We start from the raw sequence: 57,671 nt of genomic DNA, 5'->3' as shown, positions 1-57,671 counted from the left end.
TCCCCGCTGTCCCGGCCGCCGCCCTCGCGGCGCTCGCCGTGACCCAGGCGGTCATCGCTGTCCCGGCCGTCGCCGCGTCCGCGGCCGACGTGTCGACCACGCTGGCCGCGCGGACGACCTCCGTGCCCGGTGCGGACGACACGTCCGGTTCCGGCCAGGCGGTCGTCTGGCGTCAGAAGACCTCCGCCGACACCCGGCCCCACGGCTGGCTCGCCGTCTCCGGAGGCGCCCCGCAGGACCTCGGCCGCCTCGCCGACACCGACGAGACGGTGACCGTCCACGCGGTGTCCGTCCAGGACGGCGTGGTGGCCGCCGCCACCTCCACCGACCCGAACGGCGCCCTCGCCGACCACGTCACTCTGCGCCGGCTCGACTCCGGTGCCGAGGACGTCCTCCCGGTCGCCTACGACAGTTCCGGCGCCGCGGGCGACGAGCGCTACCGCGGACAGGCCGGCGACGGCATCCTCGTCCAGCAGCGCTACCAGGACGACTCCTCGGCCTACCTGGTGCGCCTGGTGCTCCGCACCCCCGGCGCCGCGGACCGGACCCTGCTCTCCGGCGACGAGCAGTACGAGGTCCGTGCCTCGGACGCGCACGGCGCCCTGGTGCTCCGGCGGACCGCACCCGGCTGGGACCACCGGATCGTGTACGTCGACTTCGCCACCGGTACGACGGTCACCCTGGCCGAGCCCACCACCGACGAGCTGCCGCAGGGCCTGGAGTTCACCCCCGAGCATGTCGGGGTCCTCGACGGGGCGACCCTGACCGAGTGGCGGCGCTCGGCACCCGGGGACGGCCCGTCGAAGGTCACCCTGCCCTACGACAGCGCCGTCTGGATCAGCGACGACACCCTCGCCTGGGCCCGGGCGACCGACGCGGAAGGGACGTGGGAGCTGTTCGCGATGGCCAGGGACGGCTCCACACCGGCGGCCGACCTCGGCGGGAACATCACCGGCCTCTCGGTCGGCGACGACGGCAAGATGCGGGTGAGCTTCGACCGGGACGACGTGGGCAGCGCGGTCCAGACCCTCACCGACGGCCGGATCTCCACCACCGCCGGTGACGCCACGCCGGTCCCCGCGGGCCCCGCCCGGCTGGACGCCCTCGCGCTGTCCGGCGGTGCGCTCTACACGTCCGACGACTCCTCCCGCCGCAAGGGTGTCCTGCTCCGCTCGAACCTGTCGGCACTCCCGGCGGGCGCCCGGGCGAGCGCGCCGTCCCGGGTGCTGGCCTACACCGCCGGCCTGGTGCACCGGACGCTCGCCGCCGCCCGCGGACGCGTCCTGGTCGAACAGGGCAGCCCCTACGAGCCGGGCCACTTCCAGGTGTACGACGCGAACGGCACCCTGGTCGGCACACCGCTGAACTACTACGACGTCTCGACGGTGTCCGTCGTGGACTTCGACGGTGAGCGTGCCCTGGTGTCGGACAAGACGACCGCGACCGACGGCACTCTGCTCCTCTACACCTTCGACAGCGGCAGCACACAGCGCGTCCCCGCCGGCTCCGCACTCGACGGCGGCGCGCTGTACTCCTCGGTGCGCAACGGCACCACGTCCACCTGGACGATCCGCCGCACCGACCTGGCGACCGGCGCCGTCACCACCGCCGCCACCGTGAACTGCCTTCCCGGCGGCCTCCAGGTGCGCGGCTCCCGGATCCTGCTGACCACCTGCGGGAGCGCCGCCTCCACCACCGGCCTGCTGCTGAAGGCGGGCAGCTCGGCCACCACCACGGTGGACGCCTCCGTCCACACGCCGATCCTCGGCACGGACGTTCTCTACACGTTCACCAAGGCCGCCGACAGCACCGCCGTCACCCTGAACGCCCAGCCGCTGACGGGCACTTCGACCCAGGCGCACCCCCTGTTCCCCCTCCCGGACAAGGCCGACTCCGCCGCCGCCGACCGGTGGGCGGTCGACCGCGACGCGCCCTGGGCGGCCTGGATGGACGGCACCGGCGTCACCCATGTGGTCTGGGCGGGCGTCCCCACCGCCGCCTCGTCCGCCGTCCCGGCCGGCTTCAGCCCCAACGGCGACGGAAAGACCGACACCTGGGCTCCCACCTGGACCTACAACCGTCCGGTGAGCTGGACCCTCACCCTCAAGTCCGGCACCGCAGAGGTACGTTCACTGACCGGCACGGCCCTCGACGGCAAGGTCGCACCGGCGTGGAACGGCACGACCCGGACGGGCGGCGCGGCCGAGGGTGCCTACACCTGGACGCTGACCGCGCATGACACGGTCACCGGCCGGGCGGCGGCCGACATCACCGGCAAGGTGAGCCTGCGCCGGACGGCCCCCGCCGCCACCGTCACCTCGCCGGCCGTGGCGAGCAGCGCGGCGACCGCCGCGGCCGTGCCGGTCAACTGGTCGGCGAAGACGGCGGGCGTGACGTCGTACGACATCGGATGGCGCGTCACCACCCGCGACAGCGCGGGTGTCTGGAAGCTCGGGCCGCTCCAGACCTGGCGCACCGGCACCACGGCCACCTCGGCAATCTTCGGCAAGGCGGGCAGCCCCGTGAAGCCGGTGGCCGGACTCACCTACCGCTTCTACGTCCGCGCCCACGACGACGCCGGCCAGACCGGCGCCTGGAGCGCGGCGGCAACCACCGGCATCCCGGTCGACGACCGTGCGACGGCACTCCGTTACACGGGCACCTGGCGCTCGGTGACGACGACCTCCGCCTGGGCGGGCACCGAACGTGTCTCCGCCGCCAGGGGGGCGTACGTCTCCTTCACCGCGGACGGCACCCTACTTCGCGTCATCGCGACCCGGACGTCCGACGGCGGGCGCTTCGCGGTCGTGGTGGACGGGAAGACGGTCGGCACGGTGAACACCTACGCCGCCAAGGCCGCCTACCGGCAGGTGGTGTTCACCCGCACCCTCGGCACCACGATCAAGCCCCACAAGGTCCAACTGCGCATCCTGTCCGGCACCACCCCCACACGATCGACGGTGACCCTGGACGCGGTGGCGGTCACCCGGTGACTGGCAGCCATGCGATGGCCGCGGCGTGAGTTCCCTGCGCTTGCTGTTATGGTCATGACCACTGTGCATGGGGGCACCCGAGGGGCTCCGTCGAGAGGCCCAGGAGGCGACGATGGCCCGTCGTACCACCGCCCGTTGCGTTGTCGCGGTGTTGGCGGTTCTCACCGTCACCGTCACCGTCACCGCCGGCCCCGGCCCCATCGCCGTCGCGGCCGACGCGGACAACGCTGTCGGGCGGGCCTCAGTCGCGACGGAGAAGGTCTTCCAGGCGGACCGGTATGTACCCCGCCGGGACCGGATCCACAGTGCGGGCCCCGCGGGCTATCTGCATGCCCAGGAGGGGCGTTCGGGCTACCTGTGGACGTCGTACGCCACCGGAACGACGACCGAACTGGGCAATCTGTCCCAGCTCGAACTCCCCGCCTACCTGGGGTCGTCGTCCGACGTCGTTGCCGATGTCGTCTCGCCCACGCAGAAAGTCGTCCTCAGGGACCTGTCCGCCGGCACCACCACTGACATCGCCATCACCCACGGCACCTACTGGGCCACCTACGGCACTCATGTGCTGACCCAAGCCCGGGACACCGACGGCAACCGCGTGCTGTGGCTCTACGGCGACGGCGCGCCCGCCGACGGCACCCCCGTCGCCGCATGGCCCACCGGCATCACGGCCAACTTCAGCGTTCTGGGCGGCGACAGCGGCACCGCCGTCATCGGCTACGGGCTGGCGAACGGCGAGCGCCACCTGGCACTGGTGGACCTGGCCGCCGCGAGGGTCACCGGCGACGTGACCGTCTCCGTCACTCCGACAGCCGTCGCGCTGAGCGCGGACCGGCTGGTCTGGTACCGCTCCGACGGCGCGGTGGCCCACGTGCTGGACCGCGCCGACCTCTCCGCCGCCGAGACGACGGTGGCCCTGCCCGGGACGGAGGGCACCCCGTACGCGGGCATCGCAGGCCGCTGGCTGGTGGTGGCCCGTTCCGTGCCCTCGGAACCGCACGACATGGTCGACACCTCCGGTGAGCGGCTCACGGCAGTCCCGCTCACGGGGGGTGATCCGGTCACCCTGCTCCGGCACGCGAACACGTCCCTCGTCCCGGCGCCGGACGGCAGCCTGCTGGCCGTGGGCGGCACCGACGCCGGGCACTGGGCGGTCCGAAGGATCACCGACACCGGGGCGGACACCCCGACGCTGACTGAGCTGACGGCCGTGGCGCCGGTGTCCGCGAAGATCAGCCGGCTTTCGTTGCAGAACGGACTGCTGGCCACCGACGAGGCCGACAGCACGTTCCTGGGCGCCTACTACACCCGGCGGATCGCCGCCGACGGAACGCCGAGCGCGCCGACCTGGCAGACCTGGGACAACCGCGGGACGGGCCCGTACGCCACCGGTGACGGACAGGTGGTGACGTTCATGGGCGAGCCCGACCCCAACGGCCCTGGATCGTACGTTGAGTCCCTCGACAACCAGAAGGGCTTCTTCCTGCCCTCGGGCTCCGGAACCGTCCTGGACATCACCGGCCGTTACGCGATCGTCAACGGCTCCTCTCCGGCCAGGCAGTACGTCGGCGACCTCGGCGTCTACACCGACCTGCAGCCCGTCGTCACCCGCCCCGTCACGGCCGCCTCCGTGTGGGGCACCAGCCTGTGGACGCCGGGTTCCGGCACCGGTGTCGTCACCGCCAAGGACCTGAAGACCGGCAAGGTCACGGACACCGTCAGCACCGGCGCTCCCTGCGTCCCCACAGAGCTGCAGGCGGTCGGCCGCTGGATCTACTGGTCCTGCGGCCCGACCGCGACAGCGGGAGTCTGGGACCGTACGGCGAAGAAGAACATCCCCGTCCCGTCCGGCCAGGCGCTCCTCGGCGACGGCTACCTCGTCCGGCACGACACCGTGGCCGGGGCGCTCCTCCTCACCTCCTTCGCCGACGGCACCGCGACCACTCGGAAGATCGGCGACCTCGCGGCGGGCAACTCCAGCCTGCGGGGAGTGACTTGGACCGTGGACAAGTTCGGCGGACCCGCGGCCTACGTCGACGCGGACCAGCGGATCCACCTGGTGCCCAGCGGGGTCGCCGCCGAGCCGCTCTCGGCCGTCGAGTCGGAGGTCACCAACAACGCTGGGGAGAGCAGCGCGGACCGCAGCCCGTGGTGGCAGTGGCGCGGGCTGCTGTCCAAGCCCGCCACCTCCTGGACGGCCACGGTCACCAGCAAGGCCACCGGCGCCGTGGTCCGCACGCTCACCGGCGCAGAGGTGGACGGCACCCTGACCGCGCGGTGGGACACACGGAACACCGCGGGCGCGCTCGTCTCCAACGGCACGTACACCCTCAGGCTCACCGCCCCGCCCGCCGACGGTTCGGGGCCGGCGCTGACGGTGACCAGGACGGTGAACGTGTCCAACGGAGCAGCCGTACGCCACGACTTCAGCAACAACGCCTCATGGGCGCCGGACGGAACCGGTGACGCCGTGACCCTCTCCTCCTCCGGAGTCATCAGCTACCGACCGGGCAACGGGAAGGGCGGCTTCGGCGCCGCCATGCCCGCCTCGGGCTGGCCCTCCTCCGTGACCCTGGTCCCGTTCGGCGACCTCGACGGCGACCGCCGCAACGACGTCCTCGTCCGGTTCAGCAGCGGTGAACTGCGGGTGTACCGGACCATGCGCGGTCAGGCCTTCCTCACGAGCACCCCGCACACGTCGCTGGGCACCGGCTGGAACCAGTACAACCTGCTGACCTCGCCCGGCGACATCACGGGCGACGGCCGCCCCGACCTGATCGCGCGCAAGGCGTCGACGGGAGAGCTGTTCCTGTACAAGGGCACGAGCGCGGGGAAGCTGTCGGCGAGGGTCAAGATCGCGGGGAACTGGTCGGGTTACAAGAAGATCGTGGGCGTCGGCGACTTCAACGGCGACGGCCGCGGTGACCTCCTCGCCCAGGACCGCTCCAACACCCTCTGGCGCTACGACGGCAACGGAACCGGCGGTTTCAAGTCCCGTGTGAAGCTGGCCTCGGGCTGGGGCGCGTCCTACAACGCCATCATGGGCGTCGGCGACATCACCGGCGACGGCAAGGCGGACATCGTCTCCCGCGACACCTCGGGCAACCTGTGGCGCAACACCGGGAACGGCGCGGGGTCGTTCGGCGCCCGCACGAAGATCGCCTCGGGCTGGCAGGCGTACAAGGCCGTGCTCTGACACCCGGCAGGCCGCCATCGATCACGAGAGGTCGGGCGCGGGGCCCAGAATGGTGAAGCAGTCTGCGGCGAAGCCGACCAGGCAGGACGCCCATGTCGTCCAGAACGTCGCCCACGCCAAGTTAGGGACTCCTTTCATCACAAGGTCGGTGCGTTGGAGGTGTTTTCGCCTTCCGGTGTTGCGCTGGATTACCCCCTCGGCTGGCGCTCGGAGCGTCTGTCGGCTGGGCGTCTCTGGGGCCAGGATGGGGCCGGAAGGATGGTGAAACCCCGTGAATGATCACTGCGTCCCGGGTATGTGCATGCCTTCTGACCTGCATAGACGGTGAGAAGAGGGGTCACCGGTGAACCACGGGGCAATGATCTTGCGAGCTCGTAATGCGTAGGTCTCGGGTTCGAATCCCGAAGGCGGCTCCATGGTGAACCCCAGATCGATCCTTCGGTCTGGGGTTTTTCTTTTGTTGGCCAGCAAGTCGCCGTGATCTCGGTCCAGGCACGCGACCGGCGTGCAGTCGCGCTCGCGAAGACGGCGATGATCAACCGGCAGGTTCGGCTGCTCCGGTGGAAGGCAGTCCTCACTCGGCGCTTCACGGGAGCCACATGGCTTGCTTGAAGAGTCCCAAATCTTGGTAATGCGGAGTCGGCTGCGCTCGGCCGCTGCTGGCTGGTTCTCGCTGCGGGGACGGGCGTCGATGTCTGCATTTGCATGGTCTTGAAGTGTCATGGATGCCAGAAACATCAAGCGCAACTACAACTACCCGCCCGTGAGCGGCAAACAGCCCCATACTCTGACCAAGGTCGACACCACGGGTCCCAACGGTGTCGCCCACGACACCTACACCTACGACGCCGCGGGCAACACGCAGAAGCGGACCATAAGCGGTGACAAGCAGACCTTCACCTGGGACGCGGAAGGCCACCTAGCGCAGGCGACCAAACCCGACGGCAGCGGCGGCACCAAGACCACCTCCTACGTCTACGACGCCGACGGCAACCGCCTGATCACCCGCACTGACACGGACACCACGCTCTACCTCGGCAGCACACAGATCACCCTGGCCAAGGGCGCCACCACACCGAAGGCGACCCGCTACTACGACCTCGGCGGCGGCAACCAGGCCGTCCGCACCGACGACAACAAGCTTTTCTTCCTCATCGGCGACCACCACGGCACATCCCAGCTCGCCATCAATGCAGCCGACCTGACCCTGCAACAGCGCCGCTCCACCCCCTTTGGCGCAGCGCGGGGCAAAGCGCCGACAAGCTGGCCGGGCGACAAGGGCTTCGTGGGCGGCACCCAGGACGCCGGCACGGGCCTGACCCATCTCGGCGCCCGCGACTACGACCCGGCCACCGGACGCTTCCTGTCCGCTGACCCTGTTCTGGCCGCGGCGGATCCGCAGCAGATCAACGGTTACAGCTACAGCGACAACAGCCCCGTCACCCGCTCCGACCCCCCCGGGCTCGAAAGCTGCGGCCCGAGCAATCCCGGCTGCTCCAAGGACAACATCGACAGCATCAACCACACCGGCAGATACCACTCCGCCCGGGGCAACAACAAGTCCACGAAATCCAGCGCCACACCAAGTCCGGTATGCACACCGCCAAGGACGGCCAGCCGATCGTCCAGGGGGTCAGACTCCCCACGAGGAAAGAACTCCTGGCCCGCTATGCCGTTCTCGACCCGCGCCGCACCACCTACAGCCAGTATCTTGCGCGTTTCGCCACGGACCTGTGCTACATCAGGGACGACAGGAACGGCGGCTTCTGCGACACCGCGAAACAAGCAGGACTGCTGCCCGGCCCCCAGAACGACCCATGGGGCGTCAAGGCCACCATCCACTGCATCACCGGACGCGGCGACATGCAAAATTTCCCCCTGGGCCGATCGTCAAGCAGGTCGAGCGTCTCGGTGAGGCGCAGAAAGACTGATGGCGCGCGGCCGCCCAGCGCTGTCTGGCCGGCCTCATCCGCGAGGCGACCCCGGAAGGCCCCGTGGAGCGTGACGCCTCCACCCCGCCCTAACGCCAGGCCGCATGCCAGGCGTACGCGGACTTCCGCGACAGCCGCAGGGCCCGCGCCACTTGCGCCGGCCTCAACCCCACCGCGAACATCTCGGCGGCCTGGAACCGCACCCGCTCCCGCCGGGCCCGCTTTACCGCGGTCAGGCCGCCCCCGTCGGGATACCCCATCCCACCGGCATACCCCCAACCCCTGAAGCCGCCGTCACCCCGAAGCGAAAACCTCAGTTGTAGCGGTCTCACAGTGACTTCCGCTCGGTCCCTCGGCCGCTCGAGGGCATCGCTGATCGTCGGGCGGCAGTCTCGCTGGCGGGCCGGTGAGGCTTCCACTGTTGAACAGTCGGTGGACAGACGCCTTTGGACGGTGCATCACGGGGTGGCATGAGGCAACCTGTCCCGCATGCTCTGATCAGGCAGAACATCATGGGCGGCACTGGCTCACCACTGCGCAGCCCGTGTTCGAGGGCCGCGCCGCGCTGGAGGCCGTCCGCCGCGACAGGCAGGACGGCGGCGAGCAGGGCACGACCGTCAGCCGGGGGCCGCCGCGGCCCACAACTAGCGCCGTCGCTGTATCGGCCTGTGTCATGGACGGCATGTGGGTGGTCGGGGCGCCCAGGATGCCGCCCGTTCCTCAGGGGGCCGGAGAACGCGGGGTGGATGGGTCGGCGTGCCTCATGTGGCGGTGCGCAGCTTCGCGTCAGTGACCGCTGTGATGGCCTCGGCCGTGACGCCGGGGGCGGTCTCGACGAGGAGCTGCGTCCGCGGGGGCGGCGGGAGATCACCTGGGGGAGCTTTCCCGCCTTCCAGTAGCCGTCGAGGACCTTGAGCAGGCGCTCATGGTCACGGAAGACCTCGGCGATACGGTCGCCGTACTGCTCAAGGAGCGGGTCGCTGTCGACCATCTTGCGGCCGGCGCCCGTGAAGGAAGACGAGTAGGCATGAGAGTTGCCGCACCACAGGTAGTTGATCCAGGAGGGTTCGCTCCGGCCGTATGTCGTGCGGCGGTAGAGGCGCATCGACCAGGGGCAGGTGCAGTTGGGTGCCGAGCGCCTCCAAGTGGTGCTCGGCGTAGGGGCGGATCGCTGTTCCTCCTGTCGGGTCCTTCGGAACCTCGGACCGGACGGCCTCGGTGAACTCGGCGGGCAGTCCGTGGAGGTGGTCGACGATGTAGTGGATGATCAGGTTCGGGAGCCGATAGGTGATCCCCGCCGGCTCCGTGGTCGCCGTGTGCCGGCTGCACTCCCCGCAGAGCGTGCACGTGTGCAGCCTCTGCTCTGGTGCCGCCGCAGCGAACCGAGATCGATGATGTTCACGAGCCGATGATGTTCACGAGCCCGCCTCGGAAACCTCGTCGACGGGCCCCCACCGACCAGGTCAGGTCAGTGCCGATTCACGGCGTATCGTCACGGCGGTCCTCGTCATCGAGGATGGACCAGCCCCTCGTCGTCATACGGCTTCGCAAGTCCTCGATCCTTCGCCGGGAGGGCTTGTTGCCTGCGCAGGCATCGGCGGCTTCGTTTCGAGCGACGTGTGGATCCAGGCCCAAGGCCCCGTGCACGGCCACTCCCAGATTCCTCTCCGACAGCACGTCGGACAGGATCACCAGGAGGGGGTAGTAGTCATCGTCATCGACCCCGCCGGGAAAGACCTCGACGAGTTCTCGCACGACTTCCGCCAACTCGGGGTTGTCCTCCAGCATCAGTCCCCTTCCAGGGACTCGGCGGATGGACAATGGCGTCGAACAATCAGCGTCCGCGGGGGCGGCGGGAGATCACCTGGGGTAGTCTGCCGGCTTTCCAATAGCCGTCGAGGATCTTGAGCAGGCGCTCATGGTCGCGGAAGACCTCGGCGATCCGGTCGCCATATTCCTCGAAGAGCGGGTCGCTCTCCACCATCTTGCGGCCTGCGCCAGAGAAGGACGACGAGTAGGCATGGCAGTTGCCGCACCACAGGTAGGTGATCCAAGCGGGTTCGGTCCGGCCCAGCTTCTCTCGGTGGTAGATGCGCATGGAGACATGGCCGCAGATCGGGCAGGTACGTTCGGTCACGGGCAGGTGCAGTTGGGCGCCGAGCGCTTCAAGGTGCTGCTGGTCGTAGGGGCGGAGCATGGACTTCGGCCTCTCTGAAAAGTAGGGACGGGCACCGTCCGTGCGGCCGGCCGTGGTGGGAGGCGATCCGACCACGGCCGGCCGGACGGTGGTTCAGCTCAACGAAGCGGAGCCACGTCGGAGCCACGCGGCGGTCCGGCAAGGCATCAGCCGCTGCCGGATATCTTGCGCCACATCATCTGGCCGAAGTCCTCGGCGTCCTCCTCCTCGCCCTCGTCACCGAAGTGCGCCATCCGGTTCTGATGGTAGGTCTCGTGGAAGAACGTCACCACGGCCTCCTTCATGTTCCGCAGACCCTTGTCCGACATCTCGATGATCGGCTTGCCGTTCACGCCGCGGTTCGGGCGCGGCCGGTAGTGAGGGGCGCCGGTGATCCCGTGCGGACTGTTGCCCTCGGCCAGGTTTCCGTTCCGGTGGTCGATGATCCGCTCCGTGTAGACGACGTCGTACTTGTCCCACTCGGAACGGTAACCGGCACGGGCCAGGTACTGCTTGAGCCTGCTGAGGCTCACGACCGGTCCCACCAGGTACGAGTCCGGCTGGCCCTTCGGCTTGCTGCGGTAGGCGTTGCCCTGCTTCGGCTCGGGTGCCGGGGCCGGCTCGTCACCGCCGCGAGCGGGTGACTTGCCGCTGCCGCCCGGCTCCTTGCCGCCCTTGCCGGTGCCGGACTTGGGTGTGGACGGCGCGTCACCGGACTTGGGCGTGGTGGGTGCGGGGTCGGCCGGGGTGGTGGTCGGCAGATCGCCCGAGAGCAGCCTCTTGACGGCGGTGACGATGCTGTCGCCCTCCGCCACTGCGACCCTGATCGCCTTGACGGCCTTGACTCCACCGCTGATCAGCTTGTAGGCGCCGTAGCCGTCCACGGCGACAGTGCCGACCAGGCCCGTCCACTGACCAGCGACGTACGAGGTCGAGCCGGAGTCGACGCCGAAGAGGTTGGCCAGCGGGTGGTCGTCGACGTAACCGGTGTGGCCGAGCTGGAACGGGGTCTCGTTCGAGTAGCCCGTCCAGCCGTTGAACCACGGATTGTCGCCGTTGACGATGCTCGCGAACCCGTTCCAGCCGTCGGAGAGCTTGTTGACGCTCCACTGCCACGGGTCGCCGACGAAGCTGTCACCAACGCCGCAGAAGAAGCTGCCGATCGAGCTGCCCCAGCCCGAGTACCAGGCCAGGCCGTTGGGGTCGCTTCCCGAGACGGGGTTGCCGGCCCCGTAGCCGTAGCCGCCCATCTGGTTCGGGTCGTCGCTCTCGAAGACCGGGTCGACCGACAGGAAGCGGCCGGTGACCGGGTCGTAGTTCCGTGCCCCGAGGAGGTTCAGACCGGAGGTGGTGTCGGCGGGCTTGCCCAGGTAGCCATGGTTGTCGGCCCAACCGGTCGGGGCAGGGCCGCGCGGGTTGCCGTACGGGTCGAAGGCGCGCCGCGTGATGGCCAATGTGCTGCCGTCCACCTGGAGTTGGGCGGTGCCCTGTGGGGTGGTCGGCTGGTAGCTGATCTGGCCCTTGCTGGAGCGGACCGTCACCGTGCCGTCGGGGGCGCAGTAGTAGCGCAGTCCGGTGACGGCCTTGGTGGAGGTGTCGAGGGTCAGCTGCTCGTTGCCGCCGAAGAGGTAGAGCGTGTTGCCACCGGGCCCGCGCTGGATCAGCAACTCGCCGTCGGCGTCGTACAGGTAGCCGGTCTTCTTGCCGTCGGTGGTGGTCGCGGAGGTCAGGCCCTCCTCGTCGTACTCGATCCCCTGGCTGCCGGGGCGGGCTCCGGTGGTGGTCCGGGTCTTCGTGTTGCCCGCGTCGTCGTACTCCGGGGTCTGCACGGAGGTGCCGGTGGTGGGGTTGCGGGTGGTGACGGTGGACACCGCGTTGGGCCGCTTGGCGGGAGCCGTGCCGGCGCCCGGGTAGGCGAACGTCTGGGTGGTGTCATTGGCCGCGTTGCCGGTCACGTCGTGCGCGACCTGCTGGGTGCGGTCACCGAGCTGGTTGAACTGCCAGTCCGTCCAGTACGGGGCCGGTCCTCCGATGGTCGTGGGGGACGGGGTCGACGTGGCGCACCGTGCGAGCTGGCCCGCGGTGGCCTTGGTCAGGCCCTTGGTGTCCGTCCAGGCGGTGGTCAGCCGGGCCTGTGCGTCGTAGGCGAAGCACTGGGTGTCGGCGGTCCGGTCCGTGCCGCCGCTGGAGCGGATGTCGGAGACCGCGGTGATGTTGCCGGCCTGGTCGTAGCCGTAGGTGGTGTCCGAGATCGGGTTGGCGGTGTTGGTCTGGAGGGTGACCCGGTTGGTGGCGAGTCGCCCGGTCGCCTGGTCGTAGGTCTGCGCGGTGCGCAGCTGCTTGGACGGGGTGCCGACGGTGGTCTGGAGGACCTCCCCGAGCGGGCTGTAGTTGACCGTGGCGACGTACGGCCGGCTGGGCGTGCCCATGCTGACCAGGCCGCCCTGGAGGTTGTAGCCGTAGCCGACGGTCTCGCCCGGCAGACCGCCGTCGGCGCCGTACGTGGTCGTTGCCAGCAGGCCGACGTTGTCCGTGTAGGAGGCTTTGGCGGTGTAGGTACCCGCCAGCGGGCCCTCGGCGTCCGGGATCACGGTCGAGGTGCTGGTCGGCTGACCGATCGCGTTGTACGAGTCGATCTTCTGGACGTAGGCGCTGCCGTCCTTGCCACCGACGTAGCGGATGGACGCTACGGGTCGGCCCTTGCCGAGCTCGTCGTAGGTCCACTCCGCCAGCAGCTTGGACGGGTCCGTCGTGCCGTCACCCGAGTACTCGGCCTTTCGGCGGCCCAGCAGGTCGTAGGCGAAGGACAGGGTCTGCTTGCGGGCGTCGGTGGTGCGATCGAGTCTGCCCAGGTCGTCGTAGTGGGAGGTGGAGGTGCCGGAGTCGGGGTCGGTCTGGGAGACCACCCGGCCCTGGAGGTCGTAGTCGTAGGACCAGGTGTTGCCCACCGAGTCCTTGACCGTGTCGATCTGTCCCGTGGGCGTGTAGGAGTAGCGGGTGGTGATGTCCGCGGTCGCCGCCTTTTCGGCGGTCCCGGTCGACCAGAGCACGGCGTTCGACGCGTCGTACACCGCGACGTTGTCGTCGGACTGCACCTTCAGGTAGCCGCCGGTGTGGCCCGAGGTCCGGCTGGACCACAGGGTGTTCTTGCCCGTTGCGTCCATGACCGCGAAGTTGCCGTCGGCCTGCATGACGGCGTACGCGCCCGGCTTGCCGGCCGTGTTGGACGACCACAGCACCTTGTCGCCGACGAGCGAGGTGAGCACCAGGTTGCCGTCGGCCTGCATGGCCAGCCGGACACTTGCGGAGACCAGCGAGGTGCCCGAGGCCAGCTTGCCGCCGCCGGTGAGTTTGCGGTCCGGCGTGGTGTCGCGCACCACCCTGGACGTGGTGCGGCCGAGGGCGTCGGTGTAGGTCGTGGTGGCCTTGCCGCCCTGCAGCGGGGTGGTGTCGACCCGGTCGATGCCCCGGTAGTCCGCCGACGACTGGAACAGGGTGCTGGCGAACGACACCATCGTGTGGGTGACCGGTCTGCCCTGCCCGTCGTACGACGTGCGCGTCACCGACGGGCCGGTGCGGTTGGTCTCCGCCCACATCGTGCTGCCCGGGGCGTGATCCGCGTCGGAGTACGCCGCGATGTTGGAGACAGTCCACCCGTGCGAGTCGTAGTACGTCGAGGAGATGAGCCGGCCGGCCGAGTTGTCAGCGGTGGTCGACTGCGTCTGGCGGGGCTGCAGCGTGCCGTCGTAGATGGTGACGGAGGTGCTGTAGGAGCCGTCCTCGCGCAGGCTCTTGGTGGTGACCGAGGACGGTGTGGGGTTGTCGCCCGCGCCATGGACGTCGTAGCTGTAGATCTGGTCCGGGGCGTCACTGCCCTTGTCGCGGCCGGGGGACCAGACCTTCTCCCGCCGTCCGAGCGCGTCATAGGTCGCGTCGGTGACCTGCTTGTTGACGTCCACCGCGTGGGTGACCGAGCCGCGGCCCGGGGACACGGTGCTGGTGGCTGTCCACTTCAGCGGGTTCGTCGTGGACAGCGTGGTGGGCAGGATGCCCGAGGCCGGCTCGTACGACGAGGTCGTGGTGTTGCCCGCCGCGTCCGTGTTCGCGACGACCCGCCCGTACTTGTCGTACGACATGCCGCCGAGGGTCTGGTACTTCGGGTCACCGTTCGCGTCGTAGGAGGTGACCGCCTGGGTCGCGGTCACCAGGCCGAGCGAGTCGCCGTTCTGGCCGAGTCTGCCCAGGGTGCCGATCTTGTCGACCGAGCCGTCACCGTCGTAGAAGATCCGCTTGTCGGAGAGGGTGGTGTCTTTGCCGGGGGCGGTGCCGCACGGGCCGGCGACACTGATGGTCTCCTTGGGGTAGACCAGCATCATCGGGTTGTCGGCGGGCGCGTCGGCGTAGGTCGTGGTGGTGCAGGTCTCCTGTGCGGGCTTGGAGATGTCGCCCTCGTCGTCGACCTTCCAGGTACGGCCCTTGTCGTCGAAGGTGGTGCTGGAGCGGGTGGTCCGCCAGGTGCCGTCGGAGAGCAGCCCCATCGTGCGGGACGAGGTCGCCGCGATCTGACGTGCCGTCATGTCCGGCAGCGTGGAGAGCTTGTCGGGTTTGGGGTCCTCGGACGTCCACGCCGTGCGGTCCCGGGAGGCGGTGACCTTGGAGGTGGGCGGGTCGGTGAGCGTGCGGCCCACGACGGTGCCGCCGGCCTTGGTGTAGGTCAGCGCCTGGTACGGGGTGCCGGCCAGCCAGGGGCTGTCGGTGATCTCCTCGTCCAGGGCGTTCTTGACCTTGACGCTGCGCTTGGACCCGTCGGCCTTGTAGTCGCCGTCCATCCCCTGGAGGTAGGAGACGGTGCTCTGGGTGACCGGGTCCGGTGCCGCGCCGGTGGTGGTGGTGACGGTGCGGAAGCCCCGGAAGTCGTTCCAGGTGCGGTGCTTGTCGTCGGTCAGGTCGGAGTCGTCCCGGTGCCAGGCCGCGCCGCCGCTGTAGGTGTAGTTGGTGACCTTGGCGGGCGAACCGGCCTTGGTGCGGTCGCTGTCGGTGACCTGCGCGACCAGTGTCTTGTTGAACCAGTCCTTGATGGGCTCGATGCCGCCGGGCGTGTTCCAGTACACCGGGTAGCAGGCCATGGTGTTGCTGTCGGCCGAGTCCGGCATGTTCTTCTTCTCCCGCGAGCACTCCGGCGCGCGGTAGGTGACCGCGACGGACTCACCGGTCTCGGTCTGCACGCTGGAGATCCGCGGGTGGAACAGTGGCGGGGCGGCCGGGGTCAGGCCGTCCACACGGTTGTCCATCTCGATGCCGGCGAAGGTGACGGGGTCGAGGGAGATCGGCTTGTCGCCGCCGGCCGAGGTGTCCTCGCCGGTGTGGACGATGGAGGACAGCCACATCACCGACTGGAGCGAGCCGGTGCTCTTCGGGTCCTGGGTGTTGCCGGTGACCGGGTCGTAGGTGCCGCCCGCGTCGGAGAACACCTGCTTGAGGTCGTAGCTGTCGACGTCCCGCCAGCCGGAGGCGGTCCGCACCGAGGTGTCGATGCCCTTGAGCCGGTAGGTCGACCAGAAGGTCGGGCCGGACGTCAGGCAGACACCGTCGGTGTCGTCGTCCTTGGGCTTGTTCTTCCAGTCGGACTCGCAGTGCAGGTCGTAGGGGGTGTCCGGCCAGTCCTTCGCGGTCTTGGAGGAGAGGTTGTCCGTCTTGCAGACCGTGTCGGAGGTGGTGCAGCGCTGCGCGGTGCGGAAGATCACCTTGGCGGCCGGCTCGCGGCCCGCCCTGGCGTCGGCGAGCTGGTAGCCGTACGAGATCCGGGTGAGGTGCCCGCCGCGGACGTACTTGGTGATCTTGCCGCCCTTGTCGTCCTTGGCGACCTGGCCGTAGCCCATGTTGTAGTAGTTGGACTCGGTCGCCCAGTCGTAGCGCTGGACGTTGCCGTGCGGGTCGACGACGAAGTCGAGGTTGAACCGGTAGCCGACCGGCTTGTCGCACTGCGAGTCGTCGCCCTTGTCCGAGTCGTGGCAGGGGTCGCCCGACTTGGGGTGGTAGACCGGCACGCCCCAGGCGCTGTCGGTGGCGTCGTCGCCGGTGGTGCCGGGCGCGTGGTTCAGGCCCAGGTAGTAGGCGGTGCCGTCGGTCGTGGTGACCTTGAAGTACTCGCCGTCCCACAGGCCGTTGGCCGCTCCGGTGAGCCGCTGGATCCTGGTGCCGTCATCGGCCTGGAGGTGGTACTCGCCGTCGGAGTCGCGGACCAACTGACCGTTGTGAGTGCCGAGTTGGATGGTGGCGTTCCAGCCGCCCCAGCACTCGTCGCCGGAGTCCTCAATCCCCTGGTCCTTGCAGCTCTTGTAGGAGCGCTCGATGAACCCGGGGCTGTAGGACCAGCCGTCGCCGACCCAGGAGGACTGGGAGTTGCGCGCCGAGGTCTCGCCGTCGACCGACTGGGAGTCGTAGGACAGGCCGACGTTGGGCGCCTCACCACCGAGGGAGGGCGGAACGGTAATCGGGTAGTTGTACGTGAAGGCGCCCGACGCCGAGGACGACCAGGCGCCCGAGGCGGACAGCGAGGTGGCGCCGAAGTCGCCCTGCGAACCCTCGCTGCCCGCCACCGCCGCGACCGCCATGCCCGAGGAGGAGGCTAGGGCGGAATGGCCGGAGGGGGCGGCGAGCCCATCGGTCGGCTTGGTGGTCGCGGCCGGCACGGCGACGGTGCCGGTGACCTTGCCGGCTTGAGGGTCGTTGACCGATTCCAGCGGGGTGCGGGTGCGGCAGGCCGCGATCTGAGGTGTCGTCAGGGCGCAGGCGGGCATGGCCACCAGGTGCAGCCGGGAGGCCCAGCCGCCTCCGTAGGCCTGCTCGACGGCGGCGTAGTCCACCGAGACGGAGACGCCGCCGGCGCCGGTGCCGTGGTCGGCGCGCGCCAGGCCGACGAGCAGGCCGTCGACGCCGGCCTTCTTCGCCTGTGCGCGGTCGGCGAGTCGTACCCGCACCGACCGGGCCGCCTCGACCGGCGTGCCGTGGCCGACGAGCGCGCGGGCGCCTGAGTCGATCGCCGACGGTGCGGCGGGCGACAACGAGACCGGCAGCGAGGAGGCATGCACCTTGCCGGGCGTGGCGGCCGCGCACCGGGCGCGCCTTGCCGAGGCCGACGGTGGCGGTGCCGCCCGCAGGCCATTCGGGTGCCTTCACCTGGTGCCGGGCGAGCTTGTGGGCGCCGGGCGGTGGGCTGGGCTCCCTGGCGCCGGGGCCGTCCGCGGGGTGCCCCGGGACCTCGGGCTGCTCGGGCAGCGGATCGGCCGCCCAGACCTCGTCCTTGTACTGGTAGCCGCCGACCACGACGTCGGCCACGGCCGGCTGAACGGCCAGCGAGAAGGCGGTGGTCGTCGCGGCCCAGACCGTCACCCGCCGCAACCAGGCCCGTTTCCGGGCACCTTGAATTCCGCGCGGTCTTGCGCGCATGCGTGATCCCCCATGTAAGAAGTCCAGAAGCCAAACTGGTCAGTGGTCAGCTGACGGCTCGTCTGGTCAGACCGGAACCGTATTGCCATGTCATGTGCGCAGCAATACCCTTTCTCAGCGGTCACGCTCCTCACAGCCTTCACACGATCCCGCCACAGGTCATTCACAGCTGGCATGGCGGGACCAAGTGCCGCAATTCCGACATGCGACGGCCCTCGGGGGGACGCGCTCTGTGAGGAGGACCACAGTGGCGCGCCGGGGGTCGCCGCCCACGCTCCCCGAAAGGGCGATTCATGGGGGAAACGACCCGCGTCCGGAGTCATCCGGCGCGTTATCTGACATGCCGTCTGGCGCTGTCAGCGGCCGTCACCGGCCTGCTGCTCGGCGCCGTCGGCCCGGTCTCGGCGGCAGGGCCGCCCGCCTCGGCGGCCGCCGACGGCGGGGACGGCTCACCGCTCGCGACCGCCCGCGCCGAGGCGGCCAGGACCGGACGGCCGGTCACCGTCGACCAGTTGACCACTGAGACCTCGGAGACCGTCGCCAAGGCGGACGGCACCTTCACCCAGACCACGCATCTCCAGCCGGCCCGCGTCCGCAAGGACGGCGAGTGGACGGACGTCGACGCCGGCCTGGCCCGCAACGCCGACGGTACGTTCTCCACCAGGGCCACCCCGTCGGCGTTGACCCTCTCCGGCGGCGGCGACGGGCCGCTGGCCACCCTCGTCGACGAGGCCGGTCACCGGCTGTCGTACACGCTGCCGTTCCGGCTGCCGAGCCCGGTCGTCAGCGGTGACAGCGCTCAGTACCGCGAGGTGCTGCCGGGAGTCGACCTCAAGGTGACCACCACTGACCAGGGTGGCTTCCACGAGGTCCTGATCGTCCACGACGCCAAGGCAGCCGCCGACCCCGCGCTCGCCTCGCTCCGGCTGACCACCGGGACGAGCGACGGCGTGAGCGTCGACGCCGACCGGGACGGCGGGGTGACCGCCACCGCGGCCGACGGCACTGCCCTGTTCAGCTCGCCCACCCCGATGATGTGGGACTCGTCCGGGGCGCAGGTGACCACCCCGGCGCAGAAGGCTGCGGCCCGCCGCTCCGCCCGCGCGGCCGACACCCCGCCGGCGCAGGCCAACACCGGCGACACGGCCTCGACCGCGGAACAGCCGGGCAGCGGAGCACAGGTCAAGCCCATCGCCGTGACCAGTGAACCGGGCGCGATCACCCTCACCCCGGACGCGAACCTGCTCGGCGGGAAGGGCACGGTCTGGCCGCTCTACATCGATCCCTACACCAGCCCGATCACGAGCAAGAAGAGCCACTTCATCACCGTCAAGGAGGGCTGCCCCTCGCAGAGCCCGTACGACGACGCGCAGGACAACGGCGAGGGGGTCGGCTACGAGCACTGGCGGAACTGCTTCGGTCTCAACCGCGCGTACTACGAGCTGAACATCGGCAACCTCACCAAGTCGATGGACATCTCCAAGTCCGTCGTGCACCTGACGTCGACATACGGCGCCTCCTTCGACTGCGACAACGAGACGGGCGTACGGCTCGCCACGGTGAGCGGGATCAGCAAGAACACCGACTGGGACCACCAGCCGAAGCTCGCCGGCGACGGTTACATCGGTGGTACGCAGAAGGTCAAGAGTTCCAACATCAGCCAGCACTGCGGCGACCACGACGTCGACTTCGACGTCACGGGTCAGATCAGGAAGCTGGCGGGCAAGGACGACAGCTGGACCTTCGGGTTGTGGGGCAACGAGTCCAAGTCCTCCAGCAACTACGACTTCGTACGGTTCGCGACCAACCCGTACCTGACCACGGTGTTCGACATCGCCCCCTCGGAGCCGGACCGTCTGGGCACCACACCGGCCACCATCAATCCCGCCAGCAACGGCTGCGACGGCGCGGCCGACGGCTGGATCGGTGAGTCCGGGCTTGCCGGCGACACCTCCGACATCACGTTGAACGCGCATCTGAACACCGACATGAGCGGGGTCAACCTGCGCGCCCGGTACGAGGTGTGGGACACCAAGATCGCGGATGACGACGGCGGCTCCACCAGCAAGAGCAGGCCGGTCAGCGGCTGGGTCAGCGACGGCGGCACGACCCGGGTCAACATCGGCTTCGAGGTAGCGGACGGGCATCAGTACGGCTGGCACGTCAGGGCCGACGACAACAAGCTGATGAGCGGCTGGTCGCCGAACTGCTACTTCAAGATCGACCTCAGCGCGCCCAGCATCCCCTCCTTCACCGACTCCGCGGTCTTTCCGCCGCTCGGCGCCGACCAGGCGCCCACCGGCCACGCCGGCGACGCAGGCGTCAAGATCAAGGTCACCGCGAACGATCCGATGCCCACCGGCTGCACCCGGGGCAGCTGCGTCAGCAGCGGCATCGACCGGTTCGAGTACTCGCTGGACGCCAACATCCCCGGCAGCGGCGCGGCCAAGGTGGAGGCGGTCGCCGGCAGCGGCGGTACCGCCACCGCGGAGGTCCCGGTCGTGCTGAGCGCCTCCCAGTGGGGCGCGCACACGCTCTACGTCCGGGCGGTCGACAACGCGGGCAACACCCAGGGCACCGTGGGGCAGTACAGCTTCTTCGCCCCTTGGAACCCGAAGACCAAGGTCACCGCCGGCGACCTCGACGGAGACGCGGTCCCCGACCTCGCCGCTCCCACCCGCGACGGCGACCTGGACCTGGTCCGCGGCAACGCCGATCCGGCCGCTCCTCCCAGCACGATGTCGACCAAGGCACAGAGCCCGGACGGCACCGGATGGGACAACTATCTGGTCGCCCACCGCGGCACGGCCACCGGCAGCAATGTGGACGACCTGTTCGCCTTCAACAAGACGACCCACGAGCTGTACCTCTACGCCAACGACGCCGTCACCCCGGGCGGGACCGCCGGGCACTTCACCCTGACCCAGAACGTCGTTCCGATCCGCACCTCGGACTCCTGCCCCGCCAAGGGCTCGGACGGCACCTGGGACAACGTCACGCAGATCCTGGCACCCGGCAAGCTGGCCCAGTACGCGGACGTTCCCGACCTGATCACCGTCGACAAGGGCGAACTCTGGTACTACCCGGGAACCTTCCAGGCCGGCTGCAACCTCGGCCAGGGCGTGAGGATCGGCACCGGTGACTGGTCCGACACCACCCTGCTCGCCCCCGGCACCGTGGCCGGCGTCCCGGTCCTATGGGCCCGGGACAACGCCACCGGCGCGGTCAGCAGCTTCCCGCTGACCTTCTCCGCGGGAGTCCCGACCAGCAAGCTCGCCGCCCCGCGGCACGCGCCGCTGGTCTCCGGAGTGCTCGACACCGACAACAAGAACCTCTGCCTGGACATCGCCGGTTCCCGCACCGCCAACGGCACGGCGGCGCAGGTGTACACCTGCAACGGCACCGACGCCCAGAACTTCACCCTCGGCACCGACCACTCCGTGCACGTCATGGGCAATTGCCTGGATGTCACCAAGGGCGGCACCGACAACGGCACTGAGGTGCAGCTCTATCAGTGCAACAACACCGGCTCCCAGGAGTGGGTCCCAGGTCCGTACCCAGGAACGCTCAAGAACCCGCAGTCCGGCCGCTGCCTCGCCGACCCCGCCAGTAACCGCAACCCCCGCACCCAGGTCGTCATCTGGGACTGCAAGAACATCGCCGACCAGAAGTGGGCCGCCGACAACGGCAATGTTCTGCCCGCCGCCCAGCCGGTGCTCCCCGTCGGCGTCGGCGAGCAGGACTACCCGACCGTTGCCTCTCCGGGCGACGTGCAGGGCACCGGATTCCCGGCGCTCTACGCCGCCTCCCGCTCCGGCCGGATGATCGAGTACCCGGGTGCCGCGGCCGACGGCGGCCTGGCACAGTTCACCGCGCCGGTGAGCATCGGTCACGTCCACCGGCCCGCCGACTGGTGGAAGCTGGACGGCACCGCGGACACCGTCCGGCCCGCCAACGGCCTCACCCTGAACGGCGGTGCCTCCGTGACCGCCGATGCCGCGCGGGGCAGCGCGCTCGCCCTCAACGGCAACACCGGCTACGCGGACACGTCGGGACCCGTGCTCGACACCAGCCGCAGCTACACCGTCTCGGCCTGGGTCAACCTCAGCAGTCTGACCGCGAACTCCACCTTCGTCTCACAGTCCGGCACCAGCGCCAACGGCCTCCAGCTGTACTACTCCAGCGGCGCGCACGCCTTCGCCTTCGGCCACGCCCACGCGGACAACACGGAGGGCGACTTCACCAGTGCGTACGGGCCCACCACGGGGGTGCAGAGCCCGAAGACCAACGCGTGGTTCCATCTGGTGGGCGTCTTCGACGCCGACACACAGCAGTTGCGTCTCTACGTGAACGACGACCCGGCCGCCACCGCCGCCTACAAGGGCACGGTCTGGAACGCGAACGGGCCGCTGCAGATCGGGCGCCGGATATTCCGCGGCGGCTACGGGGAGTACACCGCCGGCAAGGTCGCCGACGTGCAGCTCTTCACCGAGGCACTCACTTCGGGCGGTGTCGCCTCACTCGGCAGGAACCGCCCGGTTCCCACCCAGCTCGGCTGAGTCCCGGGTGCTGTACACGGCGCCCCGCCCACCCAGGGCGAGGGGTGGGCGGGGCGCCGGGCTTGTCCTCTGGTGGCTCGCCTCCACGACGGGCCTCAGGACGACGCCCCAGGCGGTCCCGCAGGCGGCTGCACCCCGGCAGTGACCAGGTGCTGTCGTCATGGAAATGTGGTGCCGTGCTTGCGGTGAGTGGCGGGGGTATGCGGACTTGACTATCTCAGTCCGCCTCCCGGTTCTTCAGGCCGTCGATCATCAGGGCGATCGTGAAGTCGAAGCGGTCGTGGACCGTCCCGGCCGTGAGCTCGGTGGCGTAGCGCTTGGTGTGGGGGAACGTGTCGGGGAGCGCGGCGAAGCGGCGCAGGAGTTCGTCGCGGCTGACCACCCAGCCGTCGTCGCCGCGGCCGAGCCGGCTGCCGGCCAGGGAGACCTCGAGGCTGTAGGCGTTGACGTAGAGCATCAGGGAGTCGATCGCCCATGCCGCGGTCCTCGGGGCGATGCCCCCGGCGAGCAGGATGGCGAGCATCCCCTCGCTGAGGCGGAGCGTGTCCAGGTTGGACGGGGCGGCGGCGAAGGCCGCCCGGGAGATGCCCGGGTAGCGCAGATACTGGTCGCGCAGTCCGGCGCAGACGCTCGTGATCTGCTGCCGCCAAGTGGCGGGGTCCGGCTCGGGCAGCTCGATCTCGGCGCACAGCCGGCCGATGAGCAGTTCGTCCAGGTCCTCCTTGTTGACCACGTGGGCGTAGAGCGAGGACGGTCCGGTCTCCAGCGCGCTCGCCACGCGCCGCATCGTCAGGGCTTCGTAGCCCTCCCTCTCCACGATGCCGAACGCGGTGCTGACGATGGCGTCGACCGTGATCGGCTTCTTGCGTCCGCCGGACGGCCCCCGTCGGCCCGCGGGCGCTCCGGACCCCGTGCCGAGCTGGTGCCGTGCCGCGCGCCGTTCCTGCGGAGTCGGTGACATGCGGGCAGCCTAGCGCATCGACGAACAGTGTTCTGCATCACTAAGAACAGTGTTCGTATTGTTCAGAACGCCGATCGCGAGTAGAACAGTGTTCGTGTCCATCAACCAGCGCGAATCCCTCGCGCCCCCCGTCAGCACTCTGCCGCTGCGCACCGCGTGGCTCGTCCTGGTCGTCGTGGTCCTGGCCGACATCATGGATCTGGTCGACTCCAGCGTCGCCAACCTCGCCGGCCCCTCCATCCGCGCCGATCTCGGCGGCGGTCAGGTCACGGTCCAGTGGGTGCTCAGCGCCTACACCGCGGCCTTCGCCCTGGGCCTGGTCACCTCCGGGCGGCTCGGCGACCTGCTCGGGCGCCGACGGCTGTTCCTGCTCGGCATGACCGGCTTCACCCTGACCTCACTGGCCTGCGGTCTCGCCCCCGACCCCGTCTTCCTCATCTTCGCCCGCACCCTGCAGGGCCTGTGCGGGTCGGTCATGATCCCGCAGGGGCTCGCCCTGGTGAAGATCGTGTTCCCGCCCCAGCACCTGCGCAAGGCCCTGACGCCGGTCGGCCCGCTGATGGGCCTGACCATGGTGGGCGGGCCCATCCTGGCCGGCTGGCTGCTCCACCTGGACCCGTTCGGCAGCGGCTGGCGGTCGATCTTCCTGATCAACGTCCCGTTCGGCGTCGTCGCCCTCGCCCTCGGGCTGGGCGTACTGCCCCGGCGCGGCGGCGAGGACCCGACCGCCCGTCTCGACCTCACCGGCGTCGGCCTGCTCACCGCGGCCTCGGCCCTGCTGATCGTCCCGCTCATCCAGGGGCGCGAACTGGGCTGGCCCGTCTGGACGTACGTCATGATGGCCGCCGCCGTCGGTCTGCTCGCCCTCTTCGTCGTCTCCCAGCGGCGCAGCCGGCACCCCGTCATCACGCCGTCGCTGTTCCGCAAGCGCAGTTTCGTCGTCGGCCTGGTGATCGTGGCCGGGTTCTACGCGTCCCTCAGCGCCTTCGTCCTCGTCGTCAACCTGCTGCTCCAGCAAGGCATGCACTGGGCGCCGCTGCGCACCGGCCTCACCCTGATCCCCTGGGCCCTCGGCACCGCCGTCGCCGTCCTGCTCGCGGGCGCCGTGCTCGCCGAGAAGCTCGGGCGCGCCACCCTGCACCTCGGGCTGTCCGTCGCCGTCGTGGGCCTGTTGTCCCTGTGGTGGTCCGTCGCCCACTGGGGCACCGGCATCACCGTCTGGAAGCTGGCGCCCGCGCTGCTGCTCACCGGGCTCGGCTCGGGCCTGGTGTTCGTACCGCTGGTCGACTTCATCATCGGCGATGCCACCGCCGAGGAGGTCGGCACCGGGGCGGGCCTGCTCAACGCGGTGCAGCAGTTCGCCGGCGCGATCGGCGTAGCCGCCCTCGGCACGGTGTTCTTCGCCCGGGTCGGACACCCGTCCGCCGGCTCCTACCTCGCCGCCGCGGAACTCGTCTTCGGCATCGCGGCCGGGCTGAATTTCCTCACCCTGCTCCTGGTCGGCCTCCTCCCCAGGCACGCCCAACAGGCACACGGCTGAACGGGGGACCCGCCGACCTCGGTGAGTGGCCGTCGTACACCCCCTGCCCCCGCCGTGACGGCAAACGGGTGAGCCTGCCGTACGACGGATCAAGACTTGGCATACGAAACGGCGTACTCAGGAAGTCCTTACCGTGAACGGCTAGCATCGCGGCCGACGTTGCCGACGGCGGATGGGGTGAGCGCAATGGGGGACAGGGACGCGCCGAGGATCGCCGTCGCCGTGGTGACGATGGGCAACCGCCCCGACGAGATGGACGCCCTGCTGGAGTCCGTCGCCAAGCAGGACCTCGCCCCCACCAGGATCGTGATCGTCGGCAACGGCTGCCCGCTGCCCGACTACGCGGCCCGGCTGGCCCTGCCCGGCGAGGTCACCCTGCTCGAGGTCGACGAGAACCTCGGCTGCCCAGGCGGCCGCAACGTGGCGCTCGCCCGGCTGCGGGAGTTCGGGGACGTGGACATCGTGGTCGAACTGGACGACGACGGCCTCCTCGTCGACGCCGACGTGCTCAGCCGCGTCGCCCACCACTTCGCCGCCGACCCCCGGCTCGGCATCGTCGGCTTCCGCATCGCGGACGAGCACGGCGAGACCCAGCGCCGGCACGTGCCCAGGCTCGGCGCGGCCGACCCGCTGCGCGGAGGTCACGTCACCGGGTTCCTCGGGGGCGGGCACGCCTTCCGTACCTCGATGCTGGACCAGATCGGTGACTGGCCCGCGGCGTTCTTCTTCGCCCACGAGGAGATCGACATGGCGTGGCGGGCTGTCGACGCGGGCTGGCGCATCCTCTACGCGCCCGAACTCCTGCTCCAGCACCCCAAGACCTCACCGGCCCGGCACGCGATCTACTACCGCGTGAACGCCCGCAACCGCGTCTGGCTGGTCCGCCGCCGTCTCCCCCTGCCGCTCATCCCGCTCCACCTCGGCGTCTGGATGGCCGTGACAGTTCTGCGCAACCGCTCCAGGCCCGCCGCGCTGCGGGCCTGGTTCGGCGGTTTCGCGGAAGGTCTGCGGGAACCGGCGGGCGAACGCCGCCCGATGCGCTGGACCACGGTGTGGCGCCTGACGCGCCTGGGGCGTCCGCCGGTTGTGTGAGCGCCTGACGCGCCTGGAGGGTCCGGCCGTCGTGTGAGCGCCTCGCGTGCCTGACGCGGGGTGTCCGCCGGTCGTCCGAGCGGCGGTTCGCTCCCGGATGAGGACGAGCTGCGGCTCGCTCCCGGTCGAGGACGCGAACGGGGACGAGGACCCCGGTCGCTCACCTCCGCCGACCGGGACCCTCCACGTCCCCCGGATCCGGCCGCGGCGGCGTCACTCCCCCGAGCATCGCGTTCTTACGCGCGCACCCCCGGGCCGGCTCCGATGAAGTGATCACATCAGGTCGCGCCAACAGATCGCTAACATGTGGCCAACGGTCCTCCGCGCCACCGTCCGCCACCTGGCGTGAAGTCGCCGCAGGGCGGCCGCGATCGGGCCGAACGGCAGCGGATCCCGGAGGGAACCGGTCAAGGAAAGGGTGGCGGGAAACCGCCGTGCGGAGGGCGGAATTCCGCCAAGAACGGTGGGTAGTGGGTGGCCATGGGGGAGTGGCGCGAACTGAGGTTCGGACTGCTCGGCTCGCCGGTTCTGTACGAGGCCCGGGGCGAGGCGTCCGCCGAGATGCTGTCCGTCGGCAGCCCCAAGCTCCGTGCCCTGCTGGCCGCGCTGCTGCTGGACGCCGGCCGGGTCGTCTCCGTCGAGTCGCTCAAGGACGCGCTGTGGGGCGGAGCCCCGCCCGCCTCCGCACAGGCCTCGCTGCACAACCACGTGGCCCGTCTGCGCCGGCTGCTCGACGACCCCGAGCGGCTGCGGTCGGTGCCACCCGGATACGTACTCCGGGTCGAGCAGGGTGAGTTGGACGTCCATGTCTTCGAAGGCCACTTCGCCGCGGCGCGCGGCGCGCACGCCGCCCGCAACTGGGAGCGGGTCGTGCGCGAGTGCGCGGCCGCGCTGTCCCTGTGGCGTGGCACCCCGCTCAGCGGGCTCCCCGCCGAACTCGGTGGCTACTCCTTCACCCAACGGCTCCAGGAATCCCGTCTCCTGCTCCTGGAATGGCGTTACGACGCCGAACTCGCCGTCCCCGACGCCCGCCCGGACACCCTGGTCCCCGAACTGACGGCCCTGACCGCGGCCCACCCCCTCCGCGAGTCCTTCCACCGCCAACTGATGCTGGCCCTGCACCACATGGGCCGCCAGGCGGAGGCCCTGGAAGTCCACCGCGCCCTGCGCACCCGCCTGAGAAACGACATCGGCGTGGAACCGGGCCAGGCGGTGAGACAGGCCCACGTACGCATCCTGCGAGCCACCCGGATAGCCGCGGCCACGGACAGCGACCACGCGTCCGCGCAGGACCCCGCCGAGGATGCTGATGCTGCCTCCGCCATGCACTCACCCACGCAGGCGGCCACCGGCAACACCCCCACCCCGCACGTGTCCGCACCCGCCGCCACCGAAGCCACCCGCACTCCGCCCCCCTGCGCACCGGCCGCCACGCAAGCCACCCCCACCCCGCACGTGTCCGCGCCGGCCGCCACGCAAGCCACCCGCACTCCGTCCCTGTCCGCGCCCGCCGCCACCGAAGCCGCGCCCACCCCCCACCCACCCGCACCCGCCGATGTCGAGTCCGCCCCACAGGGGCCACCCGCATCCGACGACGAAAGCGTCACGGGTGGTGCGGGTGGGCACACAGACCCCGCCCCCAACCCACCCGCACCGGCCCAACTCCCCCCACCCCCCGCCCACTTCACCGGCCGCACCCCCGAAACCCGGGCCCTCCTCGACTCCGACGCCCAGCTCCCCCCACTGACCGTCATCACCGGCATGCCCGGCATAGGCAAGACCGCCCTCGCCCTCCATGTCGCCCACGCCCTGAAAAATCGTTTCCCTGACGGCCAGCTCTACATCAACCTGCACGGCGCCACCCCCGGCATGACCCCCCTCACCCCCACCCAGTCCCTCACCGCCCTCCTCCACGACCTCGGCACAGCCCCCCGGGACATCCCCGAACACCCCGACGCCGCCTCCGCCCTCCTGCGCACCCTGCTCGCCCCCACCCGTACCCTCCTGCTCCTCGACGACGCGGCGACCGCGGCGCAGGTACGCCCCCTCCTCCCCGCCGTCCCGGGCTGCGCGGTCATCGTCACCAGCCGGTCCCCCCTCACCACCCTGGACGGCGCCACCCGCCACCCCCTCACACCCTTGAGCACGCAGGAAAGCGCCGCCCTCCTCCGCGCCGTCTCCGGCCGCGACACCCTCGACGCCGCCCACCCTCTCGTGGAACTCACCGGCCGCCTGCCCCTGGCCCTGCGCATCGTCGCCGCCCGTCTGGCCGCCCGCCGCGCCCTGACCCCCGACACCCTGGCGGGCCAACTCACCGCCACGGGAAGCAGGTTGTCCCATCTGGAGTACGACGACCTCAGCGTCCGCCGCTCCCTCTCCGTGGCCCACGACTCCCTCGCCGCCTCCGACCGCGAGGCGGACCGCGACGCCGCCCTGCTCCTGCGCGGCGTCGGCGTCCTGGACCTGCCCACCTACGGCGCCCCGATCCTCGCCCGGCTCTCCGGCGTCGACGATCACCGGGCCGAGGCCGCCCTGGACCGCCTGGTCGACGTGGCCCTCCTCGAGGAGACGACGTACGGCCGCTACGCCCCGCACGACCTGGTCCGCGACTTCGCCCGCGAACTCTCCTCCGGCGCGCCGCGAGAGAACCCCGCCGACTTCGCGCTGCGCTGGTACGCCGCCGTGGCGGAACGCGCTCTCACCGCCATCGTCCCCGCGGGCCCGGACCAGGACGACCGCCGCCGGCCGACGGACACCCAGCCCGCGGACCACGCCCCCTACGTCGACACCCTCCCCGTCTTCGAGTCCTCCGGACAGGCCTTCGCCTGGGCCGACACGGAGCTGGAGAACGTCGTGACGCTGGTACGGCGCCACGCCGAGGACCCCGACCCGCGCCGGGCCGCGTACGTCTCCACCCTCGTCCGCCTCCTCTTCCCCTACGTCCACCGCAGCGGCCGCGTCGCCGAGATGGAGGTGCTCGGCCGGGCGGCCCTCGGGGTGGCCCGCCGGCTCGGCGACACCGCGGCGGAGGCGTACGCGCTGGGCGACCTGGCGGGCCTGCACTTCCTGACGGGCCGCCAGCAGCAGGCCTTGGCCCTCACCGACGAGGCGCTCGCCCTCTGGCGCCGGCTGAACCGGCCCTCCTTGATCCGCCGCTGCCTCAACAACCGCGGTCTGCTCCTCGAAGGCCTCGGCCGCTACGAGGAGTCCGGCCGCGCCCTGCGCCAGAGCCTTCACTACTCACGGCAGTTGAACGACCCGCACGGCGAGGCCGTCACCCACAGCCACCTCGGCAACCTCTACGAGCACACCGACCCCCGTGCCGCCATCGAGCAGCACCGGCGCTCCCTCGCCATCGGCGACGAGATCGGTGCCGTGATCGTGCGCCACTCCGCCCACTGCAACATCGGCTACGCCCACCTCACGCTCGGCGAACCGGCCGCCGCCCTGCCGCACTTCGAGGAGAGCCTGCGCATCCTCGGCGGTCACGGCGACTGGCACGGGGAGTCCCAGAGCCGCCTCGGCCTGGTCCGCGCACTGCGCCTGCTCGGCCGCACCGAGCGGGCCGCCGAGGAGTGCGAGCGGCTCCTGCGCCACGCCGACTCCCGCGCCGACCGCTACACCGCAGGTCTCGCCCGCCACCAACACGGTCTGCTTCTCAGCGCGTCGGGCCGCGACGACGAGGCCCGCGACCAGTGGCGGGCCGCCCTCGACGCCCTGGAGGGAACGGACGAGAAGGCGACCGTGGCCGAACTCGGTGAGCTGCTGTCCGACGGGTGCTGATCACTTCGCGTCGGCATAGCACTCCACCACCGCCGTCGTGAACGGAAACCGCACCGGTGTCTCGCCGAACGTCAGCCGCCCCGCCAGCGCGGACGCCTCCCGGATCGCGTCGACCACCGCCCGCGACTCCTCCTGCGGACAGTGCACGATCACCTCGTCGTGCTGGAAGAAGACCAGCTCGGCCGCCATGCCCGCGCAGGACTGGCGCAGCGCGGCCAGTAACAGCAGCGCCCAGTCCGCCGCGCTGCCCTGGACGACGAAGTTGCGGGTGAACCGGCCGCGCGCCCGCGCGTTGGTGGAGGCGTAGCCCGGCACCCACTCGGACCCGCCGCCGGACTCGGCCGGTTCGTCCTGCGGGATGCCCGCCTCCTCCGCGCCCTCGCCCGCCCCGACGGCCGGCGGACAGGTCCGCCCCAGCCAGGTGCGCACCAGCCGCCCCTCTTCGCCCGCGCGCGCCGCGTCGTCGACGTACGCCACCGCCTTGGGGAAGCGGCGTCTGAGCGCGGCGAGGTTCTTCAGTCCGTCGCCGGAGGTCTGCCCGTACACCGCTCCGAGCACGGCGAGCTTGGCCTGCGCCCGGTCGCCGGAGAAGGCCCGGTCGGACACCGACTGGTAGAGGTCGCTCTCCCGCCCGGCCACCTCCATCAGCCCGGGGTCGCGCGAGATGGCAGCCAGCACCCGCGGCTCCATCTGGTCGGCGTCGGCCACGACCAGCCGCCAGCCCGCGTCGGCGACGACGGCCCGCCGGATCACCTTGGGGATCTGCAGCGCCCCGCCGCCGTTGGTCACCCATCGGCCGGTGACCGTCCCGCCCGCCTGGAACTCCGGCCGGAACCGTCCCTCCCGCACCCAGTCCTGCAGCCAGGACCAGCCGTGGGCGACCCAGATCCGGTAGAGCTTCTTGTACTCGACGAGGGGCTTCACCGCCGGATGGTCGACGGACTCGATCTCCCACCGCCGGGTGGAGCGCACCTTGATCCCGGCCTGCGCGAAGGCCTTGATGACGTCGGCGGGCAGATCGGGGCGGACGCGGCGCCCGAAGGCGGCGGACACCTCGTCGGCGAGTTCCGCCAGGCGCCGGGGTTCGCCCCCGCCCGCGTAGCGATCGCCGAGCAGTTCGTGCAGCACCTGCCGGTGCACCTCGGCGCTCCAGGGCAGCCCGGCGTGGTTCATCTCGGTGGCGATCAGCATGCCCGCCGACTCGGACGCGGTGAGCAGCCGCATCCGCTCCGGATGCGCGGTGGCCTCGTGCCGGCGCTGCTGCTCGGCGTACACCTCGGCCAGGTCGGCGAGTGGCACCTGGACGGCCCGGGGTTCGAACAGCGAGGACTGGGAGCCCGGTTCGGCGGACCGGTGGGGCGGGTCGGGGGGTACGGGGCCGCCGCGCAGCCGGGCCAGGGCGGCGGCCGCCGAGCGTGGCTCGCCGTGCCGCCCCTCGTGGCCCAGCAGCAGGGTCTCGGCGTCCTCGACGTCGTAGCACCGCTCGACTCGCACCCCCGCGGCGAGCAGGCGCGGATACACCTCGGCCGTGGACCGCCACACCCATCGCGCGACCTCCGGCCGCCCCCGCACGGCCGCCGCCAGGTCCGGCTCGCGCCGCACGGGTCCGGCGAGCAGCCCGTCCGGGCCGAGGGGGGCGATCTCCACGCCACCGTCCTCGGCCGGAGCGAGCGCCCAGCGGTCGGTCATGGTTGCGAGTGTGGCAGGAGGGTCTGACAACGGCCTCAGCCCGCGGTGGGCGGGGCCTGCAGATATCCCTCCAGCAGCTTCGCCAGCTCGTTCTCCGCCGTCTCCTTGCGGATCCCGAGGCCGGACAGCACCCCGGTGCCGTGCTCGAACTCCAGCAGGGCCAGCAGGATGTGCTCGGTACCGATGTAGTTGTGGCCCAGGCGCAGGGCCTCGCGGAAGGTGAGCTCCAGGACCTTCTTGGCGTCCGAGGAGTACGGCACGAGTTCCGGGCCCTGCTCGGCGGCGGGCGGCAGCGCGGCCCGCGCGGCCTCCCGCACCGCGTCCAGGGAGACGCCCTGCGCCGTGATCGCCTTGGCGGCCAGCCCGTCCGGTTCGGCGAGCAGGCCGAGCACCAGGTGGGCGGGCACGACCTCGGTGTGGGGCGCGGCCTTGGCCTCGTTGTGCGAGGTCATCACGACGTTGCGGGCACGCGGCGTGTACCGGCCGAAACCCTGGTTCGGGTCGAGGTCGGCAGACTCCTTCGGCACGAACCGCTTCTGCGCGGCCTGCCGGGTGACGCCCATGCTCTGGCCGATGTCGGTCCAGGACGCGCCCGAGCGGCGGGCCTGGTCCACGAAGTGGCCGATCAGGTGGTCGGCCACCTCGCCGAGGTGGTCGGCGGCGATGACGGCGTCCTGGAGCTGGTCCAGGGGTTCGGAGTGGACCTTCTTGATCGCCGCGATGAGGTCGTCGAGACGTACGGATGACGTGGTCGGATTCGTCGACATGTGTCAACCTTAGGTTGACAGTAGAGGGGTGTCAACCATCGGTTGACAGTTGTCGGGAGCTCCATCGATGTCAGTGCCCCGTGTCAGGATCGAGGGGTGAGTACAACCGGCACCGTCGACCGTGCCTTCCGTGCCGCCCTCTACGCCGAGTCGGACACCGCCCTCGACACCGGCGCCTCCCTGCTGGCCGCCGACCCGGCCGCGGACGGGGAACTGGCGCGGCGGGGCCGGGAGTTCGTGGCCTCGTCCTGGCAGCGCGGCTGGCAGCCCGCCGACGTCGTACGGATCGTGCGGCGCGAGCTGGAGGACGCGCACGTGCGGCTGGTGTCGGCGCTGATCCGGGCGCAGTCGCCGGACGACCGCCCCCGCGGCCCCCGTTGGAGGGCCCAGGTGGAGGAGCTCACCGAAGAACCGCCTGCCGGCACCGATCGCTTCACGCACGCGACCACCGCCCTGGAGCTGTACCGGCTGCTGCTGCGCCTGCCGTCCCTGGAGCCGCTCGACGAGCACGAGCCCGCCCGCACGCCGGCGGCCCGCCCCGAGTCCCGCATGCTGGCGCGCATCCGCGCGCTGCTGGCCAAGGCGGAGGCGACCGGTTTCCCGGAGGAGGCGGAGGCCCTCACCGCCAAGGCGCAGGAGCTCACCGCCCGCTACAGCATCGACGAGGCGCTCCTCGCGGCCGGGACGCCCACGGGGGACACCCCCGGTGCCTGGCGGATCGGGGTCGAGCCGCCGTACGAACAGGCCAAGGCGGTCCTGCTGGACGCGGTGGCGGCCGCCAACCACTGCCGTGCGGTGTGGAACGAACCCTTCGGCTTCTCCACGGTCGTCGGTTTCGCCGCCGACCTGGAGGTGGTCGAACTGCTCTACACCTCGCTCCTCGTGCAGGCCACGCACGCGATGACGAAGGCCGAGGCGGCCCAGCGCGCCGGCGGCCGCAGGCGCACCAAGACCTTCCGCCAGTCCTTCCTCGCGGCCTACGCCCACCGCATAGGCACCCGTCTCGGGAAAGCCGCCGAGATCCAGGTCACCGACGACCTGCTGCCGGTGCTGGCCTCCCGCGAGGTCGCCGTCACGACCGAGACGGACCGTATGTTCCCGAGGACGACCACGAGCCGGCTGCGCGGGGTGACCGACGCGGCGGGCTGGAGCGAGGGTGCCGACGCCGCCGACCGGGCCCAGGTGGGAGCCCGGCCGCGGCTGCCGTGAGCCGGCGGTCCGTCAGTCGCCGGCCTGCGTGAGAGGCGTCACCGACGCTTCCGGAGCATCACCCTTGAGGGCGACATCGCCGTAGGACCAGGCGAAGCTGTGGCCGGTGGTGGAACCGGGCAGGGTGAACTTCGCGGTCTTCACCGCGAGGCTCTGCTTGCCGCCCGCCTCACCGCGCGTGTACGTGATCGTGAACGAGGCCGTCGCGTCCTTGGACAGCGTCAGCTTGGCCGGCTTCGCGCTCTTGTCGGCGGGGACCGTCTTCGAGGCGTCACCGGCGACGAGGTCGACGCCCGGGAAGCCGTTCAGCGTGCAGCTCGTGCCGCGGTTGGTGACCGTGACGGTGACGTCGCCGGTGTCCCCGGCCGACGGCGCCGCGCTGGCGGCGACCGAGACGCCGACCGTGCACCCGGCTTCGGTCTTGTTCTTGTCGCCGTCGTCACCGCCGCCGTTGCTGTCGCAGGCGGTCAGGAGCAGGGCCGAGGCGAGGGCCGCGACGGCGAGCGGGGTGGTGCGCATGTGGTTCCTCTGGTGATCAGGGGCGTGACGCCGCCGAACCTACTGCCCCGCACCGGCCGTCGGCAGCCCGGACGGCAGCTTGCCACCCTCCGCCTTGGTGTACGTCTCCTTGCCGAGCGCCCCCGACCAGGTGATCTTCAGCGCGCTCCCGGAGACGGAGTCGACCATGCCGGTGGCCCGCTTCTTGTCGCCGTTCGTGCAGGTCAGATGGATCATCTGCATGCCCGCTTCCTTGCCCGCGGTTCCGCTGCACACGCTGCCGCCGGTGGAGAAGAGCGCGGCCTGCTTGCCGGTGATCACCATCGCCACCGCCTTGCCTTCAGTGGTGGCGAGCCAGCTGCCCTGCAGACCGCCGGACGCGGTGGTCGACGTACCGCTGGAGCCGCCCGTGCCGGCGCCGGAGGACGAGGCGGCCGACGAGGGACTCGCCGACGAGTGGTCCTTGGAGCCGCCACCGCCGCTGCACGCGGTCAGCGCGAGTACGCCCGCGAGCCCCGCGGCGGCCGCGGCGATCCGCACCGGCCGACGCGGCGCCGTACGAGAGGGACGCGGGAAGGACGCCGTAGTCACTGGTGGCTCCCAAGCTCTAGCGGACCGTGTGCGGCCGGCCATCCGACCGGCCGCAGCAAGCTACCAGCCGCACCCGTCGATGCCATGGGGAGCGCCTGTGAGACTTCGTGGCAGGACTTGCGTACCCCCTGCTGAGCCACGCGAGCGCCGCATACGCTCCGCGCGACCGCCGAAACGGTGGAACAGGAACGGCTCCCAGTGCGTCTGTTCCTAGTGGACGGGGGATGTCCGCCGGGCCTTCGGGGAAGACGCCGATCGACCCGGTAAAGGAGTCGTCAAAGCTGTAACCACAGGACCACCCCCCGTGCACGTGCATCTGCTCATGCATCTGCACGTGAACAGGGTTATGATCCAGGTCAGTTGATTACTGCATCACTGGCCCCAAGGCCACCGCACCACCGGGGAGCGACCTGTGGACCACGACGTGTACAACGACGTGTACAACGGCATGGCGGCCACGGAGCTGGACGGGGTGGCCTGGCAGAAGAGTCGGCACAGCAACTCCCAGGGCTCCTGCGTGGAGTTCGCCCGGCTGCCCGGCGGTGACGTCGCCGTCCGCAACTCCCGCTTCCCCGACGGTCCGGCCCTGGTCTACACCCGCGCCGAGATAGAGGCGATGCTCCTGGGCGTCAAGGACGGGGAGTTCGACCACCTGGTCGCAGGCTGAGAACCGGGCCACCGACCTGCGATCCGGCTGAGTGACGCGCGTAGAGACAACGGCGTCACGCTGCGTCGGTCATGCTCACTCGGCGGGTGCCTGCTGCACCTGCGGCAGCCGGAACAGGGCCCACACGACCTTGCCGCTCAGCGTGCCGGCCAGCGGATGCCAGCCCCAGCTGTCGGCGAAGGAGTCGACCAGGAACAGTCCCCGCCCGGACTCCGCGGAGAAGTCCTCGGTCTCCCGCTCCACGGGAGAGTCCTGGCTGGGATCGCGGACCGCGCAGACCAGCCGCTCGGTCCACCGCATCAAGTGCAGCCGCACGAGCGGCACTTGCTCCGCCGAGCACACCGCGCCCGCGGGCAGGGCGTGCCGCAGGGCGTTGGTCACCAGTTCCGAGACGACCAGGCACACGTCGTCGAACCGCTCGCCGACGTCCCACTGGTCGAGGGTTCTCCGGGTGAACAGCCTTGCCTCGCGCACCGCTTCGTAGCGGGCGGGCAGAGCGCAGGAGGCGGCGTTGGACACGGCCGCGGGATCAAGCGGCGGAAGGCCCTGCCGTAACGGCTCGAGCATGGTCGATCCATTCGTCCCCATGCGAGGCACTCCCGGGAATTCGCGGTCGTTGCGATGCAGCGGATGCGCGAGACCATGGTTTCGGATGCGCGGTGCAGATGCAAGGTGCAGATGCACGTGCAGGTGACCGAATTGGACGTTCCCGTACCGCTTCTTGGTCATTTTTTCCGCCATCTTCTCTCCCGCTACTTGCCAACTCCTTCCTTCGACCAGCGCAGAATCTTTGACTTCTTTCCATCTCTGTAATCGGACGAGTACTGCTCGGAGTGTTTTAGTGGCAGACTTCGGCCCCTGAAGGCGTTGGGGAGGCTGGCGAACGTGAGCGTGGGAGAGCCCGGATCGGTGGTGCGGCGCATGCTGCTCGGCTCGCAACTCAGGCGACTGCGCGAGGCGCGCGGAATCACGCGCGAGGCGGCGGGTTACTCGATCCGCGCCTCGGAGTCGAAGATCAGCCGGATGGAGCTGGGCCGGGTGAGCTTCAAGACACGGGACGTGGAAGACCTGTTGACGCTGTACGGCATCACCGACGAGGCGGAGCGCACCTCGCTGCTGTCCCTCGCGCGGGAGGCCAACGTGGCGGGCTGGTGGCACAGTTACTCGGACGTCCTGCCGAGCTGGTTCCCCACCTATGTCGGCCTGGAGGGCGCGGCCTCGCTGATCCGCGCCTACGAGGTGCAGTTCGTGCACGGGCTGCTGCAGACGCCGGAGTACGCGCGCGCGGTGGTCAAGCGCGGCATGAAGGGCGCGAGCGAGTCGGACATCGAGAAGCGGGTGGAGCTGCGCCTGGAGCGCCAGAAGTACCTCGTCTCGGAGAACGCCCCCGACTTCCACATCGTCCTGGACGAGGCCGCGCTGCGCCGCCCGTACGGCGACCGGGAGGTGATGCGCGGTCAGCTCCAGCATCTGATCGACATCTCCGAGCAGCCGAACGTACGGCTGCAGATCATGCCGTTCAGCTTCGGCGGCCACGCCGGCGAGAGCGGCGCGTTCACCATCCTGTCCTTCACGGAGGCGGACCTCACCGACGTCGTCTACCTGGAGCAGCTGACCAGCGCCCTCTATCTGGACAAGACCGAGGACGTCGCCCAGTACGAGAAGGCGCTGGGGGAGCTCCAGCGGGACAGCCCGGGGCCGGACGAGAGCCGTGACCTTCTGCGGGGTCTCCTCCAGCTTTCCTGAGGTTCTCCCCAGAAGTTCGCTCCGCGTCCCCAACTCATCTGGCGCGCACGTACGATGACGTGTGATCAGACCGTGACGTTGATCGTGTGTCTGCTAGTGATTTGGGGATCACATGTCGTCGTACTTCACCGACCTGGCCCAGCAGTACATCGACGGTGAGTGGCGCCCGGGCACCGGCTCCTGGGACATCATCGACTTCAACCCGTACGACAACGAGAAGTTGGCGTCGATCACCATAGCCACGGTCGACGAGGTGGACGAGGCGTACCGGGCGGCGGCGCGCGTCCAGAAGCAGTGGGCGAAGACCAACCCCTACGCCCGGCGCGCGGTCCTGGAGAAGGCGCTCAGACTGGTCGAGGAGCGCGAGCAGGAGATCGCCGATCTGATCATCGCCGAGCTCGGCGGCACCCGGCTGAAGGCCGGCTTCGAGCTGCACCTGGCCAAGGAGTTCCTGCGCGAGTCGATCCAGTGGGCGCTGCGCCCCGAGGGCAGGATCCTGCCCTCGCCGGTCGACGGCAAGGAGAACCGCCTCTACCGCGTCCCGGTCGGCGTGGTGGGTGTGATCAGCCCCTTCAACTTCCCCTTCCTGCTGTCCATCAAGTCCGTCGCGCCCGCCCTCGCGCTCGGCAACGGCGTCGTCCTGAAGCCGCACCAGAACACCCCGATCACCGGCGGTTCCCTGGTCGCCAAGATCTTCGAGGACGCGGGCCTGCCGGGCGGCCTGTTCAACGTCGTCATCACGGACATCGCCGAGATCGGCGACGCCTTCATCGAGCACCCGGTCCCGAAGGTCATCTCCTTCACCGGCTCCGACAAGGTCGGCCGGCACGTCGCCACCGTCTGCGCCGCGAGCTTCAAGCGCTCGGTTCTCGAACTGGGCGGCAACAGCGCCATCGTGGTCCTCGACGACGCCGACATCGACTACGCGGTCGACGCGGCGGTCTTCAGCCGCTACGTCCACCAGGGCCAGGTCTGCATGGCCGCCAACCGTGTGCTCGTGGACCGCTCGATCGCCGACGAGTTCACCGAGAAGTTCGTCGCCAAGGTCAGGACCCTCAAGGTCGGCGATCCGAGCGACCCGCAGACGGTGATCGGCCCGGTCATCAACTCCTCGCAGGCGGACGCCGTTTCCTCCGTCGTCGAGCAGGCGATCAGCGAGGGCGCGACGGCCCTGGTGCACGGCTCGACCACCGACAACCTGGTCGAGCCGTCCGTCCTGACCGGCGTCCCCGCCGACTCGGCCCTGCTGCGCCAGGAGGTCTTCGGCCCGGTCGCCTTCCTCATCCCCTTCGACGGCGAGGAGGAGGCCGTGCGCATCGTCAACGACACGCCCTACGGCCTGAGCGGCGCCGTCCACACCGGTGACATCGAGCGGGGTGTCGAGTTCGCCAAGCAGATCGACACCGGCATGTTCCACGTGAACGACGGCACCGTCCACGACGAGCCCGTCGTCCCCTTCGGCGGCGAGAAGAACTCCGGCATCGGCCGTCTGAACGGCGAGGGGACCGTCGAGTGCTTCACCACGCAGAAGTGGATCTCGGTGCAGCACGGCCGCAGCGGGTTCCCGTTCTGATTTCGTCCGGTCGCGCGGGCCATCGAGGACAGGATCTGACCTCGATGGCCCGTAGCTTCATGGGTGTCAGGGGGCAACCCCACAGGACCCGACGAAAGGCGGCCGGTCATGGTCACCCACGTTCCCGCGGAGGCCCGGGGAGACGAGCGCGGAGCGCTGCTCGCGTTCATCGAGGAGCAGCGCGGCGGCATCCGGCGCGCGCTGCTCGGACTGACCGAGGAGCAGGCCGCGAGCAAGCCCAGCGCCAGTGATCTCTCGCTCTCCGGTCTGCTCAAGCACGTCGCCGAGGTCGAGCAGAGCTGGATCGCGCGTGCCAAGCAGGAACCGCCGGCGATCCGGCGGGACGAGTCCAACTGGCACGAGACCTTCCAGCTCGTCGGCGACGAGACGGTCGAGTCCCAGCTGGCCCACTGGGAGAAGGTCGCCGCGGAGACCGAGGCGTACGTCCGCTCCGTACCGAGCCTCGACGACACCTTCCCGCTGCCGAACGACCCCTGGTTCCCGCCGGAGGGACGGGTCTCCGTGCGCTGGCTCTGTCTGCACCTGATCCGCGAGACCGCCCGGCACGCCGGCCACGCCGACATCATCAGGGAGTCGCTGGACGGCGCGACCGCCTTCGAACTGGTGGCGAAGGAGCAGGGCGCCGGCTGGGGCTGACCCTCCCGGGTCCTACGCTGGCCGCATGTCAGCGATCCGTCTCCTCGTGCTCGGCGCGGTCCGCCAGCACGGGCGGGCCCATGGCTACCAGGTGCGGGGCGACCTGGAGTACTGGGGCGCCCACGAGTGGTCCAACGCCAAGCCCGGCTCGATCTACCACGCGCTCAAGCAGATGGCCAAGCAGGAGCTGCTGCACGCGCACGAGGTCGCGCCGTCCACGGCCGGCGGCCCGCCGCGCACGGAGTACGAGATCACCGACCGGGGCACCGAGGAGTACTTCCGGCTGCTGCGCGAGGCGCTGACCTCGTACGATCAGAAGATGGACGTCAAGTCGAGCGCGATCGGCTTCATGGTGGACCTGCCGCGGGCCGAGGCGGTGTCCCTCCTGAAGGAGCGGATCCGGCGTATCGAGCAGTGGCGCTCGTCCGTCACCGAGCACTACGTGCCCGAGGACGGCCCCGAACAGCTCGGCCACATCGGCGAGATCATGAACCTCTGGATCCACACGGCCGACGCCGAGCTCGAGTGGATCCAGGGGCTGATCGGACGGATCGAGGGCGGGGCGTACACGTTCGCGGGAGAGGGCGAGCCGTTCGTGGGCGTCCTCACCGCCGACCAGGAGAACCCGTACGCCACCGGGGAGCGGCATCCGGACGACGACCGCTGATCACGTGGCCGCTAGTGATGGAAACCGGTGGCCGCCTCCTTGTCGCGGGTCCACGGGTGCGGCTGCCGGCGCAGCTCCGGCAGCAGGCGGGTCAGGTCCTCCACGAACAGGTCGGCGAGGTCGGACGAGAAGCCGTTGCGGCACACGACCCGCAGTACGGACAGGTCCTGCCGGTTGGGCGGGAAGGTGTACGCGGGCACCAGCCAGCCGCGCTCCCGCATCCGCCGGGACACGTCGAAGACGTCGTACGACTCCACACCCGGCGCCGTCGTGAAGGCGAAGACCGGCAGTTCGTCGCCCCGGGTCAGCAGCCGGAAGTCGCCCAGCTGCTCGACCCGGTCGGCGATGGACCGGGCCACGTCCCGGGTGGCCTGCTGCACCGCCCGGTAGCCCTCGCGGCCCAGCCGTAGAAACGTGTAGTACTGCGCGACGACCTGGGCGCCGGGGCGGGAGAAGTTGAGCGCGAAGGTCGGCATGTCGCCGCCCAGGTAGTTGACGCGGAAGACGAGTTCCTCCGGAAGGGCCTCGTTGTCCCGCCACAGTGCCCAGCCGACGCCCGGGTAGACCAGCCCGTACTTGTGCCCGGAGGTGTTGATGGACGCCACGCGCGGGAGGCGGAAGTCCCACACCAGGTCCTCGTCGAGGAAGGGCGCGACCATCGCGCCGGACGCGCCGTCGACATGCACCGGGATGTCCAGGCCCGTGCGCTCCTGCAAGGCGTCGAGGGCCGCGCACAGGTCCGCGATCGGCTCGTAGGAGCCGTCGAAGGTGGAGCCGAGGATGCCGACGACCCCGATGGTGTTCTCGTCGCACAGCTCGGCGGCGGCCTGCGGGTCGAGATGGAACCGGTCGCCCTCCATGGGCACCTGGCGGGGCTCGACCTCCCAGAAGTTGCAGAACTTCTCCCAGCACACCTGGACGTTGACGCCCATCACGAGGTTGGGGCGGGCTCCCGGTGTCCCATTCCGCTTGCTCCAGCGCCGTTTGAGGGCCATCCCGGCCAGCATGCACGCCTCGCTGGAGCCGGTCGTCGAACAGCCCACGGCCGCCGCCGGATCCGGCGCGTTCCACAGGTCGGCGAGCATCGCCACACAGCGCCGCTCCAACTCGGCCGTGCGCGGGTACTCGTCCTTGTCGATCATGTTCTTGTCCCGGCACTCCGCCATCAGGACACCGGCCTGCGGCTCCATCCACGTCGTCACGAACGTGGCCAGGTTCAGCCGTGAGTTGCCGTCCAGCATCAGCTCGTCGTGCACCAGCTGGTACGCCGTCGAGGGCGGCAGCGGAGCGTCCGGCAGCCGGTGTCTGGGCGGTGCCTCGGTCATGCCGCCGACCGGGTTGGCCTCCCCGAAGAAGGGGTTGACCGACACCTGGCGCTCTTCGGACCGTGCGGAACCCTTGTGAAGCGGCATGAACGTGTCTCCTCGCGTCTGCTGATGAACGAGTGCCGACGGGAGGGAGTTCCAGGGATCACCCCGGCCCGGGCGGGTCCGCCGGCCGTCCCGGGAGAATCGGACTTGCACCTCACGCGACGTGAGGACCCACCGTGGAGTGCGTACCGAGAAGGGAGCGGACGAAGTGAGCTACTCCGTGGGACAGGTCGCGGGCTACGCCGGCGTCACGGTGCGCACCCTGCACCACTACGACGCCATCGGACTGCTCGTCCCGAGCGAGCGCAGCCACGCGGGGCACCGGCGCTACGGCGAGGCCGACCTCGACCGGCTGCAGCAGGTCCTGTTCTACCGGGAGCTCGGCTTCCCGCTCGACGAGGTCGCGGCCCTGCTCGACGACCCGGACGCGGACCCGCGCGCGCATCTGCGCCGCCAACACGAGCTGCTGACCGGCCGGATCGAGAAGCTGCGGAAGATGGCCGAGGCCGTGGAACACGCCATGGAGGCACGGAAGATGGGCATCAACCTCACCCCGGAGGAACGCTTCGAGGTCTTCGGGGACAAGGACCCCGAGCAGTACGCCGAGGAGGCCGAGCGCCGTTGGGGCGGTACCGAGGCGTACGCCGAGTCACAGCGCCGGGCCGCCGGCTACACCAAGGCCGACTGGAAACGCCTGCGGGCCGAGGTGGACGACTGGAGCACGCGCTACGCGGCCCTGATGTCCGCCGGTGAGCCGCCGACCGCCGAGGCGGCGATGGACCTCGCGGAGGAACACCGCCTGCACATCCACCGCTGGTACTACGGGTGCGGCTACGAGATGCACGGCTGTCTGGCCGACATGTACGTCTCCGACGAGCGCTTCAAGGCGTTCTACGACGCCGTGCACCCGGGCCTCGCCGAGCACCTCCGGGACGCGATTCACGCCAACGCGGCCCGGCACGCCGCGTGACGGTCCCGGCCCGGGGGCTCACTCCTGGGCCAGGACCACCGCGGTCCCGTAGGCGCACACCTCCGTGCCGACGTCGGCCGCCTCGGTCACGTCGAAGCGGAACATCAGCACCCCGTTCGCCCCACGCGCGCGTGCCTGCTCCACCAGCCGCTCCATGGCCTGGTTCCGGGTCTGCACCAGCGTCTTGGTGAGGCCCCTGAGCTCACCGCCGATCATCGACTTCAGCCCGGCCCCGATCTGGCTGCCGAGGTGCCGGGACCGCACGGTGAGGCCGAACACCTCACCGAGGACCTGCTGCACCCGGTACCCGGGAACGTCATTCGTCGTCACGACCAACACATCCGGCTGGGGCCCCTGGCCGCCGCCGTACTCATCGATGCCCATGACTCTCAGCTTTGCCCCAGGAGCCGCACAGTGCATCCTGGAGACACCGGTGGAACCTGGGGCGGACACCTTGCGTTGATAGCTTTGTGCGCCCGTAGAAGGTCGCCGTACCTTCCCCCCAGCCCTCAGGGAGCCCGGAACCGTGACGTCGCTTGCCCTCGGCCCGAGCTGGCTCGATCCGAACCACCTTCTCGACACGTTCGGCATCTGGGGTCTGCTCCTGATCGTCTTCGCGGAGTCTGGCCTGCTCATCGGCTTCTTCCTGCCGGGCGACTCGCTCCTGTTCACCACGGGCCTGCTGATCACCACCAACCAGCTGAACTTCCCGCTGTGGGGAGCGATCGCCCTCATCTGCGTCGCCGCGGTCCTCGGCGACCAGGCGGGCTACATGTTCGGCAAGAAGGTCGGTCCCTCGCTCTTCAACCGCCCCGACTCCCGCCTCTTCAAGCAGGAGAACGTCGTCAAGGCGCACGAGTTCTTCGAGAAGTACGGCCCGAAGTCCCTGGTCCTGGCCCGCTTCGTGCCCGTGGTGCGCACCTTCACGCCGATCATCGCCGGCGTCAGCGGCATGAAGTACCGCTCGTTCGTGATCTTCAACGTGATCGGCGGTGTCCTGTGGGGCGCCGGCGTGACCCTGCTCGGTTCCTGGCTGGGCAAGATCGACTTGGTCAGGAACAACATCGAGGCGATCCTCATCCTGATCGTCCTCGTCTCGGTGGTGCCGATCGCCATCGAGTACCTGCGCGCCCGTTCGAAGGCGAAGAAGAACCCCGAGCGCGCCGCCGCCGAGCCCGTCCAGGAGCAGACGCAGCCCTTCCCGGTGGTGATGGACGACTCGACGACCCAGCTGCGCCGCATCCCGCCGGCGGACCAGCCGTATCAGCAGCCGTACGACCCGAACCAGCAGCCGTACGACCCGAACCAGCAGCCGTACGACCCGAACCAGCAGCAGTACGCCCCGCAGTACCCCCAGCAGACGTACCCGCCGCAGCAGCCGTACGGCGGCGGTGAGCACCAGCAGTACGGCGGCGGACAGCCCCAGCAGCCGTACGGCGCCGGGCAGAACGGCCAGTACCCCTACAACCAGGGCTACTAGAAACGCCCGGGTCCACCAGGGCTGCTAGAAACCGCGCGTCCGCTTGGCGGCCCGGCGCTTCTCGGCCGAGCCGATCCGCAGGAACAGCCGTGAGATCTCCGATCCCAGGTTGACCCCGATCGCGATGGCCATGGCGAGCGAGGCGGCCGTGGCCAGCGACACCAGCCCCTTGTCGACGTTGTTCTGGGCGATCGACAGCAGCCCGAAGTACGTCGACGAACCCGGCAGCAGAGGCCCGATGGCCGCCGTCGTGTACGGCAGCGCGGAAGCGAACCGGTAGCGGGACAGCAGCTGCCCGAACAGCCCCACGAGCCCGGCGGCGACGGCCGTGGAGGCGACCGGCGACAGCCCGCCGGGGTAGTGCAGCGCGCCGTACACGCACCACGCGACACCACCGTTGAGCGTCACCCACAGCACGGTCGAGCGCTCCTGCTGCAGCAGCACGGCGAACGTCAGCGACAGCAGCATCGAGGCGGAGATCTGCCACAGCGGCCGCTCGGCGATCTGCAGGGCCGCGTCCGGGTTCAGCTTGGCGCCCAGGTTCACCCCGAAGTACAGGACGACCAGCACCCCGGTGACGATCCCGACGAACAGGTAGATGACCTCCAGCAGCCGCGCGGAGGCGGTGATGTAGAAACCGGTCAGTCCGTCCTGCACGCCCGCCACCAGCGCGCGCCCGGGAAGCAGCGCGAACAGGCCACCGGTGATGACCGCGGAGGCCTTCACGTCCACATGGGCCACGGTCAGCGCGACCCCGATCGCCGCCGGGGGCATCGCGGCCACCGTGAACTGGTAGAACTCCGGCAGCCCGCGCCCCGCGCAGAGCCACGCCAGCCGGTCACCGAACATCGCGCCCAGCATGGCCGCGACGAACACGACCAGATCACCACCGACGAGCACGGAGGCGGCCCCGGCGAGCAGTCCGCTCGCCCCGGTCAGCACCCAGGTCGGATACGGGTGCCGGTTGCGCCGTATCTCCGCGAGCCGCCGGTAGGCCTCCTCCAGGGAGATGGTGGTCTCCGGGTCGCTGAGGTCGTCCACGAGCCGGAAGACGGCCGCCAGCCGCGTGTAGTCCGTCGCCCGCCGCCGCACGGTCCGCGAGGCCGTCACCGGATCCTCCACCAGCGAGGGCTGATAGGAGATCGACAGCAGCGTGAAGGTGACGTTCGGCTCGCAGCGGTCCAGGCCGTAGGACCGGCACACCGCGAACATCGCGGCCTCCACGTCCTCCGCGCCCTCACCGCCGGCCAGCAGCAGCTCCCCGATGCGCAGTGTCAGGTCGAGCACGCGCGGGACGGCGGGACCGCCCTCCTCCGCCTTCGGACCGGGCTCCGGCGCGGGCCGCTCGGCCACCGGCATCCGCAGCATGGTGCGCATGCGGTCCTGCCAGGGCACGTCCTTGGTGAGGCTGACGACGGGGATGCCGGTCGCCGGGGTGAACGCGGCCGGCGCCTGTCTGCTGCTGTAGGTGCTCGGCGCGCTGAACGCGGAGCCCTCGGACTCGGCGTTAGGAGCCTGCGGCACGTCCAGCCCGTCCGGGACGGCGAACTCCGACGTGGTCTCCGGCTCGGCGACCGCTCTGGGGGCTGCGAACCCGGCCGGAAGGGCGAACTCCGAAGTGATCTCGGGATCGAACGTGCCCCTCGCCTCGTCCGACTGCGGTTTGCGGTACTCCGCTTCCGTCACGTGCGCAACGCTCCCTGTACGACACCTCCTGCCACCCTCAGTATGCGCACAGGCACACGAAGGGGCCGCACGCGCATGCGTACGGCCCCTTCACAGGAGTCCGGGGCTCAGTGGCCGCCCTGCTCCTTGAACCGCTTGTAGGAGCGCTCGATCTCAGCCTCGGCGTCCGTGCGGCCGACCCAGTTGGCGCCCTCGACGGACTTGCCGGGCTCCAGGTCCTTGTAGACCTCGAAGAAGTGCTGGATCTCCAGACGGTCGAACTCGGAGACGTGGTGGATGTCACGCAGGTGCTCCACGCGCGGGTCCGTCGACGGGACGCACAGCAGCTTGTCGTCACCGCCCGCCTCGTCCGTCATGCGGAACATGCCGATCGCGCGGCAGCGGATCAGACAGCCCGGGAAGGTCGGCTCGTCCAGGATGACCAGCGCGTCCAGCGGGTCGCCGTCCTCGCCGAGGGTGTTCTCGACGAAGCCGTAGTCGGTCGGGTAGGCGGTCGAGGTGAAGAGTCGACGGTCCAGGCGGATCCGACCGGTCTCGTGGTCCACCTCGTACTTGTTCCGCGAACCCTTCGGGATCTCGATCGTGACGTCGAACTCCACCGGTGGCTCCTCCATGATCAACACATAGTTCTGGTGGTTAAGTGTCCCTCACGCACGTGTGTGATCGCGAAAGGGGCTGGTGGTCGTGCCTGAACTGAGGCCTTGGCGAGCCGCGAGACCGCATGTGGTGCGGGCCGCGAACGCCGTACGACCGCGTCTGGCACGGGCCGCCGGGACCGTACGCCCGCAGCTCGAACGAGCCGCGAACGCCGCGCGTCCCCGCCTCGAACGGGCCGCGGCGGCCGCGCGACCGCGGCTCGCGCGGGTGCTGTCGGCGAGGCCGAAGACCACCGGGACCTGGCAGTACACCGCGGGTGCCGCCACCGCCGGTGTGGCGCTGGCCGTCACCGTGGTGACCGCCGCCGGCCCCTGGGACTCCACCGGTCAGCGTACGGCCGAGGCGGACCGGGCGGTTGCCCTGGAACGCGCGGGTGGCGCAGATCACGGCCGTACATCCGATACGTCCGACAAGCCCCGGGCGCCCGAGCCCGCGCCGAGCGCCGCCTCGGTCCTGGTCGGCCTCGGCGGCTCCGCGAACACGGTGAGGTCCGCGCCCGTCGGACCGGCGCTCACCGACGTCCTCCGGCCGCTCCTCGGCGATGCCGCGCTCGGCGCCCACCGCGCCGCCGCGGTCGTTGACGTGGCCACCGGCAAGCGCCTGTACGGCACCGGCGCCGACGCCCCCCTCACGCCGGCCTCCACGACGAAGATCGCCACCGCGGTCGCCGCGCTGTCGGCGATGGGCGCCGACCACCGCCTCACCACGCGCACCGCCCTGGAACCGGACGCCAAGGAACTCGTCCTCGTCGGCGGCGGCGACCCGACGCTGACGGCCCGCAAGGACACCGACGGCTGGGCGAGCCTGCGCGACCTGGCGGACAGGACGGCGACGGCCCTGAAGAAGCGCGGCATCGACCGGGTCACGCTCTCCTATGACACCACTCTCTTCACCGGTCCCGCGGTGCACCCCATCGGCGCCGACAACGACAACCTCGCGCCGGTCAGCGCCCTCGTGGCCGACGAGGGGCGCACCGACAACTCCACCAGCGGAACCGCGATCCGGGTGGCGGACCCGGCCGCGGACGCGACGGAGAAGTTCGCGGGCTTCCTGGCCGCGGACGGCATCCGGACGACGCCCCCGCGCCCGTCCAGGGCGACGGCCCGCGCCAGGACGCTGGCCTCCGTCTCCTCACCCCCGCTCGCCGACCTGGTCGAGCGCATGCTGACCAACTCCGACAACGACATCGCGGAGGCGCTGGCCCGCCAGACGGCGGTGGCGACGGGGAAGCCGGCGAGCTTCGACGGCGGCGCGGCGGCGATCGCCGCCCAGCTGAGGAGACTCCAACTGCCCGTACAGGGCGCGCAGTTCCATGACGGCAGCGGCCTGAACCGCGCCGACAGGCTGACGGCCGACCTGCTGACCGCCCTCCTGGTCAAGGCCGGAGCCCCGGACCACCCCGAACTCCGCCCCGTCCTCACCGGCCTTCCGGTGGCGGGCTTCACCGGCACCCTGACCAGCCGCTACGCCAACGGTGCGGCAGGCGTCGTACGAGCCAAGACCGGCACCTTGAGCGGCGTGAACACCCTGGCGGGCACGGTGGTCGACCAGGACGGACGGCTGATCGCGTTCGCCTTCCTCGCGTCCGACACCGCGAGCAAGGAGGCGGCCCAGTCGGCGCTGGACCGCACGGCGACGGCCCTGGCGGCCTGCGGCTGCCGCTGACCCCTCCGGCGCCGTACCCGGTGCCGCGGGCCTCCGCGCCCTGCCCCCAGCGCGAACGCTCACGTACGGTTGACACATGACGAGCATCGGTGGTGCCGAGATGGTCGACTGGAATCTCGCGGTCGCGACCGCGACCCGGCTCGTGCGGCCGGGCCCCGACGTGAGCCGCGACGAGGCCCGAGAGGTCGTCGCGGAGCTGCGCCGGCATGCCAAGGCCTCGGAGGGACACGTCCGCGGCTTCACCCGGATGGGCACGGAGGAGACCCACGACACCCCGATCCTGGTCGTCGACCGGCCCGGCTGGGTGCGGGCCAACGTCGCCGGCTTCCGGGAGATCCTCAAACCGCTGCTCGAGAAGATGCAGGAGCGGCGCGGCAGCAGCCCGGGCGGCGCGGTCCTCGGCGCGGTCGGCGGCAAGGTCACCGGCGTCGAACTGGGCATGCTGCTGTCGTTCCTCGCCTCCCGTGTCCTCGGCCAGTACGAGACCTTCGCCCCGGCCACCCGCGAGCTGCCGGCCGGCGAGAACGGCGGCGGCCGGCTGCTCCTCGTCGCGCCCAACATCGTGCACGTGGAGCGCGAACTCGACGTGCAGCCCCACGACTTCCGCCTCTGGGTCTGTCTGCACGAGGAGACGCACCGCACGCAGTTCAGCGCGGTGCCCTGGCTGCGCGACCACCTCGAGGGCGAAATCCAGTCTTTCCTGGGGGAGACGGACGTCGACCCGATGACCGTCCTGGAGCGCATCCGGGAGGCCGCCCAGTCCCTCGCGGGCGGGCGCCCCGAGGCGGAGGAGGACGACGGGGGGCGCTCCTTCGTGGAGATCGTGCAGACCCCGGCCCAGCGCGAGATCCTCGGCCGTCTCACCGCCGTGATGTCCCTCCTCGAGGGTCACGCCGACTTCGTGATGGACGGAGTGGGCCCCGACGTCGTGCCGAGCGTGGCCGAGATCCGCGAGAAGTTCCAGCAGCGCCGCGCGAAGGGCGCCTCCCGGCTGGACATGGCACTGCGCAGGCTGCTCGGCCTGGACGCCAAACTCAGGCAGTACCGGGACGGCGAGCGGTTCGTGCGGGCCGTCGTCGACCAGGTCGGCATGGACGGCTTCAACCGTGTGTGGACGTCCCCGAACACCCTGCCGACCAAGTCGGAGATCGCCAAACCGGCGGACTGGGTCGCGCGGGTGCACCGCAAGAGCGAGTCGTGAACGCCGTGGGGACGTGGTGAACCGATTCCGGCCGACGGCAGGCGAACGCCCCTCCAATCACCCGTCCGAGGGACCGTGAGCCATGGGTAGGCGTGCAATGCTCGGGGAACGGCCCGGTTCTGTCACCATCGACACACTCTGAGTGACCGAACCTCGGGCTCACCCCCGAAAACTTCATGAAGGGAACCGGACATGGGTCCCCATCCTGCGGTCGCGGCGATACGCCTGGCGGTCCGCCGCGTCCTTCACGACATCCTCAACGACGACCAGCCCCCCGCCGGGCGGACCGCGCACGAGCCCCCGCCCGCGCCGCTCGTGCTCGTGGCGTGCTCCGGCGGCGCCGACTCCATGGCGCTCGCCTCCGCCCTCGCTTTCGAGGCCCCCAAGCTCGGCATCCGCTGCGGCGGCGTCACCGTCGACCACGGACTGCAGCCCGGCTCCGATCTGCGCGCCGAGGAAGTCGCCCTGCGGCTGCGCGAGTTGGGCCTGGACCCGGTCGAGTCCGTCGCCGTGACCGTCGGCCGCGAAGGCGGCCCGGAAGCCGCCGCCCGCGACGCACGGTACGCCGCCCTCGACGCGGCCGCGGCCCGCCACGGCGCCACCGCGATCCTGCTCGGCCACACCCGCGACGACCAGGCCGAGACCGTTCTGCTCGGCCTCGCCCGCGGCTCCGGCATCCGCTCCCTGTCCGGAATGGCCGCGGTCTCGGGGGCCGGTGGCCGTTACCGCCGCCCCTTCCTCGAACTCGACCGGCAGACCGCCCGCAAGGCCTGCATGGTCCAGTCGCTGCCCGTCTGGGACGACCCGCACAACGCCGACCCCGCCTACACCCGCTCGCGGCTGCGCCACGAGGGCCTGCCCGCCCTGGAGAAGGCGCTCGGCAAGGGCGTCGTCGAGGCCCTCGCCCGTACCGCGCAGCTCTCCCGCGACGACGCCGACGCCCTGGACGCCTGGGCCCGCCAGGCCGAGGCCGCCGTGCGGGACAGCGCGGGCCTGCTGGAGTGCGCCAAGCTCTACGCCCTGCCGCCCGCCGTGCGCCGCCGCATCCTGCGCCAGGCGGCCATCGAGGCCGGCGCCCCGGCCGGCTCGCTGTTCGCCCGCCACATCGAGGAAGTCGACCGGCTGATCACCGGCTGGCGCGGCCAGGGAGCCATCAATCTCCCGGGCAAGGTCGTCGCCCAGCGCCAGGGTGGCAGACTGGTGATTCGGCAAGGCTGAACCTCATCCCGTTTTGTGCGGGATCCGGCCCCGCTTCCGGGGCCGGGCAGCCGGTGGGACGACCGAAAGTGATGCGGGTGGACGCGAAAGACATGGGTGCCGACCTCAAGCAGGTGCTCATCACCAAGGAAGAGATCGACGCGAAGCTCGTCGAGCTGGCCGCGAAGATCGACGCGGAGTACGCGGGCAAGGACCTGCTCATCGTCGGCGTCCTCAAGGGCGCGGTGATGGTCATGGCCGACCTGGCCCGGGCGCTGTCCACCCCCGTCACCATGGACTGGATGGCCGTGTCCTCGTACGGCGCGGGCACCCAGTCCTCCGGTGTGGTGCGGATCCTGAAGGACCTCGACACCGACATCAAGGGCCGGCACGTCCTGATCGTCGAGGACATCATCGACTCCGGACTGACGCTGTCGTGGCTGATCAACAACCTCGGCTCGCGTGAGCCGGAGTCCCTGAAGATCTGCACCCTGCTGCGCAAGCCGGACGCCGCGAAGGTCGCCATCGACGTCGAATGGGTCGGCTTCGACATCCCGAACGAGTTCGTCGTCGGTTACGGTCTGGACTACGCGGAGAAGTACCGGAATCTCCCGTTCGTCGGTACGCTCGCCCCCCACGTCTACGGCGGCTGAGCCGGCCTTGGGGCCAAGCGAGCCGTCTTTGTAGGACGATCGGGAACCCCAGCGGGTTTCGCGCCGTTGGAGCATGCAGAGGCGGGAATGCCGGCCGTCCGAGCCGCGGAGTGCGGCTTCGGGCAACAATGCTGGGGTACCGTCAGAAGAACTGTCTTATCAAACTCACTATGGCAGGAGGGACGGGGCGACACCGCTCCGTATGGATGGACGTGAAGCGATACTTCCGTGGGCCGGTCATGTGGATCGTGCTGGCCGTCCTTGCCGTGGTCGTGTTGATGCAGGTCGTCGGCTCGTCCGGCGGCTACAAGACGGTGGACACCGGCCAGGTCGTGGCGGCGATCAACGACAACAAGGTGGAGAGCGTCAAGCTCACCACCGGTGACGAGCAGACCGTCAAGGCCCAGCTCAAGGACGGTTTCAAGGTCGAGGGCAGCTCGAAGATCCAGGCGAGCTATATCGGCGACCAGGGTGTGGCCATCGCCAACACGCTGCAGACCAAGTACCAGGACAAGCAGATCCCGGACGGCTACACCGTGTCGCCGTCCAAGCAGAACCCGTTCCTCGGCATCCTGCTCTCCCTGCTCCCCTTCGTCCTGATCGTGGTCGTCTTCCTGTTCCTGATGAACCAGATGCAGGGTGGCGGCTCCCGGGTGATGAACTTCGGGAAGTCCAAGGCCAAGCTGATCACCAAGGACACCCCGAAGACGACGTTCTCCGACGTCGCGGGCTGCGACGAGGCCGTCGAGGAACTCCACGAGATCAAGGAGTTCCTGCAGGAACCGGCGAAGTTCCAGGCCGTCGGCGCCAAGATCCCCAAGGGCGTGCTGCTCTACGGCCGTCCCGGTACCGGCAAGACGCTGCTCGCGCGAGCCGTCGCCGGTGAGGCGGGGGTCCCCTTCTACTCGATCTCCGGTTCCGACTTCGTCGAGATGTTCGTCGGTGTCGGTGCCTCCCGGGTCCGTGACCTGTTCGAGCAGGCCAAGGCGAACGCCCCGGCGATCGTCTTCGTCGACGAGATCGACGCGGTCGGCCGCCACCGCGGCGCCGGCCTCGGCGGTGGTCACGACGAGCGCGAGCAGACGCTGAACCAGCTGCTTGTCGAGATGGACGGTTTTGACGTCAAGGGTGGTGTGATTCTCATCGCAGCCACCAACCGTCCGGACATCCTCGACCCGGCTCTTCTGCGGCCCGGCCGCTTCGACCGCCAGATCGCGGTCGACCCGCCGGACCTGCAGGGCCGCCTGGAGATCCTCAAGGTCCACCAGAAGGGCAAGCCGGTCGCCCCGGACGTCGACCTCGCGGCCGTCGCCCGCCGGACGCCGGGCTTCACCGGCGCCGACCTGAGCAACGTCCTCAACGAGGCCGCCCTGCTCACGGCCCGCAGCGACCGGAAGCTGATCGACAACTCCATGCTGGACGAGGCGATCGACCGCGTGGTGGCGGGCCCGCAGAAGCGGACCCGGATCATGTCGGACAAGGAGAAGAAGATCACCGCGTACCACGAGGGCGGACACGCCCTGGTCGCGGCGGCCTCCCCGAACTCCGACCCGGTCCACAAGATCACGATCCTCTCCCGAGGCCGTGCTCTGGGCTACACGATGGTCCTGCCGGACGAGGACAAGTACTCGACCACCCGCAACGAGATGCTCGACCAGCTCGCCTACATGCTGGGCGGTCGCGCGGCCGAGGAACTGGTCTTCCACGACCCGACCACGGGCGCGGCGAACGACATCGAGAAGGCCACCGCCACGGCCCGTGCGATGGTCACCCAGTACGGCATGACCGAGCGTCTGGGCGCCATCAAGTTCGGCGGCGACAACACCGAGCCGTTCCTCGGACGTGAGATGGCTCACCAGCGCGACTACTCGGAAGAGGTCGCCGCGCTGGTGGACGAGGAAGTCAAGAAGCTCATCGAGAACGCGCACAACGAGGCCTGGGAGATCCTGGTCGAGAACCGCGACGTCCTCGACAACCTCGTCCTGCAGCTGCTGGAGAAGGAGACGCTGGGCAAGGAGCAGATCGCCGAGATCTTCGCTCCCATCGTCAAGCGCCCGCCGCGTCCGGCCTGGACCGGCTCCTCCCGCCGCACGCCGTCCACCCGTCCGCCGGTGCTCTCCCCCAAGGAGCTCGCCCTGACGAACGGCGCCAACGGCGCGACCCCGGCGATCTCCACCGCCAAGTCGACGGCGACGGAGCACGCCCCGGTGGCCGAGCCGGCTCCGGAGGAGCGTCCCGAGAGCTGACGTCATTTCCGGCCACCGAGACCGGAATGGATGCACGCGCCCCCCAGGTTTTAGCCTGGGGGGCGCGGCATTTATGGGTGCGCGCAGGTGACACCAGAGGAACGAGGCACGAGATGACCGACCCTGTGACGCTGGACAGCGAGGGCGAGATCGGCGAGTTCGACGAGAAGCGTGCCGAGAACGCCATCCGCGAACTGCTGATCGCGGTCGGCGAGGACCCTGACCGGGAGGGCCTCAAGGAGACGCCGGCGCGGGTGGCGCGGGCGTACAAGGAGATTTTCGCGGGCCTGTGGCAGAAGCCCGAGGACGTGCTGACGACGACGTTCGACCTGGGCCACGACGAGATGGTGCTGGTGAAGGACATCGAGGTGCTCAGCTCGTGCGAGCACCATCTGGTCCCGTTCGTCGGGGTCGCCCACGTCGGCTACATCCCGTCCGCCGACGGCAAGATCACGGGCCTTTCGAAGCTGGCCCGGCTCGTGGACGTCTACGCCCGCCGTCCGCAGGTGCAGGAACGACTCACCACGCAGATCGCCGACTCCCTGATGGAGATACTGGAGCCGCGTGGCGTGATCGTCGTCGTCGAGTGCGAGCACATGTGCATGTCGATGCGTGGCGTCCGCAAGCCGGGGGCGAAGACCATAACGTCGGCGGTCCGTGGCCAGCTGCGCGACTCCGCCACGCGCAACGAGGCGATGAGCCTCATCATGGCGCGCTGACGGCCCTACGCCGCCGAGGCCGCCCCGTTGTTGTGCTCGTCGTCCTCCGGGAGCTTGCAGACCCGCTCGAGGAAGATGGCCGCCACTATGACCGCGATGCCCGCCACGACCGAGAAGCCGGCGTAGATGGCCTGATCGCGGCGGGCCGGGATGTCGAGGAGTTCCAGCAGGAAGACGCCCGTGCCGCCGTACATCCCGGCGACCAGGGCGGCCACCAGGGCGCTGGCCTGGCCGAAGACGACCGCGCGGGCCGCCATCAGCGGGTCCACGCCCTTGGCCTCGGGGCGGCGCTCGCGCTGGGCCTTGAGACGGCCGCGGATCGAGAGCGCCGTGGCCGTCAGGACCACCGCGATCAGGGCCAGGACGATCGGCGCGGCCAGGGGGACGCTCGGCAGGGTCCCGATCGAGTTCCACAGGCGGGCGCCCGCCCAGGACAGGATGGCGGCCACGACGAACACTCCGACCAGCACCCTGATGCGCAGCTCTCTCACGGTGTCCCTTCAGCTCCCCCGGATCCCGGGATCGTCCCGCGGCCTGTGGTCGTCCCGGCCTCGCCCTGACCTTAACGACTACTCGGGCAGGTGGAGTTCCAGGTCCTTGCGGGGAGTCACGCCCTCGCGGGTGACGGCGGCGAGGAGATCGGCGACCGCGCCGCGACCGGGCAGCTGCGCCTCGGGCTCCAGATCGTGCCAGGGAGCGAGGACGAAGGCGCGCTCATGGGCGCGCGGGTGGGGGAGGGTGAGACGCGGGTCGGCGTCGACGACGTCGGCGTACGCGACGATGTCGACGTCCAGGGTGCGGGCGCCCCAGCGCTCGTCGCGCACCCGGTGGAAGGCCTCCTCGACCGCGTGCGCCCGCTCCAGGAGCGAGGACGGCGGCAGGGTGGTCTTCAGCACGACCACGGCGTTGAAGTACGAGGGCTGGCTGCCGGGTTCGACGCCCCACGGCTCCGTCTCGTACACCGGCGACACGGCCTTGACCCGGACGCCGGGGGTGTCCTCGAGGGCGTCGATGGCGCCTTGGAGGGTCTCCAGGCGGTTGCCGAGGTTGGAGCCGAGGGAGATCACGGCGCGTTGGGGGTTGTGCAGGGTCGTGTCGGCGGCGTCCACCTGCTGCACGACGGAGGCGGGCACCGGCTGTACGGTCGGGTCGCTGTGCCCCTCGGTGAAGAACGCGGTCATACTCGGCTCCGGGTGATGGTGACGGTCACGTCGTCGAAGGGGACGGTGATCGGCGCGTCCGGCTTGTGGACGCAGACCTCGACCTCCTGGACCCCGTCGTGCTTCAGACAGGCCTGGGCGATGCGCTCGGCGAGCGTCTCGATGAGGTTGACGGGTTCGCCCTCGACGACGGCGACGACCTCCTCCGCCACGATGCCGTAGTGCACGGTCTTCGCCAGGTCGTCGTCCGCCGCGGCCGGCCGGGTGTCCAGGCCGAGGACGAGGTCCACCAGGAAGGTCTGGCCCTCCTCGCGTTCCTTGGGGAACACACCGTGGTGCCCGCGGGCCTTCAGGCCGCGCAGCGCGACACGATCCACGCGAATCACTCCTGCAATCGTCGGTGACGGCCGGTCGGTGCCGTGTGCGGGCGGCACACCGGCCTCGAACGAATCTACCTGCGGGCACTGACAGGGCCGGGCCACGGGGCCGCGGGCCCGAGCCGGGGCCAGGAGGTTTCATCGTCTGTTTCCCCTGGGGAACCCGGTGGCTCACGGGTTGGTAGCCGCCCCTACCCGGGCCGTCGTGATTCCAACCACTTCTTGCTCCCGGTGGGTGTTCCGGGTGCCTGCGGACGGTCTCGGCCCGTGAATGTCCTCACCGGGCGACTACCCGGTCAGGACGGGGTGTCCTCGTCCTCGGCCTCGTCGTTTTCGGCCAGAACGGGGGAGGCGTGGTGGGACCAGAGCTTCCAGCCGTCGGGGGTGCGGCGGAACACGTTGGTCGCTACCACCAACTGGCCCACCAGAGGTCCCAGCTCCTCGTCGCCCTTGGGGGCCGGGCCGCCACTGAGGATGTTCTCGGTGCAGGTGACCAGGGCCGTGTCGCCGGTGACCGAGACGTGCACGTCGGTCAGGAAGAACTGGATGTAGTCGGTGCTCGCCATGATCAGCGCGTACGACCTCAGGACCTCGCCGCGACCGGTCAGCACGGGCCAGCCCGGGTGCACGCAGGAGACCACACCGGTGTCCGCCGGGTCGTGGTACTCCTCGTCGACGCCCAGGTCGGCGGGGGTCAGCCAGAGTGAGGACACCTCCTCGAAGTCACCGCGCTCCAGGGCCTCGTAGAACGCGGTGTTGGCCGCCTCCACCTGCTCGACATCGGTGTGGGGGGCGCTCACCGGGCTCCTTCTGAGCCGTGCGAGCCGTGTGCGCCGGGCGCGTGTTCCGGATCGCGCACCCCGCGTGTGGTGTCGGCGCCCGGCGCACTTCCGGCCGCGCGCGCTTTTTCCACGGCGCGCGCGACGCGTACCGCGTCCGCTGTCGCGCGGACCTCGTGCACGCGGACCGCCCATGCGCCGGCCTGCGCGGCGAGCGCGGAGACGGCGGCCGTGGCGGCGTCCCGCTCGCGCGCGGGCGGGGGCGCGCCCTCCGGGCCGGCGAGCACGCGCCCCAGGAACCGCTTGCGGGAGGCGGCGACCAGCAGGGGGCGGCCGAGACCGAGCAGACGGTCGAGGTGGGCCAGCAGGACGAGGTCGTGCTCGGCGTCCTTGGAGAAGCCGAGACCGGGGTCGACGACGATCCGGTCGGGGGCGATGCCGCCGGCGAGGACGGCGTCCACGCGCGCGTGGAGTTCGTCGACGACCTCCGCGACGACATCGTCGTACACCCCCCTGACGTTGCCGCCCTCCAGGAAGCCGCGCCAGTGCATCACGACGAAGGGGGCGCCCGAGGAGGCGACGACGGGGATCATCGCGGGGTCGGCGAGGCCGCCGCTGACGTCGTTGACGAGGGCCGCGCCGGCGGCGAGGGCCTGCTCGGCGACGGATGCGCGCATGGTGTCGACGGAGACCGTGACGCCTTCGGAGGCGAGGCCGCGGACGACGGGGACGACGCGCCTGAGTTCCTCGGCGGCGTCGACGCGGGTGGCGCCGGGGCGGGTGGACTCGCCGCCGACGTCGACCAGGTCGGCGCCCTCGGCGACCAGCTCCAGGCCGTGCTTGACGGCCGCCGTGGTGTCGAAGAAGCGGCCGCCGTCGGAGAAGGAATCGGGCGTGACGTTCACGACTCCCATGACCGCGCAGCGGTCCCACTGCGGAAGGCCCGCGACGCGCCCGCGTCCACTCTCATTGCTCATACGTTCAGCGTAGGCCCCACAACGGGCCCGAAGACGCCGCGGCCCGGCCGGAGGCCCCGGGGGACGGGGCGGCTCTCCGGCCGGGTCGGCGTCTCACACGTGAACCGGGACGTCATGCGACCCGGGCGCGGGCGTCCCTCTCGGACACGGTGTGGGCACACACGCGTGCCGGCTTCTGGCGGCGGCGCAGGAAGCGCGGCAGCGGCAGGGCCAGGTTGACGAAGCCCTCGGCCTGCATCGCGGCGAGACCGATGCGCGGCAGGTCCGCGGAGGCCCGGTAGACGACGAAGCGCGGCTCCCAGCGGGGCTGGAACTTGGCGTTGAACTTGTACAGGGACTCGATCTGGAACCAGCGGGAGAGGAACACCAGCAGCCCGCGCCAGGCGCGCAGCACGGGGCCCGCGCCGATCTTCTCGCCCCGCGCGAGGGCGGAGCGGAACATCGCGAAGTTCAGCGAGACACGCGTGATGCCGAACTTCGGGGCCGCCTGGAGGGCGGCGACGATGAGCAGTTCGTTCATGCCGGGGTCGGCCGAGCGGTCGCGGCGCATCAGGTCCAGGGAGGCGCCGTCCGTGCCCCAGGGCACGAAGTGCAGGATCGCCTTCAGATCGCCGTAGGGGCCGGGCTGCTCGTCGGCCTTGTGGGCGGTGGCGATCAGGCAGTCGCCGTCGGAGGTGTCGCCGATCCGGCCCAGAGCCATGGAGAAGCCGCGCTCGGTGTCCGTGCCGCGCCAGTCTTCGGCGGCCTGCCGGATCCGCTCCAGCTCCGCCTCGCCGAGGTCACGGACACG

41 protein-coding genes (2 of these 41 running past the window's edge) are annotated in these 57,671 nt (G+C 70.4%); 21 read left to right on the top strand and 20 right to left on the bottom strand.

Features of this window, described 5'->3' with window-relative positions; translation table 11 throughout:
• The 3 genes from ABZZ74_RS22595 to ABZZ74_RS22585 all read left to right on the top strand — a co-directional run.
• Window positions 1-2,993: the 3' portion of a hypothetical protein gene (locus tag ABZZ74_RS22595; protein WP_356767559.1), read on the top strand. Its footprint begins 22 nt before the window's first position; only the last 2,993 of its 3,015 coding nucleotides appear in the window; its start codon lies beyond the left edge, outside the window; it ends in the stop codon at window positions 2,991-2,993.
• 112 nt (window positions 2,994-3,105) lie between these two features.
• Entirely contained in the window at window positions 3,106-6,189 is a 3,084-nt protein-coding gene (locus ABZZ74_RS22590; RefSeq protein ID WP_356767558.1) for an FG-GAP-like repeat-containing protein, read from the top strand.
• Window positions 6,190-6,910: 721 nt separating this feature from the next.
• Window positions 6,911-8,104 (top strand): RHS repeat-associated core domain-containing protein, encoded by a 1,194-nt coding sequence (locus ABZZ74_RS22585; RefSeq protein WP_356767556.1) that lies wholly within the window; start codon window positions 6,911-6,913, stop codon window positions 8,102-8,104.
• A gap of 105 nt (window positions 8,105-8,209) precedes the next feature.
• On the opposite strand, the gene ABZZ74_RS22580 is transcribed toward ABZZ74_RS22585, so the two are convergent.
• The 4 genes from ABZZ74_RS22580 to ABZZ74_RS22565 form a co-directional block, all read right to left on the bottom strand.
• Window positions 8,210-8,380 (bottom strand): helix-turn-helix domain-containing protein, encoded by a 171-nt coding sequence (locus tag ABZZ74_RS22580; protein ID WP_356767554.1) that lies wholly within the window; start codon window positions 8,378-8,380, stop codon window positions 8,210-8,212.
• A 1,219-nt stretch (window positions 8,381-9,599) separates the two neighbouring features.
• A complete protein-coding gene (locus ABZZ74_RS22575; protein WP_356767552.1) occupies window positions 9,600-9,908 on the bottom strand; it encodes a hypothetical protein in 309 nt (102 codons plus the stop codon).
• Between the two features lie 46 nt (window positions 9,909-9,954).
• Window positions 9,955-10,317: a hypothetical protein gene (locus ABZZ74_RS22570; protein ID WP_356767550.1), complete on the bottom strand. Its 363-nt coding sequence runs from the start codon at window positions 10,315-10,317 to the stop codon at window positions 9,955-9,957.
• Between the two features lie 146 nt (window positions 10,318-10,463).
• Entirely contained in the window at window positions 10,464-17,387 is a 6,924-nt protein-coding gene (locus tag ABZZ74_RS22565; protein WP_356767548.1) for an RHS repeat-associated core domain-containing protein, read from the bottom strand.
• A 651-nt stretch (window positions 17,388-18,038) separates the two neighbouring features.
• Between ABZZ74_RS22565 and ABZZ74_RS22560 the strand changes: the two genes are divergently transcribed.
• Complete coding sequence (locus ABZZ74_RS22560; protein ID WP_356767546.1) at window positions 18,039-22,304, top strand: ricin-type beta-trefoil lectin domain protein; 4,266 nt, start codon at window positions 18,039-18,041, stop codon at window positions 22,302-22,304.
• A gap of 217 nt (window positions 22,305-22,521) precedes the next feature.
• Here the strand turns inward: ABZZ74_RS22560 and ABZZ74_RS22555 are convergent, their stop codons facing one another.
• On the bottom strand, window positions 22,522-23,265 hold the full coding sequence (locus ABZZ74_RS22555) for a TetR/AcrR family transcriptional regulator (protein WP_356767544.1): 744 nt from the start codon (window positions 23,263-23,265) through the stop codon (window positions 22,522-22,524).
• A 94-nt stretch (window positions 23,266-23,359) separates the two neighbouring features.
• Here ABZZ74_RS22555 and ABZZ74_RS22550 point away from each other — a divergent pair, with 94 nt between their 5' ends.
• The 3 genes from ABZZ74_RS22550 to ABZZ74_RS22540 all read left to right on the top strand — a co-directional run bounded on the left by ABZZ74_RS22550 (window position 23,360) and on the right by ABZZ74_RS22540 (window position 29,680).
• Entirely contained in the window at window positions 23,360-24,805 is a 1,446-nt protein-coding gene (locus ABZZ74_RS22550; RefSeq protein WP_356767542.1) for a DHA2 family efflux MFS transporter permease subunit, read from the top strand.
• Window positions 24,806-24,991: 186 nt separating this feature from the next.
• Entirely contained in the window at window positions 24,992-25,897 is a 906-nt protein-coding gene (locus ABZZ74_RS22545) for a glycosyltransferase (RefSeq protein ID WP_356767540.1), read from the top strand.
• Between the two features lie 480 nt (window positions 25,898-26,377).
• Window positions 26,378-29,680 (top strand): BTAD domain-containing putative transcriptional regulator, encoded by a 3,303-nt coding sequence (locus tag ABZZ74_RS22540; protein WP_356767668.1) that lies wholly within the window; start codon window positions 26,378-26,380, stop codon window positions 29,678-29,680.
• On the opposite strand, the gene ABZZ74_RS22535 is transcribed toward ABZZ74_RS22540, so the two are convergent.
• Together ABZZ74_RS22535 and ABZZ74_RS22530 are read right to left on the bottom strand one after the other, a co-directional pair.
• On the bottom strand, window positions 29,681-31,369 hold the full coding sequence (locus ABZZ74_RS22535) for a bifunctional 3'-5' exonuclease/DNA polymerase (protein WP_356767538.1): 1,689 nt from the start codon (window positions 31,367-31,369) through the stop codon (window positions 29,681-29,683).
• A 35-nt stretch (window positions 31,370-31,404) separates the two neighbouring features.
• Entirely contained in the window at window positions 31,405-32,136 is a 732-nt protein-coding gene (locus ABZZ74_RS22530) for a Clp protease N-terminal domain-containing protein (RefSeq protein ID WP_356767536.1), read from the bottom strand.
• 96 nt (window positions 32,137-32,232) lie between these two features.
• Between ABZZ74_RS22530 and ABZZ74_RS22525 the strand changes: the two genes are divergently transcribed.
• The gene (locus ABZZ74_RS22525) at window positions 32,233-33,345 is read left to right on the top strand and encodes a DUF2786 domain-containing protein (RefSeq protein WP_356767534.1); all 1,113 of its coding nucleotides are present in this window, start codon (window positions 32,233-32,235) and stop codon (window positions 33,343-33,345) included.
• A 12-nt stretch (window positions 33,346-33,357) separates the two neighbouring features.
• On the opposite strand, the gene ABZZ74_RS22520 is transcribed toward ABZZ74_RS22525, so the two are convergent.
• Together ABZZ74_RS22520 and ABZZ74_RS22515 are read right to left on the bottom strand one after the other, a co-directional pair.
• Complete coding sequence (locus tag ABZZ74_RS22520) at window positions 33,358-33,864, bottom strand: DUF4232 domain-containing protein (RefSeq protein WP_356767532.1); 507 nt, start codon at window positions 33,862-33,864, stop codon at window positions 33,358-33,360.
• A 39-nt stretch (window positions 33,865-33,903) separates the two neighbouring features.
• Window positions 33,904-34,434 carry a hypothetical protein gene (locus ABZZ74_RS22515; RefSeq protein ID WP_356767530.1) on the bottom strand — a complete coding sequence of 177 codons (531 nt, stop codon included), beginning with the start codon at window positions 34,432-34,434 and terminating at the stop codon, window positions 33,904-33,906.
• Window positions 34,435-34,882: 448 nt separating this feature from the next.
• On the opposite strand from ABZZ74_RS22515, the gene ABZZ74_RS22510 reads away from it, so the two are divergent.
• A complete protein-coding gene (locus tag ABZZ74_RS22510; protein ID WP_240865671.1) occupies window positions 34,883-35,101 on the top strand; it encodes a DUF397 domain-containing protein in 219 nt (72 codons plus the stop codon).
• Window positions 35,102-35,176: 75 nt separating this feature from the next.
• Here ABZZ74_RS22510 and ABZZ74_RS22505 read toward each other — a convergent pair whose 3' ends face one another.
• On the bottom strand, window positions 35,177-35,668 hold the full coding sequence (locus ABZZ74_RS22505) for an ATP-binding protein (RefSeq protein ID WP_356767528.1): 492 nt from the start codon (window positions 35,666-35,668) through the stop codon (window positions 35,177-35,179).
• A 354-nt stretch (window positions 35,669-36,022) separates the two neighbouring features.
• Here ABZZ74_RS22505 and ABZZ74_RS22500 point away from each other — a divergent pair, with 354 nt between their 5' ends.
• The 4 genes from ABZZ74_RS22500 (at window position 36,023) to ABZZ74_RS22485 (ending at window position 39,744) form a co-directional block, all read left to right on the top strand.
• Entirely contained in the window at window positions 36,023-36,847 is an 825-nt protein-coding gene (locus ABZZ74_RS22500; protein WP_356767666.1) for a helix-turn-helix transcriptional regulator, read from the top strand.
• Between the two features lie 112 nt (window positions 36,848-36,959).
• Entirely contained in the window at window positions 36,960-38,420 is a 1,461-nt protein-coding gene (locus tag ABZZ74_RS22495) for an aldehyde dehydrogenase family protein (RefSeq protein WP_356767526.1), read from the top strand.
• 108 nt (window positions 38,421-38,528) lie between these two features.
• Window positions 38,529-39,077 carry a DinB family protein gene (locus tag ABZZ74_RS22490; RefSeq protein ID WP_356767524.1) on the top strand — a complete coding sequence of 183 codons (549 nt, stop codon included), beginning with the start codon at window positions 38,529-38,531 and terminating at the stop codon, window positions 39,075-39,077.
• A 25-nt stretch (window positions 39,078-39,102) separates the two neighbouring features.
• Window positions 39,103-39,744, top strand: a complete 642-nt coding sequence (locus tag ABZZ74_RS22485; protein WP_356767522.1) for a PadR family transcriptional regulator — start codon at window positions 39,103-39,105, stop codon at window positions 39,742-39,744.
• 11 nt (window positions 39,745-39,755) lie between these two features.
• Here ABZZ74_RS22485 and ABZZ74_RS22480 read toward each other — a convergent pair whose 3' ends face one another.
• Window positions 39,756-41,156 (bottom strand): glutamate decarboxylase, encoded by a 1,401-nt coding sequence (locus ABZZ74_RS22480; RefSeq protein WP_356767520.1) that lies wholly within the window; start codon window positions 41,154-41,156, stop codon window positions 39,756-39,758.
• A 166-nt stretch (window positions 41,157-41,322) separates the two neighbouring features.
• On the opposite strand from ABZZ74_RS22480, the gene ABZZ74_RS22475 reads away from it, so the two are divergent.
• Complete coding sequence (locus ABZZ74_RS22475; RefSeq protein ID WP_356767518.1) at window positions 41,323-42,084, top strand: MerR family transcriptional regulator; 762 nt, start codon at window positions 41,323-41,325, stop codon at window positions 42,082-42,084.
• An 18-nt stretch (window positions 42,085-42,102) separates the two neighbouring features.
• Here the strand turns inward: ABZZ74_RS22475 and ABZZ74_RS22470 are convergent, their stop codons facing one another.
• Window positions 42,103-42,468, bottom strand: coding sequence for a YbjQ family protein (locus ABZZ74_RS22470; RefSeq protein ID WP_356767516.1), 366 nt, complete (start codon window positions 42,466-42,468; stop codon window positions 42,103-42,105).
• A 142-nt stretch (window positions 42,469-42,610) separates the two neighbouring features.
• Between ABZZ74_RS22470 and ABZZ74_RS22465 the strand changes: the two genes are divergently transcribed.
• Complete coding sequence (locus ABZZ74_RS22465) at window positions 42,611-43,564, top strand: VTT domain-containing protein (protein WP_356767514.1); 954 nt, start codon at window positions 42,611-42,613, stop codon at window positions 43,562-43,564.
• Window positions 43,565-43,588: 24 nt separating this feature from the next.
• Here ABZZ74_RS22465 and ABZZ74_RS22460 read toward each other — a convergent pair whose 3' ends face one another.
• Window positions 43,589-45,250: a threonine/serine exporter family protein gene (locus ABZZ74_RS22460; protein ID WP_356767512.1), complete on the bottom strand. Its 1,662-nt coding sequence runs from the start codon at window positions 45,248-45,250 to the stop codon at window positions 43,589-43,591.
• A gap of 107 nt (window positions 45,251-45,357) precedes the next feature.
• Entirely contained in the window at window positions 45,358-45,849 is a 492-nt protein-coding gene (locus tag ABZZ74_RS22455; RefSeq protein ID WP_029394330.1) for an inorganic diphosphatase, read from the bottom strand.
• Window positions 45,850-45,928: 79 nt separating this feature from the next.
• On the opposite strand from ABZZ74_RS22455, the gene dacB reads away from it, so the two are divergent.
• From dacB to folE, 6 genes are all read left to right on the top strand, one after another.
• The gene (gene dacB, locus ABZZ74_RS22450; protein WP_356767510.1) at window positions 45,929-47,572 is read left to right on the top strand and encodes a D-alanyl-D-alanine carboxypeptidase/D-alanyl-D-alanine-endopeptidase; all 1,644 of its coding nucleotides are present in this window, start codon (window positions 45,929-45,931) and stop codon (window positions 47,570-47,572) included.
• A 76-nt stretch (window positions 47,573-47,648) separates the two neighbouring features.
• Entirely contained in the window at window positions 47,649-48,773 is a 1,125-nt protein-coding gene (locus ABZZ74_RS22445; RefSeq protein ID WP_356767508.1) for a zinc-dependent metalloprotease, read from the top strand.
• Window positions 48,774-48,965: 192 nt separating this feature from the next.
• Window positions 48,966-49,991: a tRNA lysidine(34) synthetase TilS gene (gene tilS / locus ABZZ74_RS22440; RefSeq protein WP_133044277.1), complete on the top strand. Its 1,026-nt coding sequence runs from the start codon at window positions 48,966-48,968 to the stop codon at window positions 49,989-49,991.
• Between the two features lie 71 nt (window positions 49,992-50,062).
• Entirely contained in the window at window positions 50,063-50,623 is a 561-nt protein-coding gene (gene hpt, locus ABZZ74_RS22435) for a hypoxanthine phosphoribosyltransferase (RefSeq protein ID WP_133044376.1), read from the top strand.
• A 206-nt stretch (window positions 50,624-50,829) separates the two neighbouring features.
• The gene (ftsH, locus tag ABZZ74_RS22430) at window positions 50,830-52,869 is read left to right on the top strand and encodes an ATP-dependent zinc metalloprotease FtsH (protein WP_356767506.1); all 2,040 of its coding nucleotides are present in this window, start codon (window positions 50,830-50,832) and stop codon (window positions 52,867-52,869) included.
• A gap of 113 nt (window positions 52,870-52,982) precedes the next feature.
• Window positions 52,983-53,588 carry a GTP cyclohydrolase I FolE gene (gene folE, locus ABZZ74_RS22425; protein WP_356767504.1) on the top strand — a complete coding sequence of 202 codons (606 nt, stop codon included), beginning with the start codon at window positions 52,983-52,985 and terminating at the stop codon, window positions 53,586-53,588.
• Window positions 53,589-53,593: 5 nt separating this feature from the next.
• Here the strand turns inward: folE and ABZZ74_RS22420 are convergent, their stop codons facing one another.
• The 6 genes from ABZZ74_RS22420 to ABZZ74_RS22395 form a co-directional block, all read right to left on the bottom strand.
• The gene (locus tag ABZZ74_RS22420) at window positions 53,594-54,079 is read right to left on the bottom strand and encodes a DUF3180 domain-containing protein (RefSeq protein WP_208778782.1); all 486 of its coding nucleotides are present in this window, start codon (window positions 54,077-54,079) and stop codon (window positions 53,594-53,596) included.
• Between the two features lie 78 nt (window positions 54,080-54,157).
• Complete coding sequence (folK, locus tag ABZZ74_RS22415; protein WP_356767501.1) at window positions 54,158-54,769, bottom strand: 2-amino-4-hydroxy-6-hydroxymethyldihydropteridine diphosphokinase; 612 nt, start codon at window positions 54,767-54,769, stop codon at window positions 54,158-54,160.
• Window positions 54,766-55,125, bottom strand: coding sequence for a dihydroneopterin aldolase (gene folB / locus ABZZ74_RS22410; RefSeq protein WP_133044282.1), 360 nt, complete (start codon window positions 55,123-55,125; stop codon window positions 54,766-54,768). Before folB ends, folK begins: the two co-directional genes overlap by 4 nt.
• A gap of 296 nt (window positions 55,126-55,421) precedes the next feature.
• Window positions 55,422-55,925: a nuclear transport factor 2 family protein gene (locus tag ABZZ74_RS22405; RefSeq protein WP_356767499.1), complete on the bottom strand. Its 504-nt coding sequence runs from the start codon at window positions 55,923-55,925 to the stop codon at window positions 55,422-55,424.
• A complete protein-coding gene (gene folP / locus ABZZ74_RS22400; protein WP_356767497.1) occupies window positions 55,922-56,881 on the bottom strand; it encodes a dihydropteroate synthase in 960 nt (319 codons plus the stop codon). Before folP ends, ABZZ74_RS22405 begins: the two co-directional genes overlap by 4 nt.
• A gap of 112 nt (window positions 56,882-56,993) precedes the next feature.
• Window positions 56,994-57,671, bottom strand: partial view of a phosphatidylglycerol lysyltransferase domain-containing protein gene (locus ABZZ74_RS22395; RefSeq protein ID WP_356767495.1) — the end only. It continues 1,140 nt past the right edge of the window; the window shows 678 of its 1,818 coding nt (coding positions 1,141-1,818); its start codon lies beyond the right edge, outside the window; the stop codon is at window positions 56,994-56,996.

The sequence above is a fragment of the Streptomyces sp. NPDC006476 genome (assembly GCF_040612015.1).
In the GTDB taxonomy this organism is placed as follows: domain Bacteria; phylum Actinomycetota; class Actinomycetes; order Streptomycetales; family Streptomycetaceae; genus Streptomyces; species Streptomyces griseorubiginosus_B.
The sequence above is the reverse complement of the archived record's forward strand: the minus strand, read 5'-3'. Positions and strand labels throughout refer to the sequence as shown.

Excerpts from the sequence above, each read along its gene's own strand:
- ABZZ74_RS22495 (WP_356767526.1), top strand. The coding sequence starts at position 36,960 with ATGTCGTCGTACTTCACCGACCTGGCCCAGCAGTACATCGACGGTGAG.
- ABZZ74_RS22490 (WP_356767524.1), top strand. The coding sequence starts at position 38,529 with ATGGTCACCCACGTTCCCGCGGAGGCCCGGGGAGACGAGCGCGGAGCG.
- ABZZ74_RS22590 (WP_356767558.1), top strand. The coding sequence starts at position 3,106 with ATGGCCCGTCGTACCACCGCCCGTTGCGTTGTCGCGGTGTTGGCGGTT.
- ABZZ74_RS22520 (WP_356767532.1), bottom strand. The coding sequence starts at position 33,864 with ATGCGCACCACCCCGCTCGCCGTCGCGGCCCTCGCCTCGGCCCTGCTC.
- folE (WP_356767504.1), top strand. The coding sequence starts at position 52,983 with ATGACCGACCCTGTGACGCTGGACAGCGAGGGCGAGATCGGCGAGTTC.
- ABZZ74_RS22480 (WP_356767520.1), bottom strand. The coding sequence starts at position 41,156 with ATGCCGCTTCACAAGGGTTCCGCACGGTCCGAAGAGCGCCAGGTGTCG.
- ABZZ74_RS22510 (WP_240865671.1), top strand. The coding sequence starts at position 34,883 with ATGGCGGCCACGGAGCTGGACGGGGTGGCCTGGCAGAAGAGTCGGCAC.
- ABZZ74_RS22505 (WP_356767528.1), bottom strand. The coding sequence starts at position 35,668 with ATGCTCGAGCCGTTACGGCAGGGCCTTCCGCCGCTTGATCCCGCGGCC.
- ABZZ74_RS22540 (WP_356767668.1), top strand. The coding sequence starts at position 26,378 with ATGGGGGAGTGGCGCGAACTGAGGTTCGGACTGCTCGGCTCGCCGGTT.
- ABZZ74_RS22500 (WP_356767666.1), top strand. The coding sequence starts at position 36,023 with ATGCTGCTCGGCTCGCAACTCAGGCGACTGCGCGAGGCGCGCGGAATC.
- ABZZ74_RS22580 (WP_356767554.1), bottom strand. The coding sequence starts at position 8,380 with ATGGGGTATCCCGACGGGGGCGGCCTGACCGCGGTAAAGCGGGCCCGG.
- ABZZ74_RS22445 (WP_356767508.1), top strand. The coding sequence starts at position 47,649 with ATGACGAGCATCGGTGGTGCCGAGATGGTCGACTGGAATCTCGCGGTC.
- ABZZ74_RS22585 (WP_356767556.1), top strand. The coding sequence starts at position 6,911 with ATGGATGCCAGAAACATCAAGCGCAACTACAACTACCCGCCCGTGAGC.
- ABZZ74_RS22470 (WP_356767516.1), bottom strand. The coding sequence starts at position 42,468 with ATGGGCATCGATGAGTACGGCGGCGGCCAGGGGCCCCAGCCGGATGTG.
- folP (WP_356767497.1), bottom strand. The coding sequence starts at position 56,881 with ATGAGCAATGAGAGTGGACGCGGGCGCGTCGCGGGCCTTCCGCAGTGG.
- hpt (WP_133044376.1), top strand. The coding sequence starts at position 50,063 with ATGCGGGTGGACGCGAAAGACATGGGTGCCGACCTCAAGCAGGTGCTC.
- ABZZ74_RS22555 (WP_356767544.1), bottom strand. The coding sequence starts at position 23,265 with ATGTCACCGACTCCGCAGGAACGGCGCGCGGCACGGCACCAGCTCGGC.
- ftsH (WP_356767506.1), top strand. The coding sequence starts at position 50,830 with ATGGACGTGAAGCGATACTTCCGTGGGCCGGTCATGTGGATCGTGCTG.
- tilS (WP_133044277.1), top strand. The coding sequence starts at position 48,966 with ATGGGTCCCCATCCTGCGGTCGCGGCGATACGCCTGGCGGTCCGCCGC.
- folK (WP_356767501.1), bottom strand. The coding sequence starts at position 54,769 with ATGACCGCGTTCTTCACCGAGGGGCACAGCGACCCGACCGTACAGCCG.
- ABZZ74_RS22535 (WP_356767538.1), bottom strand. The coding sequence starts at position 31,369 with ATGACCGACCGCTGGGCGCTCGCTCCGGCCGAGGACGGTGGCGTGGAG.
- ABZZ74_RS22560 (WP_356767546.1), top strand. The coding sequence starts at position 18,039 with ATGGGGGAAACGACCCGCGTCCGGAGTCATCCGGCGCGTTATCTGACA.
- ABZZ74_RS22530 (WP_356767536.1), bottom strand. The coding sequence starts at position 32,136 with ATGTCGACGAATCCGACCACGTCATCCGTACGTCTCGACGACCTCATC.
- ABZZ74_RS22570 (WP_356767550.1), bottom strand. The coding sequence starts at position 10,317 with ATGCTCCGCCCCTACGACCAGCAGCACCTTGAAGCGCTCGGCGCCCAA.
- ABZZ74_RS22485 (WP_356767522.1), top strand. The coding sequence starts at position 39,103 with ATGTCAGCGATCCGTCTCCTCGTGCTCGGCGCGGTCCGCCAGCACGGG.
- ABZZ74_RS22545 (WP_356767540.1), top strand. The coding sequence starts at position 24,992 with ATGGGGGACAGGGACGCGCCGAGGATCGCCGTCGCCGTGGTGACGATG.
- ABZZ74_RS22575 (WP_356767552.1), bottom strand. The coding sequence starts at position 9,908 with ATGCTGGAGGACAACCCCGAGTTGGCGGAAGTCGTGCGAGAACTCGTC.